The organism is Aurantimonas sp. 22II-16-19i (genome assembly GCF_002088275.1).
In the GTDB taxonomy this organism is placed as follows: Bacteria; Pseudomonadota; Alphaproteobacteria; order Rhizobiales; family Rhizobiaceae; genus Jiella.
In genome coordinates this window covers 1-56454 of record NZ_AQQS01000021.1, presented here as the reverse complement: position 1 = coordinate 56454, position 56454 = coordinate 1, and the positions used below count along the sequence as shown (strand labels likewise).

The following is a 56454-nucleotide window of genomic DNA, read 5'->3' as shown; positions in this document are numbered from 1 at the left end:
GGATGTTGTCCTCCACCGACAGGCCGCGAAAGATCGAGGCCTCCTGGGGCAGGTAGCCGATGCCGAGCCGGGCACGCCGGTACATGGGCACCCGCGTGATGTCGTGGCCGTCGAGCCCGATCCGGCCGGAATCCACCGGGATGAGCCCGGTGATCATGTAGAAGCAGGTCGTCTTGCCGGCGCCGTTCGGGCCGAGCAGCCCGACCGCCTCGCCCCGGCGCACCACCAGCCCGACGTCGTCGACCACCCGCCGGCCGCGATAGGTCTTCGAAAGCCCCTGGGCGATCAGGGTTCCCTCGAGACGACTTTCGCTCGACGCCGCGCGTTCGGGATGCGACTGCACATTCACGCCTCGACCCTTTCTAGCGGCCGGAGCCCTGGCCCGAACCGCTCTGGCCGGGGGTCAGCATCAGGCGAACCCGCCCGCCGGTGTTCTTGCCGCAGCTCTGGCTCTCGAGCCTTGCGACGCCGGTGTCCATGCTGATCGTCAGCCGGCAGCCCTCGGCGACGTTCTCGCCCTGGGTCAGGACGACGTTGCCTGTCAGCGTCACCAGCTGCTTCGCCATCTCGAAATCGGCCTGATTGGCGGTGGCGACCTGGTCGGCGGACTTCACATAGACGTTGTTGGTCGCCTCCAGCCGCTCGATCTGGCTGGAGCCGCCGGGCAGGGTGCCGGGCGCGGAGGCGGGCTCTGCATTCCCGGTGCCGTTGCCGGAACTGCCGTCGCGCCGGTAGTAGACGATCAGCTTGCCGGAACTCAGCTGCACGTCACCCTGCTTCACGGAAACGTTCCCGGTGAAGGTGGCGACGGTGTTGCGGTCGTCGACGTCCAGCTGGTTCGCCTCGATGGCGATCGGCTGGTCGCCGCGCAGCTGCAGCCCGGTGAAGGTCTGCCTCGCGTCTCCGCTGCTTTGCGCCACGGCCACCCCGCTCGACACCAGCAGGATCGCCATGCAGACGGCTTTGATGCGGAAAATCTGAGAGCTCATGCTCCGTCACTCTTTCGGCTGGAACGCAGATGTCTCGCTCTTCAGCGAGGCGGGGTTGATCAGCATCTTCACGCGGCCGCCGAAGGACAGCATCTTGCCGCTGTCGGAGACCGTCAGGCTTTGCGACTGGATCGTCTGGGTGCCCGATCTGATCAGGACGGGACCCTTGCCGTTCATCGTGCCGGACGCAAGGTCGATGTCGGCGCCGGCGAGCTTGACCGAGACACCGTTGGTCGTCTCGACCGAGATGCCCTTCGTCAGCTGCAGGATGCCGGCCGTCGCGTCGTAATAGCCGGCGTCGGCCCGGATGTCGGCGGTGGCGTCCTCGCCGATCGAGACCTTCGCCTCGATGGCGTCGAGGCTGATGCCGCCGCCGTCGAGGGATTGCACCGCGCGCTGGGCGATCAACTGGTACGGCCGGTTCTTGCTGTCGACGCCGGACATGCGCGGGTCCTGCATGACGACGCTGCCGTCGTCGATCGAGGCGCTGGTGATCGAGACGTCGTCGGTGACGCTGCGCGCCAGCCAGAGCAGCACCGCTCCGGTGACGAGAATTGCCGCCGCGAGGATCGGCAGGCCGATCTTCAGTGCCCGGACGACGCGCGAATGGCGAGCCGCGCGGGCGAATTCCGCCTGCCGGCTGGCCGAACTCGCCATGGAGCGAGGGGCGCCCATCGGTCGTGGGTCGAGATCAACCGTCTGGAATGTCAAGGAAACCCCTCATCGGAACCGGGCTTGCCAGCAAAGCCGGCCGTCTTGCGGAGACTGGCAGATTATCTAAAGGCGGCGCCTTGTATCATCAATGCCGCCGTTTTACGATAAGCGATCACGCTTCGTCGAGACGCCGCCCGCCGGCGTGGTGAATGAACTGCGCCCGGCCAGAGGTACTCCCGGCCAGAGGTCCGCCCGGCCTGCCGTGCGCCGGCCACCGCCCCGGGGATCCCCTTCACAGCCGCCGCGGTTTTCGCTACTGCCACGAACATGTTGGCTTGTCCCGTCTTTCCTTGATCGGCGGGCCTTCACGGGCGGGGCCGGAGCCGGTGCGAACGGCGCTGACGGTGCACGATCATGCGCGGTCTCGTCTCCCAGCCGGGCGACGTTCGGTCATGGCTCCGACGCTCGATCGCCCGGGCAGGCCCGGGCAGGCCGGAGACAGGCCCGACGCTCGATGGTTCGAGCGCAGGAGTCCGAGCCCGGGGGGCTGAGCCCGGGAAGCGCCCGGCGGTGGGGCCGGTCGGAAGATTTCGAAGCGCCGGAGCGTCGTTGCCGCGTCCGGGCGGAACCCATGTCGCGCCAGCCGACGCGAGACGATTGATAGGACGGAAGAGACGATGGTCAATGTCGCGGCAGAGATGATCGACCGTCGCCGGCTGCGACGGAGGCTGAGCTTCTGGCGCATCACCGCGGTGGCCATCGCCGTGGTGGCGCTGATCGCCGCACCCTTCCTGCTCGGCTATCCGCAGGCCATCAGTGGCCGGCTGTCAGAGCAGATCGCCCGCGTCTCCATCGAGGGCATGATCCTCGAGGACCGCAAGCTGCTCGACCTCCTGGGCAAGCTCAAGGACGAGGACGCCGTCAAGGCGGTGGTGCTGCGGATCGATTCGCCGGGCGGAACCACTGTCGGCGGGGAATCGATCTACCAGGCGGTTCGCGCCATCGCCGAGAAGAAGCCGGTGGTCGCCGAGGTGGGCACGCTCGCCGCCTCGGCCGGCTACATGATCGCGGCGGGGGCCGATCGCATCGTCGCGCGGCGCACCTCCATCGTCGGATCGATCGGCGTGATCTTCCAGTATGTGAACGCCGAGAAGCTGCTCGACACGGTCGGCGTCGAGGTCAACGCCATCAAGTCCTCGCCGCTGAAGGCCGAGCCGTCGCCCTTCGGCCCGGCTCCGGCGGGCGCGGAAGACATGATCCGGCGGCTGGTGATGGATACCTACGACTGGTTCGTCGGTCTCGTCGCCGAGCGCCGCCAGATCCCGATCGAGACGGCACGCAGCCTGTCCGACGGGTCGATCTATACCGGCCACCAGGGCCTCGACCTCAAGCTCGTCGACGAGCTCGGCGGCGAGGAGGCGGTCCGCCGTTGGCTCGAAGAGGACAGGAAGATCCCGGCCGGGCTGAAATTCGTCGAGCGCAAGCCGGAGGACACCTCCTCCTTCTCGATCCTCGGCGAGATGCGGTCGCTCGTCTATTCCGTCGTCGGCCTCGATTCGCGGGCCGGCAGCATCGAGTCCGCGCTGATGATGAAGGCCGGCCGGCTTGACGGGCTCGTGTCGCTCTGGCAGCCTTTCGGTAGCCATCCAAGGGTTCAGTGAAGCCACGGAAATATCTGTCAAATTTCCCGACTTTCCGCTAGGGCTTCGTGCGGAGCACCAAGGTCACCCGGTGCCACCGGTTTGCAGAGGGACAACGCGCATGATCAAGTCAGAGCTGGTTCAGGCGATCGCCAACCGCAATCCGCATCTCTATCAGCGTGACGTCGAGACCATCGTCAACGCCATCTTCGACGAGATCACCGAGGCGCTGTGCGATTCCAACCGCGTCGAGCTGCGCGGCTTCGGCGCCTTCTCGGTCAAGAACCGGCCGCCCCGGTCCGGCCGCAACCCGCGGACCGGCGAGGCCGTGTCGGTCGACGAGAAATGGGTGCCGTTCTTCAAGGCCGGCAAGGAACTGCGCGAGCGGCTCAACACCAAATAGGCGGTCGCGAGCGGCCGAACCGCGCCCCGGCGCCATCTGACGGGCGGCGGGCGCGTTGACGCCGCACCCGACTTTGCCATCTTATGGCGTCGACCCATGTCGCGCCTTGCGACGAGCCTGGACGAAGAGCCATGATCGCCAAAATCGTTTCCCTTCTCATCCTCCTGCCGATCGCCGCCGTGCTCGTCGTCTTCACGGTGATCAATCGCGGCGCCGTGCCGGTCACGCTGGATCCCTTCGGCAGCATCCCGCAGCTGACCTTCGACGCGCCGCTGTCGCTTCTCTTGTTCTGCGCGCTCATCGTCGGCGTGATCCTCGGCGGGATCGGCGCCTTCCTCAGCCAGGCGCACCATCGCCGCGCCTCCTACAAGCGCAAGCACGAGATCGAGCGGCTGAACCGCGAGAGCGCCAAGCGCGAAGAGCGCATCCGCATGCTGGAGGAAGACCGGGCGGCGGCAGCCGGCGGGACGTCGTCGCGGGCGATGGTGCCGGTGGCCCGCGCCGCCTGATCTCGGGCGCGCCGGGCGACGGGCCGGGACGGGCAGGGCTGAGGGCCGGGCGATGTCGCCTGGGCGTTTTCGGGCCGGGGATTTTTCGCGAATCGATCGTCGGTCGTGGTGACGTCGCCGGTGCTGCGGCGCCGGCTCGCAGCCGCTTGCGGCCGGAGCGGCCGAACGCTCCACGAATGCTGCTGACGATGTCACGGGAAAAAAGTGACCGGGAGCCCCGTCTTAAGACTCCCGGTCGAGCGGCCACAGTGGAAGGGACGGGACACTGCGACCGTTTCAAAAGCCGCCGAACGCAAGTTCGAAGACGGGCGGCGGAGGGGCGGGGCCGGTTCCTTGGGTTGTCGACCCCGTCGCTCCATGACGCTCACAATGGCGGTCCGCGCCTGAATGCCGCCGGAAGCCCGCGTTCATCTGTCGTTCAGGTAAATTTTTCTTCGCCCACTCGGCCCCGGGACGCTGGGCACTTGCGGCGGGCGGTGGGCCGGTGTCGCCCGCCTGCGTGACGAGCCGGCAGCCGGCGCCTGCCGCCCCGCGCCAGCAACCATCAAAAACTTGCTTGTCTCCTCGCGCCGCTCTCTTGAACGGGCGAGAAATCGCCACCAGATGGGGTCTGCGACCGCTGGAAAGGGTCGCACGGCCGAAGCAACGCCAGACGGGTTGCTTGATCGGTCATAGGTGAAACTGTTGCTTCCAATGGAGAACATCATGCGTCACGTCGACTTTGCCCCCCTCTATCGTTCCACCGTCGGCTTCGACCGGCTCGTCTCGATGCTCGACGGCCTGTCCCAGCCCGACAATGGCCAGACCTATCCGCCCTACAACATCGAGCGCACCGGCGAGACCGCCTACCGCATCACCATGGCGGTCGCCGGCTTCGACGAGACCGAGCTGTCGATCGAGTCCCGCGAGAACGTCCTGACCGTGAAGGGCGAGAAGACCGAGAAGGAGGACGCGCCCGCCGAAGTCCTCTATCGCGGCATCGCCGGGCGCGCCTTCGAGCGCCGCTTCCAGCTCGCCGAGCATGTCGAGGTCAAGGGCGCCAGCCTGAAGAACGGCTTGCTGCACATCGATCTGGTCCGCGTCATTCCGGAGGCCATGAAGCCCCGCACGATCGCGATCAACACCGTGCCCGGCAACGCCAACGGCAAGCAGATCGAGGCGGCCGCGGCCTAAGGCCTCAGGACAGTCCGCGCTTGCCGTTCGGCGCCCGCGTCGTCGCAAGCACAGGATATGCAAACTGCCTCGCCCCCGGCAAACACCGGGGGCGGTTCTGTTTCGATCTCATGCGAGGCGGCATCGGCGCCGAATGAGGGTCGCGAAGATGGCAGCTTCGTCATCCCGGCCCCCGAGCCGGGATCCATTCCAAACCATTGATGCCGCAGCGACAGATCAATCCGAAGCCGTTCAATCTTCTGGCGCGATTGGCTGTTTGCAGGGCAGAGGAACGGATCCCGGGTCAAGCCCGGGATGACGAAGCTCTGATGCTTTGACCAGGGAGGCGAGTTTGGCAGTCTTGCGATCTTGAAGAACTGGTATGGTTCCTGCTTGGCTGATCGTCAGCGGGCTCGGCCGCCCAGGACGGGCCGCTCGCCCGCCGGCTGACGCAACTGGAGGCATCGATGCGCGAAAAGACGGCAGCGCCCCTCGGCACACTGATCTATGCGCTCGACGACGTGCCGCCGCCGGGACCGGCGACGCTGGCGGCCGTCCAGCACATCCTGGCGGCGATCGTCGGCATCGTCACGCCGACGCTGATCATCGGCGGGGTGCTCGGCCTCGGCGCGGAAGTCCCCTATCTCATCGCCATGTCGCTGTTCGTCTCGGGCGTCGCGACCTTCATCCAGTGCCGGCGGATCGGCCCGGTCGGCTCCGGCCTCCTCAGCCTGCAGGGGACGAGCTTCGCCTTTCTCGGCGCCGTCCTCGCGGCGGGCTTCGCCGTCAAGGGACGCGGCGGCACGCCGGAGGACATCCTGGCGATGATCTTCGGCCTCTGTCTCGTCGGCTGCCTCGTCGAGATCGTGCTCTCCCAGTTCATCGGCAGGCTCGGCCGGATCATCACCCCGACGGTCACCGGCGTCGTCATCACCGTCATCGGCCTGTCGCTGGTCAAGGTCGGCTTCACCGACTTTGCCGGCGGCGCGACCGCAGGTGAGAATCTCGGCGATCCGGTCAATCTCGCCCTCGGCTTCCTCGTGGTGGCGGTGATCCTCGTCCTCAGCTTCCATGCCAACCCGATGATCCGCATCTCGGCGATCATGCTCGGCCTGGTGGCGGGGTTCCTCGTCGCCCTCGTCCTCGGCAAGGTCGACGTCTCGTCCTTCGGCGCCGGGCCGCTGGTGGCGCTGCCGATGCCGCTGCGCTACGGCCTCGACTTCGATCTCGCGCTGTTCCTGCCGATCGCCTTCATCTATCTCATCACCGCCATCGAGACGACCGGCGACCTCACCGCCAATTCGGTGATCGCCGGCGAGCCGGTGAAGGGCGACCTCTATCTCTCCCGGATCAAGGGCGGGGTGCTGGCCGACGGCGTCAATTCCGGCCTTGCGGCGCTGTTCAACACCTTCCCCAACACGACCTTCTCCCAGAACAACGGCGTCATCCAGATGACCGGCGTCGCCAGCCGCCATGTCGGCCTCTACATCGCCGGCATCCTGGTGGTGATGGGCTTTCTGCCGGTCATCGGCAGCGTCTTCCTGATGATCCCCAAGCCGGTGATCGGCGGCGCGACGCTGGTCCTGTTCGGGACGATCGCCGTCGCCGGCATCCGCATCCTGGCGAGCGAGGAGATCGACCGGCGCAAGGCCTACATCATGGCCGTGTCCTTCGGTCTCGGCCTCGGCGTGACGCTGGTGCCCGACGCCACCCAGCAGCTGCCGGACTTCATCCGCCAGGTCTTCGCGACCCCGATCACGCTGGCCGGCCTGTCCGCGATCATCCTGTCGCTGGCGATTCCCGAAAGCGCCGTCGATGAACCGGCGGCTCCGGCCGTGGCCAAGAGCGCCGTCGCGGCGGAGTAGCCGCTTGCAGCCGCGGCGTCGGAGCGGCCCCGGGCGAAGCCCTCAGCCGCTCTTCGGCCGCCGGTAGCGGATCGTCTCGAAACGCAAGGCCAGGAGGTCGACCATCAGCAGCTTGCCGATCAGCGGCTCGCCGATGCCGCAGACGAGCTTGATCGCCTCGTTCGCCGCCAGCGTGCCGAGGACGCCGGTGGTGGTGCCGAGGATGCCCGCCTCGGCGCAGCTCGGCACGACGCCGGGGGGAGGGGCCTCGGGAAAGAGATCCCGGTAGCGCGGGTTCGCCCGTCCGTCGCCGTCCACAAGATGCGGCGCCAGCACGGTGAGCGAGCCCGAAAACCGCTGCACCGCGGCGGTGACGAGCGGGATCCCCGCCGCCTCGCAGAGGTCGGCCATCAGGTAGCGGGTGGAAAAATTGTCCGAGCCGTCGACGACGAGATCGTAGCCCGCGACGATGGCCGGCCCGTTTTCGGCGTCGATCCGCACCTCGTGGCCCGTGAAGGCGACATGCGGATTGACGGCCGTGATCCTCTCTTCGGCGCTGTCGAGCTTTGATCGGCCGATGTCGGCGGTGGCGTGGATCACCTGGCGCTGCAGGTTCGACAGCGACACGCGGTCATCGTCGGCCATGCCGATGCGACCGACGCCGGCCGCCGCCAGATAGAGCGCCACCGGCGAGCCGAGGCCGCCGGCACCGATGACGAGGACGCGCGCCGCCTTCAGCTTCTGCTGGCCCGGCCCGCCCACCTCCGGCAGGACGATGTGCCGGGCGTAGCGTTCGATCTCGGAGGTCTCGAGAGACGGTTCGCGCATCGTGTCATCCTCAGTCTGTGGCGCCGATCGGGATCATGTTCGCCCGGCCCCCCAGCGCCTCGAAGAGCTGCGCGTCGGTGCCGGTCATGAAGGCCTGCACCCCGAGCGAGGCGACGAGATCGAACAGCGCCCCGCGCCGGCCGGGATCAAGATGCGCCGCCACCTCGTCGAGCAGCAGGATCGGGCGGAAGCCGGAAACCTGCGCCACCAGTTGGGCATGGGCGAGGACGAGGCCGATCAGCAGCGCCTTCTGCTCGCCCGTCGAGGCGAGCGCCGCCGGCATCGCCTTCGCCGCGAAGAACACCGCGAGATCGGCCCGGTGGGCGCCCTCGCGGGTGCGGCCGCTGGCCCGGTCGAGGGCGCGCGAGCGGCGCAGCGCGAGCCGCACCTCCTCCTCCGTGTCGAGCGCCGCGCCGGCAAGATCGGCGCTCTCGTAGCCGGAGGCAAGCTCCAGCCGCGCCAGCGGAAACGGGCTGGCGCCCGCCGCGGCATCGATCTTGGCCGCCAGCATGCGAACCAGCTCCGCCCGCGCCAGCGCCATGGCGACGCCGAGTTCGGCCATCTGCGCCTCGAGCCCGGAGAGCCAGCCGTCGTCCATCCGGTCCTCGGACAGGAGCCTGTTGCGCGAGCGCATCGCCCGCTCGTAGTCGGAGGCGCGCCGGCCATGGGCCGGGTCGACGGCGAGCACCATGCGGTCGAGGAAGCGCCGCCGGTCGCCGCCGGGCCCGGTGAAAAGGCCGTCCATCGCCGGCGTCAGCCACAGGACGCGGCAGATTTCCAGGAGTTCGTCGGCGGTCTTGACCGCCGTCTCGTCGATCCGCACGTTGCGCGAGGCCGGCACGGCGCCGGGCGGCGAAAGCCGCGATTCGACCCGCGTTGCGCCGTCGGTCGAGGCCACTGCGGCGCGCACCAGAAAGCCTCCGCTGCCGCCCTGGCGCGCCATCTCGCCATAGGTCGCGCGGCGGATGCCGCGGCCGGGCGAGAGCAGCGAGAGGGCTTCCAGGAGATTGGTCTTGCCGGCGCCGTTGTCGCCGAAGAACACGACGAAGCCGCTGTCGAAGGTCAGATCCAGCGACGGATAGTTGCGGAAGTCGCCGAGACGCAGGGTCTCGACCCGCGAGGAGGGCAGGCTCGCCGAGGCCATGGGCCCGGCCGAGGGGGCGCGCCTCGCCGTTTCGCTCACACCCGCATCGGCATCAGGACGTAGAGCGTCGTCTCGTCGCCGCCGTCCCGGATCAGGGTGGGCGAGCCGGGATCGGCCAGCATGAAGACGGCGCTCTCGCCGGAGAGCTGGCTGGTGATGTCGAGGAGGTAGCGGGCGTTGAAGCCGATCTCGATGTCGTCGGAGCCGTATTCGACCGCGAGTTCCTCGGTCGCCGTGCCGCTGTCGGGGGAATTCACCGTCAGCGTCAGCTGGTCGGGCGAGAGCGACAGCTTCACCGCCCGGCCACGCTCGGAGGAAATCGTCGACACGCGGTCGACGGCGTTGGAGAAGGTCTGCCGGTCGAGGGTCAGCGCCTTGTCGTTGTTCTGCGGGATCACCCGCTGGTAGTCCGGGAAGGTGCCGTCGATCAGCTTGGAGGTCATCACCACGGCGCCGATGGTGAAGCGGATTTTCGCGTCGGAGAGTTCGACGGCCACGGTGTCGTCGTCGCCGCAGTCGCCGAGCAGCTTCTGCACCTCGCCGACGGTCTTGCGGGGCACGATGATGCCGGGCATGCCCTCCGAGCCCGACGGCGCCTTCACCTCGGCGCGGGCGAGCCGGTGGCCGTCGGTCGCGACCGCCCGCAGCGACAGGTCGCCCTCGGCCTCGACGGTGTGGAGATAGATGCCGTTCAGATAGTAGCGCGTCTCCTCCGTGGAGATCGCGAACTGGGTGCGCTCGATCAGCCGCAGGAGGTCGGAGGCCTTGAGCTGGAAGGAATGGCTGAGGCTGCCGGCGGTGATGTCGGGAAAGTCGGCCTCGGGCAGGCACTGCAGCCGGAAGTTCGAGCGGCCGGAGGACACCGTCATCTGCGTCCCCTCGCCATTGGTGGCGAGCTTGACCTCGGAGCCTTCGGGCAGCTTCCTCACGATGTCGTAGAGGAGATGCGCCGGCACGGTCGTCGCGCCGGGTTCCTCACCCATGGCGGCGACGCTTTCGGTGATCTCGATGTCGAGGTCGGTCGCCTTCAGCCGCATCCCGCCATCCTCGGTGCGGACCAGCACGTTGGACAGGATCGGGATCGTCGTGCGTCGCTCGACCACGCGGTGGACGTGCGACAGCGACTTCAGGAGGTTCGATCGCTCGATGATGATACGCATGAGGTCTGCCGTTCCATAGAATCCCGGCGCCAGGAGGTGACGCGTCCGGGACCATCGTTCTTAGTGGCTCGCCGCCGGCTTGAAAAGGGCGTAGCCGCCGGGCGCCGCGTCGACGGCACCGGGCGGCCGGCAGGCCGGGCCAGGGGGCTGTGATTCCGGCCGGCTCGCCCGGCGCGGTTCGTCTTTCGACGGATGGTCCGCCGGCCGGCGCAAGGCGGCCGGCCGGGTTCGCTCAGGTGGCGATCATTCCTCGATCATCCGGCGGATCAGGTCGAGCTCGTTGGAAAACGTCTCGTCCTTGGAGCGCTCGCCCTCGATCTTGCGCACGGCGTGGAGCACCGTGGTGTGATCGCGGCCGCCGAACCTGCGGCCGATCTCCGGCAGCGAGCGCGGCGTCATGGTCTTGGCGAGATACATGGCGATCTGGCGCGGCCGCACGATGGTCTTGGTGCGGCGCGCCGAGAGGAGGTCGGTCCGCGTCACGTTGTAGTGGCGCGAGACGAATTTCAGAATGTCCTCGATGCGCACCCGACGCTCGACATTCGCCCGCGTCAGCTGGTTGAGGAGATCCTCCAGATGCTCGGCTGAGAGCGGCTGGCCGAGGGAGTGGCGGAAGGCGATCTGGTTGAAGGCGCCTTCGAGGTCGCGGCCGGAGCCGGCGACCCGCCGGGCGATCGTGTCGATCATGTGCTCGGGCATGGAAAAGCTCGAATCCTCGGCGCGCATCGCCGCGGCCCGGCTTTCCAGGATCGCCTTGCGCATCGGATAGTCCGGCACGCCGATTTCGAGGGTGATGCCGTTGGCCAGCCGCGAGCGCACCCGCGGATCGAGGGATTCCAGATCCGCCGCCGGCCGGTCGGCGGCGCAGATCACCTGCTTGGCCGAATCGATCAGGGCGTTGAGGAGATGGCAGAACTCCTGCTGGATCGACTTGCCCTGCAGGAACTGGGTGTCGTCGATGATCAGGATGTCGATGCCGCGCAGCGTCTCCTTCAGGTCGAGGGCGCGGTTGTCGCGGATCGCGGCGGCAAAGCGCCACATGAAGTATTCGGCCGTCAGATAGACGACCCGCGGCTGGTCCGGCCGGCGCACCGCCGCATTGGCGATCGCCTGCAGGAGATGGGTCTTGCCGAGGCCGACGGCGGCATGGACGAAGAGCGGGTTGAAGCGCACCGAGCCCGGCCCGTTCTCGGCCACCGCCTTGCCCGCCGCGAGCGCCACGCGGTTCGACGAGCCCTCGACGAAGCTGTCGAAGACGTAGCGCGGATCGAGCGGCGAGCCGAATTCCGGCGAGCCGGAGATGGCCAGCGGCGTCTCGGCGGGCAGCGCCTGCGTGACGGCCCGCTCGGCGATGCGCGGCTCGCTGGCGACGAGCGGCGCGGCGCTTTCGGCCCGTCCGCCGATGCGGCTCGAGCGGATGGTGACGCCGCCGCCCCGGACGGCGGAGCGCACGGCGATGTCGACGCGCAGGGTGCCCGGCACCTCCTCGGCGAAGATCTCGGTCAGAAGCTCCTGATAGTGCGACTGGATCCACGACCGCAGGAAGGCGGTCGGGACCGAGACCTGGCAGACGCCCTTGCCGAGGCTGTCGAGCTTCATGCGCTGGAACCAGCTCATGAAGATGTCCTGGCCGAGCTGAGCCTTGAGGCGCATCTTGACGCGCTCGATCACCTCGGCCCGATCCTCGTCGCCACCCGTCATGTCTGCCCCGTATGTCACGCTGTCTTTTGCCGGCCCGGCGCGAGAGCCGTCCCACGTCATCGTCGCATGGCCAGTGGCCGCCTGGCCGCCGCGAATCATCTCTGTAGCCATGGGAGGTCCTCCGCTTTCCAGCCGGCCTTCGTGCCACGGTGGCCGTTCTCGTCGGGCGGTCCCTCGAAGCCGTCGAGGACGTTGAAGCAATGGTCGAAGCCGGCCGCGGTCAGCGCCCGTGCCGCGGCGACCGAACGCACGCCCGACCGGCACAGAAGGAAGACCCGGCTCTGCTGGTCGCGCTTGCCGTCGACGACGGCCCGCGTCACCCGGCTGGCGAAATCTGGATCGACGGCCATGGAAGGAAAGGACTGCCACTCGGCGAGAACCGCGGCCTTGCCGATCGGCGACAGGTCCGGAATGCCGACATAGGTCCATTCCGCCGCGGTCCTCACGTCCACGAGGATCGCAGCGGGGTCGTCCGACAGGGCCGACCAGCATTGCCGGACGGTCACGTCGCCTTCGTAGCCAGTTGCCATTGAAACTTCCCGTCAGTCAGTAATGCCAAAGCATCGCGCCGGTTGCTTGACCAACCGAGCGCGCCTCAGCGTTATATTTTTGGTTGAGACCGAAACGCTATAAGAGAGTCGTAGCGGACGCGGCGAACGGACACATCACAGCTTGCACTGAAGCTTTGGATAAGTCCTTCGATCCCCGCACTTCGTCTCTCTCCGCTCTTGTCATGGCCGGAAGTTACGAAACAACGGCTGGCGGGGCAAGCCGACTCGGACCGAATGAGGGTGACTCTGGGGCGTCTTGTTGCGCCTCCGTCATCCACTGGTTTCGTGACGCGGTTCCAAACCCCTTGCCGTCAGGCGGTTCGGCCCGGACGGGCAGTTTGACGCAGTGCCGAAAGAATAAATTTTGCAGAATTTGTGACGGCCCACTTGACTCAATGGCTTGCGAGAATTTGGTTAGCCGGCAATTTTATTGTGCTCAGTGACCTCTTCTAAGCGACTGTTTTTAATGCGATATTTTGGTAATGTTGGTTTGAGGGCGGAATCTCGCGACAATTCAGCCCCTTGCGCCGAGAGAATCGCGCCTGCCGGTTCGCACCGGTCGACATCGATCTGTCGCAATCGGCGGACAGGCCGCCGGGATCGCGCCGGCCAGGCCCCGAAGCCCGTCGAATCCGCCGTCACGAGCGCACCGATCGCCAGACGGCGCTGCCGATGGCGCTGTGCCCAGACCCGTCCGCAATCCCGCCGCGATCCGCCGGACCTTCCAGCCCGCCGGGAATCGACAGGCACCGCCCGCCGGAACCGGAAAGCCCGACCCGGTAAACCGAAAAAGCCCGGCCCAGAGAATCGAAAAGCCCGGCCGGGGCCGGGCTCTCGTCTGGCAGACGTCGTCGCGAGATCAGGCCTCGGCGATCGCCTTCACGCGGTGCGACAGGCGCGAGATCTTCCGGGACACCGTGTTGCGGTGGAAGACGCCCTTGGAAGCGGCGCGGCGCATCTCGGGCTCTGCCGCCCGGAAGGCCTCGACGGCGGCATCCTTGTTGCCGGAAGCGATCGCTTCCTCGACCTTGCGCAGGAAGGTGCGCACGCGCGAGCGGCGGGCGCCGTTGATGGCCGTGCGGCGAGCGATCTTGCGCGTCGCCTTCTTGGCCGAGGGTGTGTTGGCCATGTTCGTCTCTCTTTCCTGATCGGACCACGCAGCGCCGGCAATCACGAGGACATGCGGCGGCACAAAAGAACGGGCGGCGCCCGAAAGACGCCGCCAAGTGGCGCGTCTTATAGGGAATGGAGGGGGATGCGTCAACATCCGTCCGCCCGGTGAAGTGTCGGCGGTGAAGACATCTTCGGCCGGGAAGACGTCGTTCACGTCATTGGCTCGAGGCGGCAGCAAGCCGCCGCCAGTTTCGGCCGCGCGTCGCAGCAAGCGCGGCCGGATGGCCGCAGGCCGTTCCGGCCGGTGGCAAAAGCGACGGCTCGGCGATTCTGGAGCTGGCGAGCCTGAAACGCGCGATTCTCGAACCAGTCAGCGATTCTTGAACTGCGGCGAGCGCTTCTGGACGAAGGCCTCCATGCCCTCGCTCTGGTCCTCGGTGGCGAACAGCGAGTGGAACACCCGCCGCTCGAATCGCAGCCCCTCCGACAGCGGCACCTCGAAGGCCCGGTTGACCGCCTCCTTGGCGAGCATCACCGCCGGCAGCGAGAAGTTGGCGATCTTGTCGGCGGTGCGCAGCGCCTCTTCGAGGAGATCGGCGGCGGGCACGATCCGCGCCACGAGGCCGCAGCGTTCGGCCTCCTGCACGTCCATCAGCCGCCCGGTGAGCACCAGGTCCATGGTCTTGGCCTTGCCGATCGAGCGGGCGAGGCGCTGGGTGCCGCCCATGCCCGGAATCACCCCGAGGGTAATCTCCGGCTGGCCGAACTTGGCATTGTCGGCGGCGATCACGATGTCGCACATCAGCGCCACCTCGCAGCCACCGCCGAGCGCATAGCCGGCCACCGCCGCCACCGTCGGCTTGCGGAACTCGCCGAGGCCTTCCCACTCGCCCCACAGGTCCGCCGACAGGGCGTCGGTGAAGTCCATGCCCTGCATGTCCTTGATGTCGGCCCCGGCGGCGAAGGCCTTCTCCGAGCCGGTCAGGACGACGGCGCCGATCTTGGCGTCGGCCTGGAAGCCCTTCAGCGCCTGCACCACCTCGCGCATCGTCTGCTGGCTCAGCGCATTCAGCGCCTTCGGGCGGTTGAAGGTCAGAAGGCCGACGCGGCCGCGGGTCTCGACCTTGATCGTTTCGTAGCTCATGGCGCTCCACCGGATCGACGGGCGTCGAACGGGCGACGCGGGTTGTCGCCATGCTTGAACGATCAGGCGGGCGAACGCAATATGGCCCGTCGGCGCAGGGTGCCGGCCCGCCGTGGCGGGATTTCGCCTTCTATCTCTGGCAGATCGGGCAGTAGAAGGTCGATCGCCCCGACTGGACGATCCGCTTCACCACCCCCCGGCAGGTGGCGCGCGGACAGGGGTCGTCCTCGCGGTCGTAGACGGCGAAGGAGTGCTGGAAATAGCCGAGCGAGCCGTCCGCCTGGCGGTAGTCGCGCAGGGACGAGCCGCCGGCGGCGATCGCGTCGGCGATGGTGTCGCGAATATGTTCGGCGAGGCTCTGGAGCCGTTGGGTGGCGAGGCCCTTCGCCGTCACCAGCGTGCCGGCCGCCCGGCGCGGCGACAGCCTCGCCCGCCACAGCGCCTCGCAGACATAGATGTTGCCGAGCCCGGCGATCACCGACTGGTCGAGGAGCACGGCCTTCAGCGGCGCGGCGCGCCCGGCGAACTGCGGCGCCAGCGCCTCGCCGGACAGCGCATTGCCGGTCGGCTCGATGCCGAGGCTGCGGAAATGCGGGTGGGCGCCGAAATCGGCCCGTTCGATCAGGCTCATATAGCCGAACCTCCGGGGATCGTTGAAGATCACCGAGACCGGCAGGCCGCCCGGCTCGGTGAGATCGAAGCGGACATGGTCGTGCAGCCTTGCGGTCGAGCGGGCATGGACGAAGACGCCCGGAAGGCTGGTCCCCGTCCGGCTCTCGATCCGGAACGAGCCGGACATGCCGAGATGCATGGCGAGCACCGTGCCGCCCTCGAGATCGGCGAGGAGATATTTCGCCCGCCGCCCCAGGCTCTCGATCCGCCGGCCCTGAAGCCGCGCGGCGAAGTTTTCCGGCAGGGGAAAGCGCAGGTCCGGCCGCGCGGCGACCACCGCCTCGACGCGGGCGCCCGCCATGACCGGCTCGAGGCCGCGCCGCACCGTCTCCACCTCTGGTAATTCCGGCATCTTCGCTTAAGTCCTTCGCTCGAATGGCGGCGCTCGCGCATCGCCCCTTGGCGACGCGCGCAGAAGCCGCTACCCCCGTGTCGCCCGCCGGCCCGTCTTCGGACAAGGCGGCAGGCGAACCCAACGGGGCCCGCAATATCCGCATCGAGCCGATGCGTTGCAATGTAAGGTCAAACGTCATGTCGCAATCGCGCGCCACCGCAGCCGATGCCATGGAGACCGCCTACGGCTTTGCGACCGTCGGCGGCGGCGCCGAGAAGCAGGAGCGGGTCAACGCCGTCTTCCACCGGGTGGCCGAGCGCTACGACCTGATGAACGATCTGATGTCCGGCGGCATGCACCGGGCCTGGAAGGCGGCGATGGTCGCCTGGCTGAGCCCGCCGCACCGGCCGGAATTCCGCTTCGTCGACGTTGCCGGCGGCACCGGCGACGTCGCCTTCCGCATCGTCGAGGCGTCGCGCGGCCGCGCCCACGGGACGGTCGTCGACATCAACGCCTCGATGCTCGGCGTCGGCGCCGAGCGGGCGATCAAGCGCAAGCTCTCCGACAACCTCGCCTTTCTCGAAGGCAACGCCGAGAAGCTGCCGTTGCCGGACAATTATTTCGACGCCTATACGATCGCCTTCGGCATCCGCAACGTGCCGCGGATCGGCACGGCGCTGGAGGAGGCCTACCGCGTGCTCAAGCCCGGCGGCCGGTTCCTCTGCCTGGAATTTTCCGAGGTCGAGCTGCCGGTGCTCGAGAAGGTCTATGACGCCTGGTCGTTCAAGGCCATTCCGCGGATCGGCCAGATGGTGGCGAACGACCGGGAGTCCTACGAATATCTGGTCGAATCGATCCGCCGCTTCCCCAACCAGACGAATTTCGCCGCCACCATCCGGCAGGCCGGCTTCGAGCGGGTCGCCTACCGGAACCTGTCCGGCGGCATCGCGGCCATCCATTCGGGATGGAAGCTCTGAGGCGATGATCGGGCAGAAGGGGCCGCGCGCCCCGCATCGATCGATCGAATGGAACAGAAGGGGTGAGGGTCGGCGTTTCGTCTCGAACGCGGCCCCCGCCAGCGCGACCGAGCAAAGAGATCCGTGGCAAATCCAGTAACCGGGACGTTCGCGCTGTTGAGGGCCTGCTTCGTGCTGGCACGCGAGGGCGTCGTCGGCGCCTTTCCCTCCGAAGGACTGCCGCCGGTGCCGGCGATGCTGCATCGCGCGGCGCGGCTTCTGGAGCGCCGCTCGGCGAAGAACCAGGCGCGGTCGGACCGGCTGTCGCGGGCGCTGCACCGGCTCGGCCCCTCCTATGTCAAGCTCGGCCAGTTCCTGGCGACCCGGCCCGACATCGTCGGCGCCGACATCGCCGGCGAGCTCGGGGCGCTGCAGGACAAGGTGCCGCCCTTCGATCACCGGCTGGCCGTCGCCGAGATCGAGACGACCCTCGGGCGCTCGATCGACGAGCTGTTCATCGATCTCGGCCAGGTGGTCGGCGCGGCCTCGATCGCGCAGGTCTACAAGGCCCGCGTGCGCAGCCGCGACGGCGGCGAGCATTTCGCCGCCGTCAAGGTGATCCGCCCGGGAATCCGGGCGCGGTTCCGCCGCGAGCTCGAGACCTTCGCCTTCATCGCCAGGTTCCTCGAACGCTTCGTGCGGGCGTCGCGGCGGCTGCGGCCCGTCGCCGTCGTCGAGACGCTGACCCAGTCGACCCGCATCGAGATGGACCTGCGGCTCGAGGCGGCGGCCTCTTCCGAGATGGCCGAGAACGTCGCCCACGACCAGGGCTTCCGGGTGCCGGCCATCGACTGGGAGCGCACCGGCCGCGACGTCATCACCATGGAGTGGATCGACGGCCTCAAGCTCAGCGATGTCGCCGGCATCGTCGCCGCCGGCCACGACACCAAGCAGATCGGCGTCACCGTCGTCCAGTCGTTCCTGCGCCATGCCATGCGCGACGGCTTCTTCCATGCCGACATGCATCAGGGCAATCTGTTCATCGCTCCGGACGGCACCATCGTCGCCGTCGATCTCGGCATCGTCGGCCGCCTCAGCCGGGAGTCCAAGCGCTTCCTCGCCGAGATCCTCTACGGCTTCATCAAGCGCGACTACCGGCGGGTGGCGGAGCTGCATTTCGAGGCAGGCTACGTGCCGCGCAACCAGGATGTGGCGAGCTTCGCCCAGGCGCTGCGGGCCATCGGCGAGCCGATCTACGGCCAGCCCGCCGAGACCATCTCGATGGGCCACCTCCTGACGCTCCTGTTCGAGGTGACCGAACTCTTCGAGATGCAGACGCGGCCGGAACTCGTCCTCCTGCAGAAGACCATGGTGGTGGTCGAGGGCGTCGCCCGCACCTTCGACCCGAAGTTCAACATGTGGGTGGCGGCCGAGCCGGTGGTCTCCGACTACATCCTCGCCGAGCTCGGCCCTGCCGCCAAGCTGCAGGAGGCGCGGGACGGCATCGAGGCCGGGCTGAAGCTCCTGCGCAAGGCGCCGGAACTCGCCGTCGGCCTCGAGGTCCTCAGCCGCGAGCTGCCCGAGCTGATCGAGAACGGCATCCGGCTCAACGACGACACGCTGAAGGACCTCGTCCAGGACGGCAAGGCTAGCATCATCCTCGGCCATGTCGAGCGCTGGGTGATCGCCGGCACGCTGATGGTGATCGCCGCCGCCCTGGTCTTCGGCTGAGGCCGGCGTTGCTCCGCCGCAAGGCCGGGGCTAGAGAGGAAGGACGAGCGTTCAGCCCTCAGGGAGGATGCGATGGCGAGCCTGACGATCGACGACCTCGACGACGAGGTGATGCAGCGCCTTCAGGCGCGCGCGGCCAGGCACGGCCGCTCGCCGGCCGAGGAGGCGCGGGCGCTGATCGCGGTGGTTGCCCGGGATCGTGCCGGCGACACAGGCATCGTTCAGCCGATGGAAAAGACGCAGAAAATGCGAAAGGTGATCGAACAGATCAGGTCCGGGGAGGGCGTTTCCGATCTCGGCGAGGCGCTGGGAGAGCCGGCGTTGATCGGATTGCCGGTGCGCTCACCCGCCGAGCAGAAGCGGGTCTACGAGGGCTTGGCAGCCTTGAGCGTGCAGCCGGCGGCAGAACCCTTCGACCAGAAGGCCTTTACCGACGATCTGTGGAATTTCGTCCCGTGATCGTCGTGGACGCGTCGGCGATCGTCGCCCTGCTTCTGGCCGAGGAGGACGCCGAGCAGTTCCGGGGCGCACTCGCCGTCGATCCGAACCCGATGATCTCGGCGCCGACCTATCTGGAGACGAGCATCGTCCTCGGCGCCCGCATCGGCATCTTGGCGAAGAGCCGCATCGAGGGCTTGATGACGCTGGCCAACATCGAAGTCGCTCCGTTCACCGAGGCGCAGGCCGCCATCGCCGCCGATGCGTGGCGCCGCTACGGGCGCGGCTCCGGCAGCCCGGCGAAGCTGAATTTCGGCGACTGCTTCTCCTATGCCCTGGCGGTGTTCCTCGCAGCGCCGCTGCTGTTCAAGGGCGACGACTTCGGCGCGACGGACGTGACGGCGGCGCTGTCGGCATGAGCGTCCTGTCCGGCAAGCGCATTCTCTTGATCGTCGGCGGCGGTATCGCGGCCTACAAGTGCCTCGACCTCATCCGGCGGCTGCGCGAGCAGGGCGCCGCCGTCACCCCGGTGATGACCGGGGCGGCGGCCGAGTTCGTCACGCCGCTGTCGGTCGGCGCGCTCGCCGCCAGCAGGGTCTATTCCGACCTCTTCGACCGGGAGGACGAGCAGGACGTCGGCCACATCCGGCTCGCCCGCGAGCACGACCTCGTCCTTCTCGCGCCGGCGACGGCCGATCGCATGGCGCGCGTTGCCAACGGCCTCGCCGAGGATCTCGCCGGCGCGATCCTTCTCGCCACCCGCGCGCCGGTGCTGATGGCGCCGGCGATGAACCCGGCGATGTGGGACCATCCGGCAACCCGGCGCAACCACCGGCGTCTCCTCGACGACGGGATCGGCTTCGTCGGGCCCGGCAGCGGCGAGATGGCGGAAAAGGGCGAGGCCGGAACCGGCCGCATGGCCGAGCCGCTGGAGATCGTCGCGGCCGCCGAAGCCTTGCTGGCACCGCGCAAACGGCCTCTGACCGGCCTCTCCGCCATCGTCACCTCCGGCCCGACCCACGAGCCGATCGATCCGGTGCGCTACATCGCCAACCGCTCCTCCGGGCGCCAGGGCCACGCCATCGCCGAGGCGCTGCGCGATGCCGGCGCCCGCGTCACTCTCGTCTCCGGCCCGGTGACGCTCGCCGATCCGCGCGACGTCGCGGTCCGGCACGTCGAGACGGCGGCCGAGATGCTGATCGCCGTCGAGGCGGCGCTGCCGGCCGACATCGCCGTCTTCGTCGCCGCCGTCGCCGACTGGCGGGTCGCCGCCGAGAGCAGCCGCAAGATCAAGAAGACCGGCGACGGGCCGCCGGCTCTGGCGCTGGCCGAGAATCCCGACATCCTCTCGACCATCGGTCATCACGACAGGCGCCCGGGCCTGGTGATCGGCTTTGCCGCCGAGACCGACGATCTTCTGGCGAATGCCCGCGGCAAGCTCGCCCGCAAGGGCGCCGACGCGATCCTCGCCAACGACGTTTCGCCAGGGGCCGGGGCTGGGGGAGGCGTCATGGGAGGAACAGAGAACACCATCCGCCTCGTCACGGCGGAGGGGGTCGAGGAATGGCCGACGCTGGCCAAGGAGGCCGCCGCCACCCGCCTCGCCGAATGGATCGCGGCGCGGCTCGGACGCACGGAGACCGCATGACGCAGGACACGACGGAGCGACGGGTGACGGTCCGCGTCATGCGGCTCGCCGCTGGCGCCGAAGGCGCCTCGGGCGATCGCGAGCCGGCGGCGCTTCCGGACTATGCCAGCGCGGGCGCCGCCGGGGCGGATCTTCGCGCCTGCCTCGACGCGCCGCTGACGCTCGCGCCGGGCGCCCGGGCGATGGTGCCGACGGGGCTCGCCGTGGAACTGCCGGAGGGCTTCGAGATGCAGATCCGGCCGCGCTCCGGCCTTGCCGCGAAGCATGGCGTGACGGTGCTCAACGCCCCCGGCACGGTCGATGCCGATTATCGCGGCGAGGTGAAGGTGCTGCTGGTCAATCTCGGCGAGGAGACCGTCACCATCGCTGCCGGCGACCGCATCGCCCAGGCCGTGATCGCCCCGGTCACCCGGGCCGAGTTCACGCTGGTCGATGGTCTTTCGGACACCATGCGAGGCGCCGGCGGGTTCGGCTCGACCGGCAAAAGGTAGTCGCGCCGGCGCTTGCGGCCGGCGCTGCGGCCCGGCCTCAGCCGGCCGTCTGCGGTGTCGCCGGAGCCTCCATGCCGCGCAGCCGGCCGCGCCCCTGGGCCGCGATGGAGGCGATGGTGCAGCGGTTGCGGCCGCCTTCCTTCGAACGGTAGAGATTGGCGTCGGCGGCCTCGTAGATCCGGTCGAAAGGCTGCGGCGTGCGCATGAACACGCCGCCGATCGACACCGACAGCTGCGCGCCGTTCTTGCCCGTGCCGACATAGAGCCGGTTGATCGCCATGCGCAGCCGTTCGGCGACCATCTCGCCCTGCTCGGCGGTGCCGCAGGGCAGCGAGACGACGAACTCCTCGCCGCCGAGACGCCCGACGGCGTCGCTCTGGCGCACGAGCTTCTTCAGCGTGCCGGCGATCTTCTTCAGGGCGATGTCGCCGACCGGATGCCCGAGCCGGTCGTTGATGCGCTTGAAATGGTCGGCATCGATGATCAGCAGCATCAGGCCCTTGTCGTTGTGGCCGACCAGCGAGCGCAGGTGGTTGCGGAACACCTTCTCGAAGCCCTGCCGGTTGAGGACGCCGGTCAGCCGGTCGGTATGGGCCGCGCGCATCAGGCCGTCATTGTCGGCATGCAGCGAGGCGACCCGGAACACCAGATAGGCAAGATAGGGCAGGGCGCTCGCCGCCGTCACCGTGACGGCGAAGCCCACGGCCGGCATCATCACCGCTTCGCCGAAGGAGCGGAAGTACCACAAGGACAGCGCCGCCACCGCGAGCGTCGTCACGATGACGAGAAGAACGAATTCTCCAAAGACGGTTTTCATGCGATCGGGTGCCTGTTGCATGAGATCATCCTGACTCGGCGAAGACGGGTGGCTGCCTGCGATCCGGGAACGCTGCACCGATTTTCCTAAGATCAGGGTTCGCGAGATCTTAAGGTTTGATTCAAGTCCCGCGCATCCGCATCGCCTCTTGGCGGTGCGGCGGGGGCAAAGGCGTTCCCGCAACCCCCGACGCTTTGGAATAATCGGCCTCCAAGGTGCCTCGCCGGTGCCCTATGTTCGGTCCCGAGCGACGTTTCGACGCATGGTTCGGGCGGCATGCCCGGCGATCGCTCCCACATATGCCGCAAGGCAGCCCATGCGACGGATGCCGTCCGCCGGCACGACCCGCCGCGGGGCGTCGCAAGGATCGCATCAGCCGACGGGCAGGTCACGACCTGCGCCGGGCAAACCACGGAGGAAATCATGGACAAGCCGGTCAACGACGGTCAGCCGCGCACCAGGGGTCGCGGGCGGATCTACGATTCCATCACCGACACGATCGGCGACACGCCGCTGGTGCGTCTCGACAAGGTGGCCAGGCAGTACGGCGTCAAGGCCAACCTCCTCGCCAAGCTCGAATTCTTCAATCCGATCGCCAGCGTCAAGGATCGCATCGGCGTCGCGATGATCGAGAAGCTCGAGGCCGAGGGCAAGATTACGCCGGGCAAGACGACGCTGGTCGAGCCGACCTCGGGCAACACCGGCATCGGCCTCGCCTTCGCGGCCGCCGCCAAGGGCTACAAGCTGGTCCTGACGATGCCCGAGACGATGTCCATGGAGCGGCGCAAGATGCTCCGCCTGCTCGGCGCCGATCTCGTCCTCACCGAGGGCGCCAAGGGCATGAAGGGCGCCATCGCCAAGGCCGAGGAGCTGATCGCCCAGATCGAGGGCGCGGTGATGCCGCAGCAGTTCGAGAACCCGGCCAATCCGCAGATCCACCGGGTCACCACCGCCGAGGAAATCTGGAACGACACCGGCGGCAAGGTCGACGCGCTGGTCGCCGGCATCGGCACCGGCGGCACGATCACCGGCGCGGGCCAGGTGCTGAAGGAGCGCAACCCGGCGATCCGCATCGTCGCCGTCGAGCCCGAGGCCTCCCCGGTCCTGTCCGGCGGCACTCCCGGTCCCCACAAGATCCAGGGCATCGGCGCCGGCTTCGCCCCGGCGATCCTCGACCGCGAGATCTACGACGAGATCATCCAGGTCTCCAACGAGGAGACCTTCGAATACGCCCGCATGGTGGCGCGGCTCGAGGGCATCCCGGTCGGCATCTCGTCCGGCGCGGCGGTGCTGGCCGCGGTGAAGGTCGGCCAGCGCGAGGAGATGGCGGGCAAGAACATCGTCATCATCATCCCCTCCTTCGCCGAGCGCTATCTGTCGACCGCCCTGTTCGACGGGCTCGCCGACGAGAGCTGAGGCCTGAGGCCCCAGCACCGAGGGTCAGGAACAGAGAGAGAGAGAGGCAGGGGCGGGGACCATGGACATCTTCGCCCTTGCCGAGCGTTTGATGCGCATGGACGACGCGGCGTGGGAGCGGCACGCGAGCCCGCTCTCCGTCTGGACCCGGGTCGCGGCGCTCCCGCTTCTGGTCCTGGCGATCTGGAGCCGCGTCTGGCTCGGCGGCTGGTGCATCGTCCCGGTCGCCGCGGTGCTGGTCTTCGTCTACGTCAATCCCCGGCTGTTCCCGGCGCCCGCCCGCCGGGACAGCTGGGCGGCGAGGGCGACCTATGGCGAGCGGCTGTTCCTGGCGCGGCGGCAGCGCCCCGTCCCCCGCCATCATCAGCGGGCGGCGCTCGTCCTCACCGCCGTCTCCGTCGCCGGGATCCTGCCCCTGGCCCATGGTCTCTGGCGGCTGGAAGTCTGGCCGACCCTTTTCGGCCTTGCCCTCGTGATGGGCGGCAAGCTGTGGTTCTGCGACCGCATGGTCTGGCTCCACGACGACCTTCGAAACCCTTTGCCCGATGACGGCGAGCTCCGACCGCCGCGCCGCTGAGCCGACCGGCCGGCCCGCCGCCGGCTCCCCGAAACGTCATTTTCCCATGGCGTTCGGTGTGTTATCTTCCCCAAGGTTATGCAAGGATCCCGTGCGGCGCCGCCCGCGCTGTGTTGATAGCCCGATGGTGCTCGCTCGATGGTGCTCGCCCGATGATGACGCGGTCGAGCCTCCCCGGCGCGCCATGCCGCCGGGCCGGAAGGGAGACGCCGATCGATGCTGGACGGCCTTCGACGCTCGCCGACGAGCCTGATCGCCCGCGTCGGCTGCGCGGCGGCCGGGCTCGGTGACTTCATGTTTCGGCGCCGGCCAGCCGCCCTGCCGGTTCGCTTCGCCGCTGCCCTCTGCGCCGCCGCGGCCATCCTCGGCCCCACCCTCGGCATCGCCATCCTGCCGTCGCCCCTCCACGCCGCCGAATTCCGCGTCCTGCGCGAGGCCTTCAGCGCCAGCCGGCCGGAGCCGGTGATCGCCCTGTCCGGCGCTATCGGCAAGGGCGATGCGGCAAAGCTTGCCGCCGTCGTCGCCGATCTCTGCCGAAAGCGCGAGTGCGACTACCAGAACACCGCCGCAATGCTCACCCTCGACAGTCCCGGCGGCTCCTTCGGCGAGGGCATCGCCATCGCCAATCTGATGCGCGAGAAGAGCGTCGCGGCCATCGTCGAGGACGGCGCCGTCTGCCTCTCGGCCTGCGCGCTCGCCTGGCTCGGCGGGTCGAGCTTCCATGCCACCGGCGGCGTCGGCACCTATGTCGACCGCTATGTCGAGCCCGGCGGGCGGATCGGCTTCCACTCGCCCTACATCTCGCCGGCGGCGATGGCCGCCCTGCCGGAAGACCAGCGCCTCGACACCCAGGCGAGCGGCCTGCGCCTCGGCATCTCGACGCTGGTGCGGTTCCTCGCCGATTTCGCGGTCAGCCCGCTGGTGATCGACCGGATCGTCGCCATGGGGCCGGACGACGTCATGGCGATCGAGACGGTTGCCGACGTCGTCGCCTTCGGCGGCGAATTGCCGCCCGTGCCGGTCTCCACCCTCGGCCTCGACCGGCGGGCGATCACCCGCGCCGTCTGCGAGAAGCTGCTGGCGCTGCACTACCGCGCCGATCTCACCGAGGTCACCGCGCTGCAGGCCGACTACCGGGAATCCCCGGCAGGGCGGACGAAGGAGGGCGAAGTCTTCCTCGGCTTCGACATCGACGACCGGCCGCTGACCCTGGCCTTCTGCGGCGCCGGCGCCGGACAGGCGATCCCGTCGGGCGACTTTTCCGTGCAGCTCGCCCGCATGGCCTGGCTCGAGGACGTCAGCGATACCTATACCGAGCCCTTCACCAGCTTCGTCTTCTCCTCCAGCGGCTGGAACCAGGCGGCCTATGACGGCCAGCGGGCGAGCCAGAGCGTCCTGCGGCTGACGCCGATGATCTCCTGGCTCCTGCCGAGGGACATGCGCATCGCGGACCTTGCCCCCGCCGCCCGCGCCGCGATCGCCGCCGACAAGCGCGGCGTGCCGCTCCCCGCCGACCCGCCGCCTGCCGCCTCGCCGCCCGCTTCGTCCGGCTCCCTTGCCGCCGCGATCCCCGACGCGACCTCCTCCGCGGCGCCGGCTGCTCCGGCTGCCCCGCCCGAGGCCGGTTTCGCCCGGTTTTCCGCGGCAGTGATCTCGGACGTACGGCCCCTCGTCGATACGGGCGACCTGCGGGTCTGGCGCTTCGGCGATCTCGACGTCGAGGTCGATGTCGGGCCCGCCACCCTCTTTGCCGAGGAGCGCTTGCGGCGAGACGGGCTCGAGAAGCGCAACCTCACCTACGACAAGAGCTTTGCCGGCGCCTTCGTCTATTCCGGCGTCGCGCCGGATCGGCGCTCGGGCTTCTACACCTTCGCCCTCGACGACGGCGACGAGGCGGCGACGGTGCGCATGCGCTTCGCCCTCGGCGCCGACGGCCGGGCCTCGGTCGAGGCCCAGTCGCTGATCGGGAAGATCGCCTGCTCGGCGCGGTTCGGCTCGGCCGGCCTGCCTTGCGCGAAGAAATGAAGAAGTCAGGCCGGGTTCGGCGAAGCGCGCCGCGCCGGATCGCTCTGGCGCTTCCAATGACCAGGCGCGGTCGCACGAAAGGGCAGGCATGAGGGACGGTGGCGTGGAGGGTGGCGTGGCTTCGACGGGTGGCTCGATCTTGCGGCAACGCCGGCCGGCGCGCCCCTGGCGCGGCGTCGTGCGCAGCGCGCTCGCGGCGCTGGTCGCCCTGCCGATGGCCGTCGCCGCGCCGGGCGCTGCCCGTGCCGCGGGCGCCGACGACACGCTGGCGCTGATCGAGGCGCGGCTGCGCGACACCGTCGCCGACGTCCTCACCCGCAACTGCATCGGGCCGCAGGAGCCGCGGCCCTTCACCGTCACCTTCTACGGCCTGCCGATCGGCGATCCGCATTTCACCCAGAACGACCGGCAGCGCATCAACGACCTCGTCCTCACCGGCCTGCGCGAGGCGCGCCGCGTCGCCGTCGACGTCAGCGCCGCCGCTGATGCTGGGGCGCTGGCGCCGATCGCCGGCCTCGGCACGCCCGACCAGAACCAGCTGGCGACGGCCCTGTCGCGGCTCGGCTCGTCGACCCTGCCGATCGTCCTGAAGGCCAGCCGGCCGGAGCCGGGCGTCGCCCGGATCGATCTGTCGGTGTTCGCCCGGGGTGCCGACGGCGCCTATGGCTGCAACCGCTCGATCGCCTTCAACCTGGCGCTGGAGAGCCTGGAGCCGCAGGCCGACAGCCGCAGCCCGCGCGACTACCTCACCCTCGAGGGCGCCTACCGGCTGGCGCTGGCAACGCTCGCGCCCCGGCTGAAGAGCCTTCCCGGCGTCTATCTGAAGACCTCCGCCGATCCGGCCTGCGCCTATCTCGATCGGGCCGCGGAGCGCTTCCAGGATGCCTATTACGGCAACGGCACGATGGATTTCGGCGCCGGCCGCGAGCTGCCGGATCTTCTCATCGACGAACCCGCCGCGGGCAGCGACGTCGCGACCCTCGACCTCGCCTTCACCGTGCCGCGCCAGCCGGCCGACACGCTCGACATCCTCGCCTCGCTGCGCGCCAAGGGGCGGCTCCTGTCGCGCCAGCGCTATGCCGTCGCCGCCGAGACGGACGAGCTGGAAGCCTGCCGCGACGAGCCGGAGGTGGCCGACGGGCCGCCGCCCTCCGGCGAGGATCCGGAGCCGGTCGAGACCGCCGGCCGGACCGTCGACGATGCGGCACCTCCGGCCGCGCCGGAAGCCGCCGATCCTGGCGACGCGGCGGGAGGCGGCGGCAACCAAGGCGAGCCGGCGCCGCGCGCCGACGGCACCGTTCCCACCGTGCCGGTGCCGGTCGACCCCCTGGATGCGCCGGCCGATGGGTCGGCCGCTGGGCCGGCGGCGGATGGGCCGGCCATCAGCTTCGCGACCGAGCCCGAGCCCGAGCCCGAGCCCGAACCCGAACCTGAGCCCATTGCCGTTCCGGATCCCCTGCCGCCGGCCTGCCGGGAGGCCGGCCAGATCCTCGACTTTTCCGTCGGCCCGGCCACCGGGCGCACCGGCGACCGCCTGTCCCTGCGGGCGCTGGTCCGCCAGTGCACGCCGACCTTCTTCGGCTTCGCATCCGGCAAGGTCACGCCGATCCCCGTCCGCATCTTCGAGAAGACCGAGACGGCCTCCGGCGCGACCGCCTACGAGTCCTCGCCGCGGACCAGGGCCAAGCTCTATTTGGAAGAGACCGATCCGCTCGGGCTGAACAAGGTGGTGCTGTTCTGCTCGAGCTGCGTCGCCGAGCCGCAGAAATCCGATCTCGTCGACTGGCTGGGCGGGATCCGCGACGAGCTTTCCAGCGAGCGCCGCGCCGTCGCGGCGACGCTGCCCGGCGGCGTCGGCTATGCCATCGGCTCGGTCGAGAAGGTCCAGTGATGCTGGCGGCCCGGGAGATCGACTCCCCGACCGCTGGTAGCGAGCCCGCGCGGCGCTCGAGCGGTAACTCTTTGGCGTCGGTCGAAGACCGGGGCCGACGCTATGAGATGACATCTGAGGGAGACGGACGGCCATGGCCACGATCACGGTAAAGGCAGAGGCGCGGCCGCGGGGCGGCCGCCACGGCAGGAGCGGGATGTTCCGGGTCCGGCGGGCGGCTCTCGCCGGCGCCGCGGCGCTCCTGCTGATGGCGTCGGCCGGCGGGGCATTCGCCCAGGGCCTGTCGCTCGACAGCTTCGATCTCGATTCCGTCGCGCCCTCGGACCCTCGGCCGCCGGCGCAGTCGCCCGCGTCCGGCGCGTCCTCCGCCGGCCGCCTCAGCGACTGCCTCGTCAGCGGCGGCGCGGACTGCGCGGGAAGCGCCCAGAAATCCGCCAAATCCTTCTCCCTCGACGACCTGCAGAATCTCGGCGTCATCGAGGAGGCGCCGGAACCTGCGGTTGCCGCCGCGGCGAGCCCGGCCGAACGGCAGGAGGCGCGCGCCACCCTGGCGGTCGAGGAGTCCCGGCCCCTGCCGTCGATCGATATCGAGGTGCTCTTCGCCTATGACGACGACCAGCCGCTCGTCTCGGAATATGGCAAGATCACCGAGCTGGCGACGGCCCTCGGTGATCCCCGGCTCGCCGACAAGCGCTTCGTCCTCCTCGGCCACACCGACGCCGCCGGCGGCGACGCCTACAACCTCGCTCTGTCCCAGCGCCGCTCCGAGGCTCTGGCCGAGGCGCTCTCCCAGGCGTCGGGCCTGCCGCGCAGCCGCTTCGTCGCCTCCGGGCGCGGCGAGCGCGACCTGAAGAACCCCTACGATCCGGAGGCGGGGGAAAACCGCCGGGTGCAGATCCTCCTCGTCGGCCGCTGAGAAGCGCCGCCTGGCACCGCTCCTTGCAGGGACGCTGCCGTCCTCGGCGTTTCAGCATTCCGGCGTCGGCGCCAAGGCACCCCCCTCTGCCTGCCGGCATCTCCCCCACAAGGGGGGAGATCAGCCTGGCACGCCGGTCCGCACTCGATCTCCACTGTGAGGTGTTGGCAATGATCGGTGGCATGGAAGCGGAAGCGATAACGCGACTGATCTCCCTCCTTGTGGGGGAGATGCCCGCCCTTCGACCGGCTCAGGAGGGCAGAGGGGGGTGCCTCGGCGCAAACCGATCAGGCCCGCCGCGCAAGATGCTACGGCCGCCGCCCCGTCGATCCGCCCTTCGCAACGGACATTGCAGTTTCCGGCTGACAGCGCCGTCCCGTCGCCTATCTTCGGGCATCGAACACGAAGGAGATTCCATGCTGACGCTCGACAAGGCCCGCATCATCGTCGCCGAGACCCTGAAGACCGGCATCGCCAAGGGCTTCAAGCCGCTCACCGTCGCCGTCCTCGATGCCGGCGGTGCGCTGATCGCCCTCGAACGCTCGGACGGCTCGTCGCGCATGCGGCCGGACATCGCCATCGGCAAGGCCAACGGGGCGATCGGCCTCGGCATGGGCTCGCGCGCCCTCGGCAAGCGGGCCGAGGAGCAGGCCTATTTCATCCAGGCGATGAACGCGCTGGCCAAGGGCGTGCTGGTGCCGGTCCCGGGCGGCGTGCTGGTGAAGGGCGAGGGCGGCGCCATCCTCGGCGCCGTCGGCGTCACCGGCGACACCTCGGACAACGACGAGGCGGCGGCGATCGCCGGCATCGAGGCGGCGGGTTTTGCGGCCGACGGCGGCTGAGCGCCGCCGACCTGAATGACCGTTCGAGGCTCCGGATCGGCTCCGGAGCTTCGGCAGCCCCGAGCCTCGGCCCCGGACCCTGTCCGGGGCCCCGTTCGGGATCTGGCCCGGGACAGATCACGGCGGAAGTGATTTCGCCCCCTTGAAACAATCGCGGCGTTTCGTGCGAAGTTCCAGGCGAGCGACCGATGCGGCGGCTTGCGGCCGACCATTGCCGAGGGGTGATCTCTGCGGCCGGTCGGCGCGGCGCATCGGGTCATGGGCGCATCGGGTCATGGGCGCACCGGGTATGGGCGATCCTGGAGACGGGAATGGAGACGGTTATGAAGCGGACAATTTCTTCGGTGCTCGCGGGCGCGGCCGCGCTGTGGCTCGGTCTGGCGGCGCTTCCGGGCACTGCGGGCGCCCAGACGAGCGAGACGGCGATCTTCGCCGGCGGCTGTTTCTGGTGCGTCGAGAGCGATTTCGACCATGTCGCCGGCGTCCTCGACACGACGTCCGGCTATATCGGCGGCGAAGCCCAGAACCCGACCTATTACGACCACGAGGGGTTCCGCGAGGCGGTCCGGATCACCTACGACCCCTCCAAGGTCAGCTACGACAAGCTGCTGGAGGTGTTCTGGCACTCGGTCGATCCGACTGACGCCGGCGGCCAGTTCTGCGACCGCGGCTACGCCTACACCACCGCGATCTATGCGACGTCGGACGAGCAGCTGAAGGAGGCGAAGGCCTCCGAGGCGGCGGTGAAGAAGGATCTCGGCGAGGTGGCGACCGAGGTCACCACGGCCCCGAAATTCTGGGACGCCGAGGGCTACCATCAGGACTACTACAAGAAGAACCCGCTGAAATATAAGTACTATCGCACCGGCTGCGGGCGCAATTCGCGGGTCGAGTCGGTCTGGGGCGACAAGGCCTTCATGGGCATCAAGGAGCACATGGGCTGAGGCTGGCCTTCCGCGAAAGCCGGGCGGCACTGGCCCGTCCGGCCACGACGCGACGGATCGGGAGGCGGACCCGCCGCGGCGCCGCCCTCAACGCCTGAGCGGCTCGACCCAGATCTCGCCGGCGAGGACGTTCTCCGGCTGCGACAGGGCATAGATCACGGCCCGGGCGATGTCGTCGGCGACGAGGGCGCCCGGCTTCGGTTCGTCGAAGAACGGCGTGTCGACCATGCCGGGCTCGATCAGCGTCACCTTCACGCCTTTCTCCCGCATCTCCTCGCGCAGGTTTGCGCCATAGCCCGACATCGCCCATTTGGTCGCGCCATAGACCGAACCGGGGATGACCTTGCGCCCGGCGCCGGAGCTGGTGATGAGGATATGCCCCCGGGCGGCGGCGATCGCCTCGTACGCGGCCTTGACACTGTACATGACACCAAGAACGTTCGTCAGCACCATCTGCCGCCATTCCGCCGGATCGCCGCCGGCGGTGCCGGAGCCCGTGGCGCCGACGCCGGCATTGGCGAAAAGAGCGTTAAGGCCGCCGAAGCGCTCGATCACGGCCGCGACGGCGGTCTGCTGGGACGCGAAATCGGTGACGTCGCAGCCGACCGCCAGGGCGTTGTCCGGGCCAAGCTCGTCGACGAGCCCGTCGAGCTTCTCCTTGCGCCGGGCGGCGAGTCCCACCCGGTAGCCGGCCTCGACGGCGCGCCTCGCCGTCGCCGCGCCGATGCCGCTCGACGCGCCGGTGATGAGCATCGTCTTCATCGTGGCTGTCTCCCTTGACTGATCTGGATCGCATCTGGCGCGGAGGGCGGGCCGTGCAACCGCAGCGAGCCGGCTTTCGGCGGGGGAGACGTTTGGGCCGGAGTGCGGGATCATTTTCGGAACTTCGGCCCCTCGCATTGGTTATCGAGCGAGTTTTCGCGCGGGCCGTCACCGACGGTCCGTCCGCGTTTCCATGTTCGAGAAGGGACCACCGATGGCCAAGGGCAACAAGAGCGACAAAGCCGAGAAGACCGGCAAGACCAATCTCCATCCGACCAAGAACCCGATTTCCGAGAACATCCGCGGCTCGATGGTCGAGCTCTTGCAGGTTCACCTGGCGACGGCGGTCGACATCACCTACCAGACCAAACAGGCCCACTGGAACGTCAAGGGCATGAACTTCATCGCCGTGCACAAGCTGTTCGACGAGCTGCACGAATTGACCGAAGGCTATGTCGACACCATCGCCGAGCGCCTGACGGCGATCGGCGGCCAGGCCCACGGCACGGTGCAGGCGGCGGTGGAGAACTCGATTCTCGAGCCTTACCCGCTCGACCTCGTCAAGTCCGAGGATCACCTGAAGCGTCTCACCGAGAGCTACGCCGCCTGGAGCGCGGCGGTGGAGAAGGGCATCGAGGAGGCCTCCGAGGCCGGCGATCCCCTGACCGAGGACTTGCTCACCGCCGTCGGGCGCGGTCTCGACAAGTCGATCTACTTCATGGAGAGCCACTTCCAGTCCTGATCGGCTGGAAGCGCGCCCGGTCGGGCGTGGAGCGATCCTGATGACCCCGGAGGGCGGCGCATGGCGTCGCCCTTTTTCGTCCGCCCGGTGATCCGAGCGGAGCCGCCCCTGTCGAGCCAGTTCGATCTGGCCGCTCTGCCTCTCATGCTTGCCGCGCTGTTCGGCAGCATTTCCGGCTGGGCGAGGATGGTGGGCACCCGTTGGCGCCGGGGGCTAGGCCGGCCGCGATCGTCGCAAAAAGGCCGGCCCACCCTCTGAAGGGAAGGGGCCGGCCCAGCCATTTTATCGCGGTCGCCGCAAGGCAGGAAGGCGTATCGCCGCCTCAGCCGATGGTCTGGCCGGTCGCCTTCCAGTCGGCGAGGAAGGTCTCGAGGCCCTTGTCCGTCAGCGGGTGCTTGACGAGGCCCTTCAGCGTCGCCGGCGGCACCGTCGCGACGTCGGCGCCGATCAGGGCGGCCTCGCGCACGTGGTTCATCGTGCGGATCGAGGCGGCGAGGATCTCGGTGTCGAAGCCGTAATTGTCGTAGATCCGGCGGATGTCGGCGATCAGCTCCATGCCGTCGAGATTGATGTCGTCGAGGCGGCCGATGAAGGGCGAGATGAAGGTCGCGCCGGCCTTGGCGGCGAGCAGCGCCTGGACGGCGGAGAAGCAGAGCGTGACGTTGACGAGGTAGCCCTCGTTGGTCAGCTCGTTGCAGGCCTTCAGCCCGTCCATAGTCAGCGGCAGCTTGATGCAGACGTTGTCGGCGATGCCGGCGAGGAACTTGCCCTCGCGGATCATCTCCTGCGCCTCGATGGCGGCGACCTCGGCCGAGACCGGGCCGTCGACGATCTCGCAGATCTCGGCGATGATGTCCGTCATCGGCCGGTTGGCCTTCTTGATCAGCGACGGGTTGGTGGTGACGCCATCGAGCAGGCCGGCTTCCGCCAGCTCGCGGATCTCGGCGACGTCGGCGGTATCGACGAAGAATTTCATGGGAGTGCCCTCCGGAAGATGAGTCTGGCCACGGGATGCGGCCTCCTTAGCAGGTTGTCCGGCTCCAATGCCATATGGGGGGCGCAAGTTCGGATGGAACCCGCCGGATTGGCCACGGTCTCAATAGCTTGACCCCGCCGCGAAATGGCAAATGTGACTCCTGCAAGCACCATCAGCCTCGCAGGGAAGCCCGCCATGCCCCAAATTCCGAAGGACGACGTCCTCGACAGTTCGGTCGCGCTTCAGAGCGAGGGCTATGAATTCGTCGCCGTTCGCTGCCGCCGCTTCGGCTCGGAGATCTTTGCGGCGCGCCTCCTCGGCGAGACCTACTACTGCATGCGCGGACCGGACGCCGCGCGGATGTTCTACGAGCCGGACCGGATGACCCGCAACGGCGCGCTGCCGACCTTCGTCCTGCATCTCCTGCAGGACGAAGGCAGCGTCGCGACGCTGGACGGGGCGGCGCATCGCTGCCGCAAGGCGATGTTTCTGACGATGATGAGCGAGGCGCGGCTCGGCGAACTCGCCGCCTTCGTGCGCGGCGATCTCCTCGAGCAGCTGCAGGGCCTCGCCGGTCTCGGCCCCGTCGCCCTGCACGACGTGTTCCGGCATGTTCTCACCCGGACGGCCTGCCGCTGGGCCGGCATCGAACTCGCGGTCGAGGAACTCGCCGACCTTGCCGACGAGCTCGGCGCGATGATCGCGGAGGCGGGACATCCCGGCCCGATGAACTGGATCGCCCGCGGCCGGCGCAGGAAGGCCGAGGCGATGATCCGGCACATCGTCGACGAGGTGCGCGCCGGCAGGGTCGCGGCCGATCCCGACCGGGCGCTGGGGATCGTCACCGCCCACCGCGACCTGTCCGGGCATCTCCTCGCGCCGGAGGTCTGCACCGTCGAACTCCTCAACGTCGTCCGCCCGATCTTCGCGGTCGCGCGCTACCTGGTCTTTCTCATGGCGGCGCTGCGCGATCATCCGGAGCTGCGGCCGCGGCTTGCCGCCGAGAGCGACTACCGCCACGCCTTCGTCCAGGAAGTGCGGCGGCTGACGCCGTTCTTTCCCGTCGTCGCCGGCATCGCCCGCCACGGCTTCGACTGGCAGGGGCACCGCTTCGAGGCTGGCGATCGCTTCCTCCTCGATCTCTACGGCACCACCCATCACGAGGCCGTCTGGCCGCAGGCGGAGGAATTCCTCCCCGACCGTTTCCTCTCCGGCCCCGGCGACGCCTACACTCTCATCCCGCAGGGCGGCGGCGACCACTTCGCCAACCACCGCTGCCCCGGCGAATGGGCGACCATCCGCATCATGGAGGCGGTGCTCGCCGCCATGGTCCGCGAGGTCGACTACGACGTGCCGCCCCAGGATCTGTCGGTCGATCTGTCGAAGCTTCCGGCGCTGCCCAGGAGCGGCTTCCTCGCCGCGATCGCCGCCGTCCACCCGGCGCCGTGACCCTGCGGCGGTGACCCTGCCGCAGTGACCCGGCGCCATTGCGGCCTTGCGAAGCGTCGGCCGTCTCGGCAGCGGCGGTGGTCCGCCCCCGCGAAGCGGTTTCAACTTCCGGGCCCGGATCGTAGACTGGGACCCGCGACTCGCTTCGGCGCCGCGGTCGTGGAGGCATTCGGCCCGCGCTCTGGAGCGGCAGGCGCCCCGGGCGGGTCGATCGCGGCTTGCCGCCCGGCGCGAGCCACCCCCATATCCGGCCGGCCCGCCGCAGACCCGCGCCGTTTCCCATCGTGGAGCCCCGTTGAACCTCACCGACCAGCTCTTTCCCGAAGCCGTGGTTCCCGTCCTGGTGCCGCTGCCCGCCGACCGGCCCTATTCCTATACGGTGCCGGAGGGGATGGTCGTGCGTCCGGGCTCGATCGTCCAGGTGCCGCTCGGGCCGCGCCAGGTGGCCGGCGTCGTCTGGGACGGGCCGACGGATGCGGTGGATGCGAGGAAGCTTCGGCCGATCACCCACGTCTTCGACTGCCCGCCGCTGGACGAGACCATGCGCCGCTTCGTCGACTGGGTCGCCGACTACACGCTGTCGCCGCCGGGCCTCGTCGTGCGGATGGCTCTGAGGGCTCCGGCGGCCTTCGATCCCGAGGCGTGGATCGAGGGGATCGAGGCGACGGGCGAGGCGCCGGATCGCGTCACGCCCGCGCGAAAGCGCGTGCTTTCGGCGGCCGAGGATGCCCCCGCCTGGTCGAAGAGCGGGCTCGCCCATGCGGCCGGCGTCAGCACCTCGGTCGTCGACGGGCTCCTGAAGCAGGGCGTCTTCAGGACCGTGCGCTTTCCGCCGCCGCCGGCCGTCCCCGAGCCCGATACGGGCTATGGCCGCGCCACTCTCAGCGAGGATCAGGCGAAGGCCGCCGGCGACCTCGTCGCGGCGGTCGAAAAGGCACGCTTCCAGCCGCTGCTGCTCGAGGGCGCCACCGGCTCCGGCAAGACCGAGGTCTATTTCGAGGCTGTCGCCGCGGCCCTCGATGCCGGCCGGCAGGTGCTGATCCTCCTGCCCGAGATCGCGCTCACCCAGAGCTTCATCGACCGCTTCCATTCCCGCTTCGGCGCGCCGCCGGCCGAATGGCATTCGGACGTTGCGCCGAAGAAGCGCGAGGCGATCTGGCGCCAGGTGGCGGAAGGCCGGGTGCGGATCGTCGCCGGTGCGCGGTCCTCGCTGTTCCTGCCGTTCAGGGAGCTCGGCCTCATCGTCGTCGACGAGGAGCACGACCCCGCCTACAAGCAGGAGGACCGCACCTTCTACCATGCCCGCGACATGGCGGTGGTGCGTGCCTCGCTCGGCGGCTTTCCCATCGTCCTCGCCTCGGCGACGCCGTCCATCGAGACCCGCGTCAACGCCGTCAGCGGCCGCTACGCCCATGTCCGGCTGAAGGCGCGGCACGGCGATGCGGCGCTGCCCGAACTCTCCCTCGTCGACATGCGCCGCCATCCCCCGGCGAGGGGCCGCTTCGTCTCGCCGGTGCTTGAGACCGAGATCCGCAAGACGCTGGCGAAGGGCGAACAGGCGCTCCTGTTCCTCAATCGCCGGGGATACGCGCCCCTGACCCTCTGCCGGGTCTGCGGCCACCGGTTCCAGTGCCACAACTGCTCGACCTGGCTGGTGGATCACCGGCTGCGGGGCGTCCTCCAGTGCCACCATTGCGGCTTCTCGACGCCCCGCCCCGAAGCCTGCCCCGAATGCGGCACGCTGGATCATCTCGTCGCCTGCGGCCCGGGGGTGGAGCGGATCGCCGAGGAGATGGTGGAAGACTTTCCCGAGGCGCGCACCATCGTCCTGTCCTCCGACATCGCCGGCGGCCCGCGCCGGCTGCGCCGTGAACTCGAAGCCGTCGCCGACGGTGAGGCCGACATCGTGATCGGCACCCAACTGGTGGCGAAAGGCCATCATTTTCCGAAGATGACGCTGGTCGGCGCGATCGACGCCGATCTCGGCCTTGCCAACGGCGATCCGCGGGCCGCCGAGCGCACCTTCCAGCTGCTCCATCAGGTGACCGGCCGCGCCGGGCGCACGGGGCTCGCCAGCCGCGGACTGATCCAGACCTTCCAGCCCCAGCATCCGGTCATGCAGGCCCTCGTCGCGGCCGATCCCGAGAGCTTCTACGACAGCGAGATCGACGAGCGCCGGCGCAGCGCCCTGCCGCCCTTCGGCCGGCTCGCGGCGATCATCGTCTCGGCCGACAGCCGCAGGGACGCCGAAGCCCATGCCCGGGAAATCCGCAAGGCGGCGCCCGAGGCGCCGGAGATCGAGATGCTCGGGCCGGCCGAGGCGCCGCTTGCCGTGGTGCGCGGGCGGCACCGGTTCCGGCTCCTCGTCGAGGCCAGCCGGCGGGCGCCGATCCAGGCCTATCTGCGCGAGACGCTGGCGAACGCGCCGCGCCCGCGCGGCTCGGTCCAGATACAAATCGACATGGACCCACAGAGCTTTCTGTGAGACATCCGGGGCAGGGGCGAGGTTCCGAGGTATCGACATGACGAGGACAGAGAAAGGCCGCTGGCGGGCGATCGTCGCCGCAACCGTTCTTCTCGTGGCCGCAGACGCGTTCGCCCAGGATCCGCCGTCCGGCGGAATCGATCTGGAATCGTCGCCCTTCGCCGCGCCCAAGCCCGGCCAGAGCCAGGAGCCGTCCTCCGGCCTGACCCCGCGCGGGCTCAATCTCGGCCGGCTCGACTGGGCGCCGATCGCCAGCCGTTGCGCCTTCGTGCGGACCGATGCCGGCGGCAAGCCGGAAGCGCTGCCCAGGCCCGGCACGAACGAGCAGGCCGATGACGGCTACACAAGCTTCGTCTTCGTCACCATGGTCGCCGACCACGCCGGCGAGGGCCAGCCCCTCGAGCGCGGCTACGTGATGGCCAACGGCCTCGTGCGGGAGCTGGAAAAGGGCAAGACCGCGGCCGGCAAGGACGGGGCGGTCGTCACCAACTGGCGGGCGGCCGGCGAGCCGCGCATCAGCGTCGGTCTCGTCCTCACGGGGACGCAGATGCTGGACGATCACATCGAATACACCGGTAAGATGACGGTCTTCTGGGGCGACAAGAAGGAAGAGGTCTCGGTCCGCGGCCGCTGCGCCTGATCGCGCTGCGACGCCCCGGCCGCCCGCGGCCGCCGGGGCGCGGCGGCCGGTCCGGCGCGCGGCACGGCTGCGGCGGGTGCCTCGGCCTTTCGCTCCGGGCGATCCCTGCCGTCGCTAAAGTTTCATCCGGGCGAAGCTCGCCTGACATGGAATCTTTCGAAAGTGCCGCCGGTCTCACCCGGATTCGAAAGGTCCCCAGATGGTGCTCTCCCTCACGCGTCGCCGCTTCCTCGCCCAGAGCGGCGTCGCCGCTCTCGCCGCCGGCTCGTCCTTCGCCATGCCGGCCATCAGCCGCGCCGCGACCCGGCCGGAATTCACCCACGGCGTCCAGACCGGCGACGTCGATGCCACCTCCGGCATGGTCTGGACGCGGGTCGACCGGCCGGCCCGGATCGATTTCGAATGGGCGACCACCGAGAGCTTCGCCAATGCCCGCAAGCTGCACGCCCTGACGTCGTCGCCGGCCTCCGACTTCACCGTCAAGCGCCTGATCGACGGCCTGCCGTCGGACCAGGAGATCTTCTGGCGCGCCGTCGCCACCGACCTGACCGACACCAACGGCGTCTCCCAGCCGATCGTCGGCCGCTTCCGCACCGCGCCGGCCTCGCGCCGCTCGGTCCGCTTCACCTGGTCGGGCGACACCGTCGGCCAGGGCTGGGGCATCGACGAGGCTCGCGGCGGCATGATCGGCTACGCCACCATGGCCAAGCACGAGCCGGACTTCTTCCTGCATTCCGGCGACACGATCTATGCCGACGGCCCGCTGAAGGAGAGCGTGGAGCTGGCGGACGGCACGATCTGGAAGAACATCGTCACGCCGGAGAAGTCGAAGGTTGCCGAGACCCTCGAGGAATATCGCGGCCAGTGGAAGTACAACCTCCTCGACAAGAACGTCCAGGCGCTCAACGCCTCGGTCCCGACCTTCTACCAGTGGGACGACCATGAGGTGGTCAACAACTGGTCCTCGACCAAGGACCTGTCCGCCGACGAGCGCTACAGCGTCAAGGAGATCGGTCTCCTGTCGGCGCGCGGCGCCCGCGCCTTCCACGAGATGACCCCGATCCGCTTCGTGCCCCAGGAGCCCGGCCGGGTCTATCGCAAGATCGCCTACGGGCCGATGCTCGACATCTTCTTCCTCGACCTGCGCTCCTATCGCGGCGGCAACAGCGACAACCTGCAGCCGACCGCCTCTGATGCCAGCGCCATCCTGGGCGCCGAGCAGATCGCCTGGCTGAAGCGCGAGCTGGCCAACTCCAGCGCCACCTGGAAGGTGATCGCCTCCGACATGCCGATCGGCCTCCTGGTGCCGGACGGCGAGAAGTGGGAGGCCGTCGCCAATGGCGACAACGGCGATGCGAAGGGCCGCGAGCTGGAATTCGCCGATCTGTTGCGCTTCATCAAGTCGGCCGGCATCACCAACACCGTCTGGCTGACGGCGGACGTCCACTACACCGCCGCCCACCATTATTCGCCGGAGCGCGCGGCCTTCCAGGACTTCGAGCCGTTCTGGGAGTTCGTCTCCGGCCCGATCCATGCCGGCACCTTCGGCCCGAACGACCTCGACATGACCTTCGGTCCCGAGGTGCGCTACGTGAAGGCCCCGGCCGACGGCCAGGTCAACCTGCCGCCCTCGGCCGGCCTGCAGTTCTTCGGCATCGTCGACATCGACGGCGCCAGCGAGGAACTGACCGTCCGCCTCATGGACACCGCCGACACCGAATTGTGGAAGACCACGCTGCAGCCGGTCCGCAAGGCCTGATCCAGCGCTTGAACGAAACGGACCGGAGGCCTGGCCTCCGGTCCGCTGCAGCCGGCCGGGCGAGGGGGCACCCGGGCGGCTCTGGGGTGGGATCGCTCCGGTCGCGAAGCCGCTTGACGGGGCTCCGCTGTTTCCGAGGGTGATCGGACGTCATCCGCCCGGTGTTTCGCCTTCGCGGCCCTTGCCCCGACCCTCTGGGCCGAGCCGGGCCCCGGCAAGGCCTATTTCATCGCCCGCACGCTCGTTGCCGACCTCGTCTTGCCGTTCATCAGGTAGCTGACCCGGACGTGCTCGCCCGTCTTCACCGCCGAGGCGGTGACGTCCGCCGGCAGCACGAAGGTCTTGCCGTCGGCCAGCGTCAGGGTCCTGGCGGCGGCGTCGACCGACTTGATCCTGCCCGTCGCCTCGTGGGCCTTGGCGCTTGCCACGTGCTTGACCGAACCTTTCGACATCGCGCCGCCCGACATCGCGCCAGACGACATCGAACCGGACGGCGTCGTACCGTGCGACATCGCGTCCTGCGCCATGCTCGGCGATGCCGCGAAGGCGGGCGCCCCGGCGATCAGGCAGGCGGCGAGGGTGAGGGGGATTGTGAGACTACGCATCGGCGCATCCTCGTCATGGCCGGCGCGCGGCAGACGATGCGCCGCGGTCTCGCCGGCAGATGCGAAGCCGTCCGGTCGCGTCGCGTCGCGGCCCCGGCAAGGGAACCGCCGGCGCTTCCCGGCTTCGACGGGGAAGCTAGGCGGGCCGCAAAGGCCGCGCAAATGAACAAGAAATAATGTTCTCGGGCCGCAAAACCTCCGCATTCCCATCGGCTGCCCACGCGTCGGAACGCCGCTGCAGCGGCCCGATGCGCCGCCGAACCGGCAAGGCTGCGGCTCCATGACGATGGTCGCTGCGGTCCTATCGTCGTATGGCGGGATCGAAGGCAAAGCGATGAGCGCGAAACTGCATACGATGAGCGAGGCGAGGCTTGCCAGGCAACGCATCAAGGAGCAATTGCAGGACGTGCCCGGCGTCAGCCTCGGGATAGGCCAGACCGACAGTGGCAACGACTATGCGGTGCTGGTCCTCGTGGAGGACGAGGGGACCGCCAGACGGCTGCCGCCTCTCTCCGCCGATGTCCCGGTCAAACTCGCAATCACCGGAAAGATCGCGGCCTACTGAGACCGCCGACCGGTTCGGCCGGCGGGCGATGACTCGCAAGCCAACCCTGACCCCACCCTTTCGCAGATGCGAAAAATCGTGTAAAGGCTCGCGCGAGCCCCGATCGCTGCACTCTCGATCGCCACCCGCTGAGCGCCCCTCCTGTCTTGCGGCAGGGGGCTCTCGGCGCGCCCTGAACCGGATATTCCTATGAAGCTTCGCAACATTGCGATCATCGCCCACGTCGACCACGGCAAGACCACCCTCGTCGACAAGCTGCTCTCCCAGTCCGGCACCTTCCGCGACAACCAGCGCCAGGAAGAGCGGGCGATGGATTCCAACGACCTCGAGAAGGAGCGCGGGATCACGATCCTCGCCAAGGCCACCTCGGTCGAGTGGAAGGACACCCGCATCAACATCGTCGACACCCCTGGCCACGCCGATTTCGGCGGCGAGGTGGAGCGTATCCTCAACATGGTCGACGGCGCCGTCATCCTGGTCGACGCGTCGGAAGGCCCGATGCCGCAGACCAAGTTCGTGCTCGGCAAGGCGCTGAAGGTCGGGCTGAAGCCGATCGTCGCGATCAACAAGATCGACCGCCACGACGAGCGTCACCTGGAAGTCCTCGACGAGATCTTCGACCTTTTCGTCGCCCTCGACGCCACCGAGGAGCAGCTCGACTTCCCGGTCCTCTACGGCTCGGGCCGCGGCGGCTGGATGGCCGAGCAGCCGGATGGTCCGCAGGACAAGGGCCTCGAGCCGCTGTTCGACCTGATCGTCAAGCACGTGCCGGAGCCGGACACCGCCGGCAAGGACGAGCCGTTCAAGATGATCGGCACCATCCTCGAGGCCAACCCCTTCCTCGGCCGGCTGATCACCGGGCGCATCCAGGCCGGCTCGATCAAGCCGAACCAGGCCGTCAAGGTGCTCAACAATGACGGCAAGCAGCTGGAATCCGGCCGCATCTCCAAGATCCTCGCCTTCCGCGGCCTCGACCGGGTGCCGCTCGACTATGCCGAGGCGGGCGACATCGTCGCCATCGCCGGCCTTTCCAAGGGCACCGTCGCCGACACCTTCTGCGATCCGCAGGTCTCCGAGCCGCTGCATGCCCAGCCGATCGATCCGCCGACCGTGACGATGTCCTTCATCGTTAACGATTCGCCGCTCGCCGGCACCGAGGGTGACAAGGTGACGAGCCGCGTCATCCGCGACCGCCTCCTGAAGGAGGCCGAGGGCAACGTCGCACTGAAGATCGAGGAGGCCGCCGACAAGGATAGCTTCTACGTCTCCGGTCGCGGCGAGCTGCAGCTCGCCGTCCTCATCGAGACGATGCGCCGCGAGGGCTTCGAGCTCGGCATCTCGCGTCCCCGCGTGGTCATGAAGGATGGCGAGAACGGCGAGAAGCTGGAGCCCATCGAAGAGGTCGTGATCGACGTCGACGAGGAGCATGCCGGCGTCGTCGTCCAGAAGATGTCCGAGCGCAAGGCCGAGATGATCGAGCTGCGTCCGTCCGGCGGCGCTCGCCAGCGGCTGGTCTTCCACGCCCCGACCCGCGGCCTCATCGGCTACCAGTCGGAGCTTCTGACCGATACCCGCGGCACCGCGATCATGAACCGGCTGTTCCACTCCTACCAGCCCTACAAGGGCGAGCTCGCCGGCCGCAACAACGGCGTCCTGATCTCGTCGGAAGACGGCGAGAGCGTCGCCTATGCGATGTTCAACCTCGAGGACCGCGGCCCGATGGTCATCGACGCCGGCGTCAAGGTCTATGCCGGCATGATCATCGGCATCCACACCCGCGACAACGACCTCGAGGTCAACGTCCTCAAGGGCAAGAAGCTCACCAACATGCGCGCATCCGGCAAGGACGAGGCGGTGAAGCTCACCCCGCCGATCCGCATGACCCTCGACCGGGCGCTCTCCTGGATCCAGGACGACGAACTCGTCGAGGTGACGCCGAAGACCATCCGCCTGCGCAAGCTCTATCTCGACTCCAACGAGCGCAAGCGCTTCGAAAAGAGCCGCAAGGCCGCCTGAACCGGCTGACAGCCGGCGGCCCGTGCGCTCGACGCGCCGGACTGCCGCAGGAAGCAGGACGCAGGAACCGAGAAGCAGGAGAAGGCCGGAAACGCATCGCGTTTCCGGCCTTTCTCGTCTTGGCCCGGTGCTGGGACCGGATCGGTTTCGTCTGCTGTCCGGTCCAGGGGAGCCGGACAGCGGATCGAGCTTGCGCGCCCGGCGCGACCTGCGATCCGAGACGCCGAAGGCGCCCATCGGACTCAGGCATCGAGCCCGCGCGGCGCCGGAGCGGCAACCCCTCGGCGCCGGCCGAAGATCGCGGCCGGCGGTCTCAGAACACGAAGTCGCCGGCGTCGAGAGCGGCGACGGCGACGCCGTTCAGGGTGATCGTGTTGAACCCGTCGGTGATCACGGCATTGCCGCCGACCTGCGTCAGGTGGTTGGCGGCGAGGTCGGCGAAGGAGGTGATGGCCGTCACCGCCGACAGGTCGATCTTTTCGGCGGGGTTGGTCGCCTCGAAGTCGGCGATGATGTCCCTGCCGAAATTGTTCTCGAAGACGAATATGTCGGCGTTGAAGTCGCCTTGCATGCGGTCGTTGCCGTTGCCGCCGAAGATGCGGTCGAAGCCGGCGAAGCCGCGGATGTTGTCGTTGCCGTCGCCGCCATAGAGGTTGTTGTCGCCGCCGCCGCCGACGATGTTGTCGTTGCCGCCGCCGCCGGCCAGCAGGGCCGTGTCGGCGCCGGCGGACAGCCTGTCGTTGCCGTTGCCGGCCAGGACGCGCTCGATCCCGAAGAGCCGGTCGATGCCGATGGCGGCACCGGAGGCGAAGTTCAGGACGAGGTTGACGTTGATGGCCGTGGCGACGGCGCCGTAGTCGATGGTGTCGAGGCCGGTACCGCCGACATAGGTGTCGTTGGCGGCGTCAGCGTCGCCGATGAAGGTATCGCCGCCGGCTTCACCATAGACGGTGTCGGCGCCCTCGCCGCCGGAGAGGATGTCGTTGCTGTCGCCGCCGAACAGGACGTCGGCGTTGAACTCGCCATAGAGCTTGTCGGCGCCGCCGCCGCCATAGATGCGGTCGTTGCCGGCATAGCCGTGGATCACGTCGAAGCCGCCTTCGCCTCTGAGGATGTTGGCGCCGCTGTTGCCGAGGAGCGTATCGGCGAAGCCCGAGCCGGTGACGTTCTCGATTGCGGTGAGAATGTCGCCCTGGGCATGGCCGAAGGACCCCAGGCCATTGGTCAGATTGACCCTGACGCCCGCCGAGCCCTCGTAGCTCGCCGTGTCGGATCCTCCGAAGCCGTTCATCTGGTCGGCCCCGGCATTGCCGCGCAGCACGTTGTTGGAGGTGTTGCCGATGAGGACGTCGTTGGCGCTGCCGCCGACGGCGTTCTCGATGACGGCCGACATCGCGCGCGTTCCCGGGGCGCCGAGGGCGATCAGGATGTTGTTGGCGATCGAGCCGATCGTCGAGGCAAAGCCCGGGCGAAGATCGATCCGCACCGCCGACGTCTGCTCGGAGGCGTCGAAGGTATCGATGCCGCCGGCATCCCAGATCGTCGCGATCAGCGAGCCGCCATTGGGGATCTCGAAGCCGCTGACGCCGCCGCTGGCGAAATAGACGTCGTCGCCCGTGCGGGTCGACATGTTGGCGCCGTAGAGCACCTGCAGCGCCTGGATGTCGTAGAGCATCGGCGTCGCGGGAAACTGCTGGGTCGGATCGGGCACCCCCGCCTGGGTCGGGATCGGGTCATAGGACATGACCGTATAGAGGGAATTGTCGAGATTGGCGGGCAGGGTGGTGCCGTCGAAGGGATGTTCGAGCCCCAGCGCATGGCCGAGCTCGTGGATGAAGGTGTCCCAGCCTTCGTCGTAGAAGGTCGGTGTCGCCACGATCCCGTTGCTGTTGTTCAGCCAGACGTCGCCGCCGATCGGGTCGCTCGTCGTCGGATAGTAGGCGAAGCCGTAGAGGCCGAGGTCGCCCGTGCTGATCGCGCCGAAGGTCACATCGCCGAGCCCGGTGCCGCCGTTCCTCACCTCGAAGGCCCAGAGCCCGCTCGTACCGGTGTTGCCGGCGGCGTTTTCGAGGTTGAGGATCGCGGCCTGATTGCCGGAAGCGGCGAGCTCGTAGAAGTTCAGCCCGTCGCCGGCGGAAAAGCCGGCCCGTGCGATGCTGCCGCCGAGGCCGTCCGTGCCGCCGCTGGCATCGCCTGTCGTCCAGTTGATTTCCTCGTAGCGGAAGACGATGTCGAAGTCGCCGCCGCCGCGGTCGAAGAGCTGCAGCTGGAAGCTGTTCTGCAGCGTCCCGTCCTGCCGGAAGAAGTTGACGTTGTCCCAGGTGATGGTGACGATGTCGCCGGTCGGATTGACGTCGACATAGATCGGCGCGCTCTCGGCGCCGGCGAGGGCCGGCGAGCGGGTGTCGACGTCGCCGAAGAAGGGCGCGATGATCGGGATGCCGGAGCCGGAGATGCCGAAGGGCGTGTAGGTCGACAGGCCGCTGCCGAAGGTGATGTTGCCGTTGGTGTTGACGAAGATGCTCGAATAGGTGTTGCCGAAGAAGTTCAGGCCGTTCTCGAACACCGCGCTGACATCGACCGTCGAGGAACCGTCGTCGTTGCGGCTCAGGACGGTCTCGCCGAAGCCGGCGGGTCCGCCGAGGCCGCCGACGAGGGAGCCGTTGCCGGTGATCGGCGAGCCGGTCGTCGGCGATCCGCCGGATCCGGAGGTGCCCGCCGGGACGAGGTTGATGTTGGCGACCTCGTTGTATCGTTCGATCGCGAGTTCCGCCATCGCCCGCTGCGTCAGCGTCAGCGACGGGTTGGTGCCTTCAGCGTAGGTCTGCCCAGCGATCACCGAGCCGTCGTTGTCACCGGCGGCGGGATTGTCGTAATGCGCGGGAATCTCCGTCAGGAACGAATAGGTGACGGAGCCGCTGCCGTCATGCCACCGGGGCGTACCGGCGGGGATCAGCGCGGTGTAGTTGGTCGGATCGAAAACGGAAGAGGATGGCACGGCGGATGTCCTCCAAGGTTGGCGTCAGGGCCTGCTGACGATGCCGATGGCCTTGGCGGGCGCCTCGGCCTCGAGCTGTGGATAGGGATCGGGGGCATGCGGGGCGGCGCGCGCCCAGCCGGAGCGCAGCAGCCAGGCGGCGAGATCGGTCCCGTCCGCCAGCCGGCACGAGGCCGGATCCGCGCCGGCCGCCGGCGCGACGCGGCGGCAGGTCAGGTCGGAGGATGCGAGGAGGTTGTTTGAGCTCTGCCAGGCGTAGTGTCCGCACAAATCGGTCCGGCCGACGCGACGACAGTGCTCGTTCTTTCCGACGGGGGGCATATGAGCGAGCCGGAAATCGCCCGACGGCGCCGCGAATTCGCCGATCTCCCGCGTGTCGTAGCCTCCCGGCCGCAGGGTGAATGTCGCCGTCGTCGCTGGATCCTGCGGGGCCGAAGCTGTCATGGCGAAATCCGGACCTCCAATGGTGGCCGCAGTAGCTGCGAAGGCCTTCGCCAGACGACATGCCGTTCGCCTTGCCGATGCCACGAAGCAGGACCTCGGGGCCACGCCGACGGGCGCAGCGACCCGAACTCGCAAGGCTGGGCCGGGCTTCGGCGCCTCAGAGAACACTCTGAAAACGAGGGAAAAGCCGCCTCCCGACGTCGATCTTACCCTGCGTCAAGTCAGAAAAGCACGGATGTCGTCGTCGTTCAAGCCGGAGTTGCACGAGTGGCCGCTTGCCGGCGCCGGGCGGGCGTCGCCCATTGATGGGCCTCGCGCCATCCGGCAGCCCGCCGCTTGCGGGTTTCCGCCCGGCCCGTCGCCGCCGCGAAGCCGCAGGAGGGGCAGTCGAGACCGCATCGCCATGGCCGCAACCGGCTGAGGCCGGTGGCCCGTGGCGCTCGATGTGCCGGACTGCCGCGAGCAATGAAAAAGGCCGGAAACGCCACGCGCTTCCGGCCTTTCTCAGTCCCGGTCCGCCACGGTGACCGGTGTGGTTTCCCTCCCCGTCCGATCGATCGGATCGGAGGGGGAAGAATTCCTGGGGCGACCTGCGTGTCCCGGGAGACCGGGATCCCGACGGTCTCGCCGGGCATTCCGTTCAGAAGATGAAGTCGCCGGCGTCGAGGTCGGCGATGCTCACCCCGTTGAGGGTGATCGTGTTGAAGCCGTCGGTGATCACGGCGTTGCCGCCGACCTGGGTGAGGTGGTTGGCGGCGAGGTCGGCGAAGGAGGTGATGGCGGTCACCGCCGACAGGTCGATCTTCTCGGCCGCGTTCGTCGCCTCGAAGTCGGCGATGATGTCCTTGCCGAAGCCGTTGCCGAAGGCGAAGGTGTCGGCATTGGCGTCGCCCTGCAGCCGGTCGTTGCCGGCGCCGCCGATCAGCACGTCGAAGCCGGCATAGCCGCGGATGTTGTCGTTGCCGGTCCCGCCCCACAGGCTGTTGTTGCCGCCGCCGCCGCGCAGCGTGTCGTTGCCGCCGCCGCCGCCGAGGAGGGTGGTGAAGCCGTTGCCGGTCATCACGTCGTCGCCCGAACCGCCCAGCACCCGCTCGATGCCGAACAGCCGGTCGGTATCGATGGCCGTGCCGGTGGCAAGCCCCGCCACGAGATCTACGGTAATCGCCGAGGTGACGGCGCTGTAGTCGAGGGTGTCGATGCCCGCGCCGCCGCCGAAGATGTCCCGGGCGCCGTCGGCATCGCCGGTGATCGTGTCGTTGCCGGCCCCGCCGTCGACGTAGTCGCCGCCGGCGCCGCCGGCCAGCGTATCGTTGCCGGCGTCGCCGAGAAGCGTGTCGGCATTGAAGTCGCCGGACAGCTGGTCAGCGCCTTCGCCGCCTTCGATCCGGTCGTTGCCGGCATAGCCGCGCAGGACGTCGTTCCCGCCCTCGCCCTGCAGCAAGTTCGCGATGGCGTTGCCGAGGAGGGTGTCGCCGAGGCTCGAGCCAATGAGGTTCTCGATGGCCGTGAGCGTGTCGCCGGCCGCATGGCCGAGCTGGCCCGTGCCGTTGCTGAGATTGACCACGACGCCGGCGTTGGAGCCCGCGTAGCTGGCGGTATCGGAGCCCCCCAGCCCGTTCAACTGGTCGGCCCCGGCATTGCCGCGCAGGACGTTGTTGGCGGTGTTGCCGATGAGGACGTCGTTGGCGCTGCCGCCGACGGCGTTCTCGATGACGGCCGACATCGCGCGCGTCCCGCCGACGCCGAGGGCTATCAGGATGTTGTCGGCGATCGAGCCGATCGTCGAGGCATAGCCCGGGCGAAGGTCGATCCGCACCGCCGACGTCTGGTCGGAGGCATCGAAGGTGTCGTTGCCGCCGGCATCCCAGATCGTCGCGATCAGCGAGCCGCCATTGGAAATCTCGAAGCCGTCGACGCCGCCGCTGGCGAAATAGACGTCGTCGCCCGCCCGGGTCGACATGTTGGCGCCGTAGAGCACCTGCAGCGCCTGGATGTCGTAGAGCATCGGCGTGGCGGGAAACTGCTGGATCGGATCTTCCACGTCCGCCTGGCTCGGGACCGGACTATAGGACATGACCGAATAGAGGGAATTCTCCAGGTTGGCGGGGAGGGTGGTTCCATCGAAGGGATGCTCGAGCCCCAGCGCATGGCCGAGTTCGTGGATGAAGGTGTCCCAGCCTTCGTCGTAGAGGGTCGGTGTCGCCACGATGCCGTTGTTGTTGTTCAGCCAGACGTCGCCGCCGGTGAGGTCGGAGGTCGTGGGATAGAAGGCGAAACCGTAGAGCCCCGGCTCGGCCATGCTGAGCGCGCCGAACGTCACCTGGCCGAGGGCGCCACCGGTAGCCGCGACGATATTGATGTTCGCCACTTCATTGTATCGGGCGATCGCGAGCTCGGCCATCGCCTGCTGGGTGGCGGTGAGCGTCGGGTTGGTGCCCTCGGCATAGGTCTCCCCGCCGATCACCGAGCCGTCGTTGGTGCCGGGAGCCGGGTTGTCGTAGTGGTCCGGGATCGCGGTGAGGAAGGAATAGGTGACGGAGCCGCTTCCCGTGTGCCACCGGGGCATCCCGGCGGGTATCAGGGCTGTGTAGTTGGTCGGGTCGAAAACGGAAGAGGATGGCACGGCGAACGTCCTCGAAGGTTGGGATCAGGGATTGCTGAAGATGCCGATGGCCTTGGCGCGCGCCTCGGCCTCGAGCTGGCGGTATGCGTCGGGTGCATCCGACCCGGCCCGCGCCCAGCCCGAGCGCAGGAGCCAGGCGGCAAGGTCGGTGCCGTCCGCAAGGGTGCAGGAGATGCGCTCGGACGACGGCGCGATGCGTCGGCAGTTCAGCGCAGACGTCGCCAGGAGACCGTTCCAGCTCTGCCAGGCATAATGCCCGCACAGATAGGTCCGGCCGGAGCGGCGACAGCGCTCGTCCTTGCCGACCGGATCGACATGCGCGAGCCGCAGGCCTTCCGACGGCGTGGCGAAGGTGCCGATCTCGCGGGTGATGTAATCGGCGGGTTGCAGGATGAATGCCGACGATGCGGGCGGATCTTGGGAGGCAGCGGCTGCCATGACGGGAATGCAGGCTCCGATTAGCGCCGCAAGGCCTGGCAGGAGACCTCTCGGCAGAAAGACTGTCTGTCTCAAGGGTGGGGTCCGGAAGGGGCGGCAGAGGGGGGGATCGTAAGGAGTTGTTACGAAATACCGGCGCGATTGGGAACGGCTTCTTTGGTAGTCGCAATATCCCGGGGATCAGGATTCGGTCTACTCTTCCGTTTCCCGCGGGTGCCGCAAAGGAGCACGAATGTCACCAACGTTCAAGTGGGTCTCGCGATCACGCTGGGCAGGCAGCTGCGCGCGCCGGGTTTCCAGCATGGATGGAGCGAGATATGGCAGGTGGCAGATGGCAGCTGAAAGCGCGAATGCCGGCCTCCGGGCCTCCGGGCCTCCGGGCCTCGGACGTCACGGCGCCGCAGCCAGCCTTGCCGCCCAAGGCTGCGCGTCGCCGATGTTGACAGCGCGCGCCCTGTGGATAGTCTGACCTTTGGGAAGTTCGCTGCACGGTTGCCGGGCGGTGGACCCGGCCGAAGCGACCTGTCCTTCCACGGCGCTTCGAACGAAGATGGGTGAAACGGCATGATCCGCATCGCACGCACCCTTCGCAGGAACGGCGGGGGTTCCCGGCCCGCCGCGCCGCGGATCGAGCCGCACGACCCCGGTTCGCGCGCCCGCCTGCGCCTCGTGGCTGGACTGCGGGCCTCGGTGCTCGGGATCGCCTTCGCCCTGTCCGGTCCGGCGGTCGGTCAGGCCCAGCAGCTGCAGTCCGTCGAGATCGACGACTATCTCGGCAAGCCGTCAACCTCGAAGCTCGGCGATTGTCTCGCCGGCCAGTCGGACGATTGCGGCCCGGGAGCCGGCGGCGCCGCGCGCAGCTTCAGCCGCAGCGAGCTCTGCGACCTGAAGATCGCCGACGAAGCCGCCTGTCCGGCGAAGCTCGGCAAGACCCGCTCGATGCGCACCGGGGAGCGCAGCCGCCTGCTGATCGTCGAGGACGAGGCGGAGGCGGCCATGCCGCTGCCGTCGATCGACGTCGAGATCCTCTTTGCCAGCGGCGCCGATGTCCCGCTCGACCGGTCGAGCGGCGAGATCGCCGCACTGGCCGAGGCGGTGGCCGACGCCCGCTTTGCCGGCAGCCGCTTCGTCGTCATCGGCCACACCGACGCGGCCGGCAGCGAGGCCTTCAACCAGGAGCTCTCGACCCGGCGGGCGGCGGCCGTGCGCGACCGCCTGATGGGCCTCACCGGAGCGGAAGAGGCTCGCTTCATCGTCGCCGGGCGCGGCGAGAGCGACCTGAAGAATCCCGCCGATCCGCTGGCGGCGGGGAACCGCCGGGTCCAGATCGTCGTTCTGAAGTGAGTGCGGTGCGCGGGGGCATTCCCCCGCGGCCCGCAGGCGGAACTGGGAACTCTTCCCGATTCTCGCCGGGCGACGCTCGATGCTTCACGCATGCGGCAGAAGCCCCTATGTTGATCCGGATGTGGTGAGCGGCGCGGCGCGGATCGCGCGTCCGTCGAGGCTGCATCGCAATGCTAACTGGGAGAGAACATCATGGCCTGGAACAAGCCGATCGTGACCGAAATCTGCATGGCGATGGAAATCAACGGCTACATGCCCGTCGAATTCTAATCGATCATGTCGATCGATCTGGGCCGCGGGCGGGAGAACCGCCTGCGGCTTTTTGTTTTGGGCTCTGCCGCCGGCGGCGGCTATCCCCAATGGAACTGCCTCTGCGACGTCTGCCGGCTCTACTGGGCGGGTGACGGGCGCGTGAATGCGCGCGGGCAGTCCTCGATCGCGGCCTCCGCCGACGGGCGGAGCTGGCTGCTTCTCAACGCCTCGCCGGACCTGCGCCAGCAGATCCTCGCCTCGCCGCGTCTGTCGCCCGGTGCCTGCCTCGCCGGCCACTCCGCTGAATCCGGCGCCGCGACGAAGCGCGCGACGCCGATCGGCGCCGTCCTCGTCACCAATGGCGACGTCGACCACATCGCCGGTCTCCTGACCCTGCGGGAAAAGCAGCGCCTGCCCCTCTACGGCACCGCCGGCGTCCTCGGCATGATCGCGGGCAGCCCGGTGTTCCAGGTGCTCGACCCGGCCTTCGTCGACAAGCGCGCCGTGACGATCGGCGAGGCCTTCGAGCCGGTCCCGGGCCTTGCGGTCGAGATCTTCTCGGTCCCCGGCAAGGTGCCGCTGTTCATGGAGACGGGCGAGGTCGACGTCGGCGAGGAAAGCGAGATGACCGTCGGCGTCAAGCTCTCGGCCCACGGCCGCACCGCCTTCTACATTCCCGGCTGCGCCCATCTGCCGGAATCGCTGAAGGCCCGCATCCGCGGCGCCGACGCGCTGCTCTTCGACGGCACGCTCTTTGCCGACGACGAGATGCGCCGCGCCGGCGTCGGTGAGAAGACCGGCCGGCGCATGGGCCACATGCCGATCACCGGGGAGGGCGGCAGCCTCGACGCCTTCGACGGCCTCGGCATCGGCCGGAAGGCCTATATCCACATCAACAACACGAACCCCATCCTCATCGAGGGTTCGAACGAACGCAACACCGTCGAGGCCGCCGGCTGGACGGTGACCAATGACGGGATGGAGATCGCGCTATGACGGGTCGGTCGGACGAGTTGCTGAGCCATGGCGAGCTGGAGGCCGCGCTTCGCCGCATCGGCGAGACGCGATACCATTCGCTGCATCCGTTCCAGACGCTCCTTCAGGAGGGTCGGCTGAGCCGCGCGCAGGTCCAGGCCTGGGCGCTCAACCGCTATTACTACCAGGCGAACATCCCGGTGAAGGATTCCATCATCCTCGCCCGCCTCGGCACGGTGGCGCTGCGCCGCGAGTGGCGCCAGCGCATCATCGACCATGATGGTTCCGAGACCGAGCGCGGCGGCATCGAGAAGTGGATCGCGCTGACCGACGGCGTCGGCCTCGACCGCGCCTATGTCGAATCCGGCCGCGGCATCCTGGCCGGCACGCGCTTTGCCGTCGACGCCTATGTGCATTTCGTGCGCGACCGCTCGCTGCTCGAGGCGATCGCCTCCTCGCTCACCGAGCTGTTCTCGCCCAATGTCATCGGCGTGCGCAACAAGGGCATGCTCGCCCATTACGACTTCATCTCGCAGGAGACGCTGGCCTATTTCGACAAGCGCCCGGTGCAGGCCAAGCGCGACAGCGATTTTGCCCTGAACTACTGCCTCGAACACGCCGACACCCGCGAGAAGCAGGAGGCCGTGATGGATGCCCTGCGCTTCAAGTGCCACGTCCTCTGGGCCCAGCTCGACGCGCTGTATTTCGCCTATGTCGACCCCGCCCTGACGCCGCCGGACGCCTGGCGCCCGGGCGAGGCGGAGACGGCCGGCCGGGGCCGGGAGGCGGCATGAACGAGGCGGCCCCGAGAATCCCCGACGATGCCGTCCCCGCGCTGCCGAGGGGCGTGAAGTTCCGCGAGGACAAGGCGCGCGGCCGCTACGTGCTGCTCGGCCCCGAGCGGATCTTCGAGGCCGATGCGATCGCCACCGAGATCTTGAAGCGCATCGACGGCGTCACGACCTTCAGGGGCATGCTGACCCAGTTGACCGAACTCTTCACCGCCGACGAGGCGACGATCCGTCCCGATGTCGAGAGCCTGCTGATCGACCTCAGCGACAAGCAGATGGTGACCCTGTGAGCCAGACGCTGCTCGAAAACCGCCCGGTTGCTGCCGCCCCGCCGCGGCCGCAGCCGCCCCTCGGCCTCCTCGCCGAGGTGACCCATCGCTGCCCCTTGCGCTGCACCTATTGCTCGAACCCGCTGCAGCTCGATCCGAAATCGTCAGAGCTCGACACCGACACCTGGAAGCGCGTCTTCTCCGAGGCGGCCGAGCTCGGCGTCATCCATCTCCACATGTCCGGCGGCGAGCCGACGGCCCGCCGCGACATCGTCGAGCTGACGCGCCACGCCGCCGAGGTCGGCCTCTACATCAATCTCATCACGTCCGGCATCGGCGTCGACGACGCCAAGCTCGACGCCCTCATCGAGGCCGGCTGCGACCACATCCAGCTCTCCATGCAGGGCGCCGACGAGGCCATCACCCAGCGCGTCGGCGGCTATCGCGGCGGCTATGAGAAGAAGCAGGCCTTCGCCCGCGCCGTGGTCGAGCGCGGCGTGCCCTTGACGCTCAACGCCGTCATCCACCGGATGAACATCCACCAGGTGCCGGAGATGATCGAGAAGGCCGTCGAATTCGGCGCCAAGCGGCTCGAGATCGCCCACACGCAATATTACGGCTGGGCGCTCAAGAACCGCGCCCAGCTGATGCCCGCCCGGGAGGACGTCGACCGCACGATCGAGGAGGTCGAGACCGCCCGCGAGCGCCTCAAGGGCACGCTGGTCATCGACGCGGTCTTCCCGGACTACTACGCCCGCTATCCCAAACTCTGCAACGGCGGCTGGGGCACCCGCACCTTCTCCGTCACCCCCGCCGGCAAGGTGCTCCCCTGCCACGCGGCGGAAACCATCCGTCACCTCGACTTCTGGAACGTCCGCGACCACTCCCTCGCCGACACCTGGTACGACGGCCCCGCCTTCACCGCCTATCGCGGCACCTCCTGGATGCAGGAGCCCTGCCTCTCCTGCGAGCGCAAACACCTCGACTTCGGCGGCTGCCGCTGCCAGGCCCTGGCGCTGACCGGCGACGCTGCCGCGACCGACCCGGTCTGCGTGAAGTCGCCGCTGCACGAGTCGATCGGCGCGATGGCGACGACGGAGTCGGCGGTGGCGGAGCCGGGGGCGGCGACGTATCGGGGGTTCCGGGCGGGGTAGCGTCTAGCACGGAAGACGGCCAAATTTTCAACTGAATATATCTTCTGGTGATCCGCTGGTCTTACTGACAACGGCTTTGGGTTGGAGCGCTACCGTATCGATCTTCTCACTCGCATCTATCACACTAGATAAACGTATGATCGCTCCGATAATGCTTTTCGGTTCAGAATTTCTTGGGCTGAATTCACGCCCAAATATCTCCTCAAAAGCTTGGCAAAATTCTTTTTCAGTTTGCAGGCCTCGAAATACGGGCCAACCTTCATAGGTTGATGCTTCGATATCACCTTCCGAGCCGATTCTTTTCATGACGCGCACTGCTTCCGAAACGTCGCCGCGCACCGCAGCCACGCAGAGCTTAAAGTCATCACTGGTGATTGACCATTCTTCGGCGTTGAGTGTTTTTTCAGATTTCTTTGAATCGCCCATAAGTCTATAGCAATTGGCTAGATTTACTATATCCATGCGGCGCCGCATCTCTGATTTTTTCCCACGCATCGCGGTAGCAAACTCAAGTAATTTGCTGGAGAGCTGATATTCTCCTCGATTTATAAGCTCCAAGCAAAAATTTCCAAGCATGTCATCGGCGTTCTCATTCTCGCTTTTAGCAGCTTTCCGCCAGCATATTTGAATCAGTTTTACACCAAACTCTGCGACAGTCCGCAATGACGCGTTGAAGTATTTCGGTTTAGCGCTTAAATGGCCGCCAATCTGCAGTTTCTCGAAATCGGGATGAGAAAATTTCTTTAGATTATTGATATATTGCTTATTAACAACGCCGTCGGAATGTGCAAACAAATTGCGCCGTTCGAAAATCTCCATCAGAATAGAATAGTCTTTATATGACTTCTGAATGCTATCGATCGACAAGCTACTCTCGAGCCATTTGATTTGCTCATGCGCCGATTGCCTCATTATGTGGTCAATTTCTTTCTCCAATACATATTTTTTGAAGTCTTCGATGTCACCCATTGTGAGAATTTCGTGAATTTTTACTTCTTTTTCACTGTCTCGCATCAACCTCGGGTTCATTTCGAATATGCATCTCATAAGATTAGCGACATGAAATTCGTAACTACTGACAGCTCCGATTAGTAGCATCTTTGGAATTTGCTGACCCGTCGTTTTCAGGGCCGAGAAATTTTCGAGTAGCTCTGCCAACCCGTATTCACTGTCGCCGTCAAGTCTAACAACCGTTCTGTTTTCCTCGTCCTCAAGTACGGTTCCATTAGACATCACAAATTCGGAAATTACTTTCTCTTGCAAGCTTAGAGATATAGCGGGCGTGAATGATGCCACCAACGGAAGCAGCTCAAGATAATTCATCATCGAAATCGTGAATTCGTAAAACAATATTGAAAATTTCGTATCAGCATCAATTTTTTTACTCGCTAACGATTTAGCATCGTGTTTGATCTTTTGTGTGGAAAAATCGTTTTCAAAATCATTTTTATCTGATGTAGAGTGCGCAACATATTTTCCTTTCTCTTTATATATGCATATAAACATTGTTGCCCCTCGCTAGTTTGATGTTCTGAATCCTGTTCCGCAATGGACAGGCGTAGCTCTGCAATCGCAGGCTGCTTTTCGCCGATTTAGCAGCTCATCCGTCAATCGCCAATGTCCTAAGCGTGACGGTTCGCTGCCCCTCGTCGACGCGGCCCGATCCAGACTACGGGCGATGTGGCCCTCACCCCCGAGCCAAGCGAAGCGGCGAGGCGAGAGCCCGCACCACCGCCAACCTATCCCTCCACATACTCATGCAAAATCGAATTGATCAGCGTCTGGTAGGGCATGCCCTTCTCGGCGGCCCTGGTCTTCAACCGGGCGAGGTCGCGCTCGGGAATGGCGATGGAGATCCGCTTGCGCGGCTGGCCCGCCAGCATCTGCCGCGCCGCTTGTCGCAGCTCGGCCCGCCGTTCCGCGCTCATTTCGACTTCGATCCATTCGTCGGAGTCTTGAAAGGCGAAGTCCGCGCGCTCCTCTTCGCTGTCGAAGATGGGCTCAGGGGGCTTTGGCTGGTTCATAGGTCCTGCTCCTGAAACTGCTTCGTCGCCTTACGGCTCGGATACATCGTCTTGAGAAAGACGCTGTCCGCTGATCGAACGAAAGGGACGAGCCAGAGATAGTCGTCGATCCGGACGATGTACTGACTCTGATCCGGGTATCGCGTGACGTTCGGATGCCGCCGCTCCGCGATCAGGTCGCCCTCTGCGAGCGCGATGATGACGCGCTCGAAGCCGAAGCCGTGGCGGGCTTTCAGCACCGCGTTCTTCTCTTCGCTCCAGCTGAAGTCCATGCGCCAATATCGATGCAATGCATATTCACGGCAAGTCGCATCGCGAGGATTTCGCGACGCCCCAGGCGGCGCTTGCGCTGCCCGGCAATAACTTTCTCTCCCACTTCAACCAACCCCCTGATTCTCCTCAATCCGCAAAAATTCCCATCCCCGCCCCACACCCCCTCGCCATACTCCCCCCATCGCCGGTCCACCCCCTCCAAGTCGACGGGAACCGGGCACGGGCGCTCGCCGGGAGCGCTTGCGGGCCGGCGATGCGGTCTCCGCGCCGTCTCGTCTTCCGGAGGCGAGGCGTCCCGGACGGCCTCCCGGCGCCGCTGGCCCCTCGCGTAATACGGCGC

General features: G+C 67.9%; 52 protein-coding genes (1 of these 52 only partly in view). 30 read left to right on the top strand and 22 right to left on the bottom strand.

Annotated elements, in window-relative coordinates; genetic code table 11:
- The 3 genes in view from lptB to lptC are tightly spaced (at most 13 nt apart) and all read right to left on the bottom strand, a layout consistent with a single transcriptional unit that may run on beyond the window.
- Positions 1-349 carry the beginning of an LPS export ABC transporter ATP-binding protein gene (gene lptB / locus ATO4_RS16640; RefSeq protein ID WP_083592656.1) on the bottom strand. Its footprint begins 425 nt before the window's first position, so 349 of the gene's 774 nt are visible here — the first part of the coding sequence; its start codon is at positions 347-349; its stop codon lies off the left edge, out of view.
- 13 nt (positions 350-362) lie between these two features.
- Positions 363-989: a lipopolysaccharide transport periplasmic protein LptA gene (gene lptA, locus ATO4_RS16635; RefSeq protein ID WP_083592655.1), complete on the bottom strand. Its 627-nt coding sequence runs from the start codon at positions 987-989 to the stop codon at positions 363-365.
- 6 nt (positions 990-995) lie between these two features.
- Positions 996-1700: an LPS export ABC transporter periplasmic protein LptC gene (lptC, locus tag ATO4_RS16630; protein WP_139802505.1), complete on the bottom strand. Its 705-nt coding sequence runs from the start codon at positions 1698-1700 to the stop codon at positions 996-998.
- Positions 1701-2320: 620 nt separating this feature from the next.
- Between lptC and sppA the strand changes: the two genes are divergently transcribed.
- The 5 genes from sppA (at position 2321) to ATO4_RS16605 (ending at position 7212) form a co-directional block, all read left to right on the top strand.
- Positions 2321-3304, top strand: a complete 984-nt coding sequence (gene sppA, locus ATO4_RS16625) for a signal peptide peptidase SppA (protein ID WP_083592653.1) — start codon at positions 2321-2323, stop codon at positions 3302-3304.
- Between the two features lie 100 nt (positions 3305-3404).
- The gene (locus ATO4_RS16620; RefSeq protein WP_083592652.1) at positions 3405-3686 is read left to right on the top strand and encodes an integration host factor subunit beta; all 282 of its coding nucleotides are present in this window, start codon (positions 3405-3407) and stop codon (positions 3684-3686) included.
- Between the two features lie 131 nt (positions 3687-3817).
- Entirely contained in the window at positions 3818-4195 is a 378-nt protein-coding gene (locus ATO4_RS16615) for a lipopolysaccharide assembly protein LapA domain-containing protein (RefSeq protein WP_176223031.1), read from the top strand.
- 705 nt (positions 4196-4900) lie between these two features.
- Positions 4901-5368 (top strand): Hsp20 family protein, encoded by a 468-nt coding sequence (locus ATO4_RS16610; protein ID WP_083592699.1) that lies wholly within the window; start codon positions 4901-4903, stop codon positions 5366-5368.
- A gap of 446 nt (positions 5369-5814) precedes the next feature.
- On the top strand, positions 5815-7212 hold the full coding sequence (locus ATO4_RS16605) for a nucleobase:cation symporter-2 family protein (protein WP_083592650.1): 1398 nt from the start codon (positions 5815-5817) through the stop codon (positions 7210-7212).
- Between the two features lie 42 nt (positions 7213-7254).
- Here the strand turns inward: ATO4_RS16605 and moeB are convergent, their stop codons facing one another.
- The 8 genes from moeB to mutM form a co-directional block, all read right to left on the bottom strand.
- Positions 7255-8019, bottom strand: a complete 765-nt coding sequence (gene moeB, locus ATO4_RS16600) for a molybdopterin-synthase adenylyltransferase MoeB (RefSeq protein WP_083592649.1) — start codon at positions 8017-8019, stop codon at positions 7255-7257.
- 10 nt (positions 8020-8029) lie between these two features.
- Positions 8030-9148 carry a DNA replication/repair protein RecF gene (recF, locus tag ATO4_RS16595; RefSeq protein WP_083592698.1) on the bottom strand — a complete coding sequence of 373 codons (1119 nt, stop codon included), beginning with the start codon at positions 9146-9148 and terminating at the stop codon, positions 8030-8032.
- A gap of 50 nt (positions 9149-9198) precedes the next feature.
- Positions 9199-10323: a DNA polymerase III subunit beta gene (dnaN, locus tag ATO4_RS16590; protein ID WP_083592648.1), complete on the bottom strand. Its 1125-nt coding sequence runs from the start codon at positions 10321-10323 to the stop codon at positions 9199-9201.
- Positions 10324-10566: 243 nt separating this feature from the next.
- A complete protein-coding gene (dnaA, locus tag ATO4_RS16585) occupies positions 10567-12024 on the bottom strand; it encodes a chromosomal replication initiator protein DnaA (protein WP_245308788.1) in 1458 nt (485 codons plus the stop codon).
- A 95-nt stretch (positions 12025-12119) separates the two neighbouring features.
- Positions 12120-12554: a rhodanese-like domain-containing protein gene (locus ATO4_RS16580; RefSeq protein ID WP_083592647.1), complete on the bottom strand. Its 435-nt coding sequence runs from the start codon at positions 12552-12554 to the stop codon at positions 12120-12122.
- A gap of 880 nt (positions 12555-13434) precedes the next feature.
- Positions 13435-13704 (bottom strand): 30S ribosomal protein S20, encoded by a 270-nt coding sequence (gene rpsT, locus ATO4_RS16575; RefSeq protein ID WP_083592646.1) that lies wholly within the window; start codon positions 13702-13704, stop codon positions 13435-13437.
- Between the two features lie 354 nt (positions 13705-14058).
- Positions 14059-14832 carry an enoyl-CoA hydratase gene (locus ATO4_RS16570; RefSeq protein WP_083592645.1) on the bottom strand — a complete coding sequence of 258 codons (774 nt, stop codon included), beginning with the start codon at positions 14830-14832 and terminating at the stop codon, positions 14059-14061.
- Between the two features lie 130 nt (positions 14833-14962).
- Positions 14963-15856 (bottom strand): bifunctional DNA-formamidopyrimidine glycosylase/DNA-(apurinic or apyrimidinic site) lyase, encoded by an 894-nt coding sequence (gene mutM, locus ATO4_RS16565; RefSeq protein ID WP_083592644.1) that lies wholly within the window; start codon positions 15854-15856, stop codon positions 14963-14965.
- A 179-nt stretch (positions 15857-16035) separates the two neighbouring features.
- On the opposite strand from mutM, the gene ubiE reads away from it, so the two are divergent.
- From ubiE to dut, 6 genes are all read left to right on the top strand, one after another.
- Entirely contained in the window at positions 16036-16815 is a 780-nt protein-coding gene (gene ubiE / locus ATO4_RS16560) for a bifunctional demethylmenaquinone methyltransferase/2-methoxy-6-polyprenyl-1,4-benzoquinol methylase UbiE (RefSeq protein ID WP_083592643.1), read from the top strand.
- A gap of 123 nt (positions 16816-16938) precedes the next feature.
- A complete protein-coding gene (gene ubiB, locus ATO4_RS16555) occupies positions 16939-18525 on the top strand; it encodes a 2-polyprenylphenol 6-hydroxylase (RefSeq protein WP_083592642.1) in 1587 nt (528 codons plus the stop codon).
- Positions 18526-18597: 72 nt separating this feature from the next.
- A complete protein-coding gene (locus tag ATO4_RS16550; protein ID WP_083592641.1) occupies positions 18598-18984 on the top strand; it encodes a hypothetical protein in 387 nt (128 codons plus the stop codon).
- A complete protein-coding gene (locus tag ATO4_RS16545; protein WP_210191086.1) occupies positions 18981-19382 on the top strand; it encodes a type II toxin-antitoxin system VapC family toxin in 402 nt (133 codons plus the stop codon). The genes ATO4_RS16550 and ATO4_RS16545 overlap by 4 nt, the downstream gene beginning before the upstream one ends.
- Positions 19379-20611 carry a bifunctional phosphopantothenoylcysteine decarboxylase/phosphopantothenate--cysteine ligase CoaBC gene (gene coaBC / locus ATO4_RS16540; protein WP_083592640.1) on the top strand — a complete coding sequence of 411 codons (1233 nt, stop codon included), beginning with the start codon at positions 19379-19381 and terminating at the stop codon, positions 20609-20611. The genes ATO4_RS16545 and coaBC overlap by 4 nt, the downstream gene beginning before the upstream one ends.
- A complete protein-coding gene (gene dut, locus ATO4_RS16535; protein ID WP_083592639.1) occupies positions 20608-21102 on the top strand; it encodes a dUTP diphosphatase in 495 nt (164 codons plus the stop codon). Before coaBC ends, dut begins: the two co-directional genes overlap by 4 nt.
- 37 nt (positions 21103-21139) lie before the next feature.
- Here dut and ATO4_RS16530 read toward each other — a convergent pair whose 3' ends face one another.
- A complete protein-coding gene (locus ATO4_RS16530) occupies positions 21140-21919 on the bottom strand; it encodes a GGDEF domain-containing protein (protein WP_176223030.1) in 780 nt (259 codons plus the stop codon).
- A 423-nt stretch (positions 21920-22342) separates the two neighbouring features.
- Here ATO4_RS16530 and cysK point away from each other — a divergent pair, with 423 nt between their 5' ends.
- The 7 genes from cysK to msrA all read left to right on the top strand — a co-directional run bounded on the left by cysK (position 22343) and on the right by msrA (position 30530).
- The gene (gene cysK / locus ATO4_RS16525; RefSeq protein ID WP_083592637.1) at positions 22343-23335 is read left to right on the top strand and encodes a cysteine synthase A; all 993 of its coding nucleotides are present in this window, start codon (positions 22343-22345) and stop codon (positions 23333-23335) included.
- 61 nt (positions 23336-23396) lie between these two features.
- A complete protein-coding gene (locus tag ATO4_RS16520; RefSeq protein WP_083592636.1) occupies positions 23397-23912 on the top strand; it encodes a DUF6653 family protein in 516 nt (171 codons plus the stop codon).
- Between the two features lie 216 nt (positions 23913-24128).
- Positions 24129-25937 carry a hypothetical protein gene (locus ATO4_RS16515; RefSeq protein ID WP_083592635.1) on the top strand — a complete coding sequence of 603 codons (1809 nt, stop codon included), beginning with the start codon at positions 24129-24131 and terminating at the stop codon, positions 25935-25937.
- Positions 25938-26052: 115 nt separating this feature from the next.
- Positions 26053-27828: a hypothetical protein gene (locus ATO4_RS16510; protein ID WP_139802504.1), complete on the top strand. Its 1776-nt coding sequence runs from the start codon at positions 26053-26055 to the stop codon at positions 27826-27828.
- Between the two features lie 133 nt (positions 27829-27961).
- Entirely contained in the window at positions 27962-28744 is a 783-nt protein-coding gene (locus ATO4_RS16505; protein ID WP_083592633.1) for an OmpA family protein, read from the top strand.
- A gap of 416 nt (positions 28745-29160) precedes the next feature.
- On the top strand, positions 29161-29586 hold the full coding sequence (locus ATO4_RS16500) for a heme-binding protein (RefSeq protein WP_083592632.1): 426 nt from the start codon (positions 29161-29163) through the stop codon (positions 29584-29586).
- A gap of 323 nt (positions 29587-29909) precedes the next feature.
- Complete coding sequence (msrA, locus tag ATO4_RS16495; protein WP_083592631.1) at positions 29910-30530, top strand: peptide-methionine (S)-S-oxide reductase MsrA; 621 nt, start codon at positions 29910-29912, stop codon at positions 30528-30530.
- Positions 30531-30617: 87 nt separating this feature from the next.
- On the opposite strand, the gene ATO4_RS16490 is transcribed toward msrA, so the two are convergent.
- Complete coding sequence (locus tag ATO4_RS16490) at positions 30618-31292, bottom strand: SDR family oxidoreductase (RefSeq protein WP_083592630.1); 675 nt, start codon at positions 31290-31292, stop codon at positions 30618-30620.
- 214 nt (positions 31293-31506) lie between these two features.
- On the opposite strand from ATO4_RS16490, the gene dps reads away from it, so the two are divergent.
- Complete coding sequence (gene dps, locus ATO4_RS16485; protein WP_083592695.1) at positions 31507-32034, top strand: DNA starvation/stationary phase protection protein Dps; 528 nt, start codon at positions 31507-31509, stop codon at positions 32032-32034.
- 322 nt (positions 32035-32356) lie between these two features.
- Here dps and fsa read toward each other — a convergent pair whose 3' ends face one another.
- On the bottom strand, positions 32357-33010 hold the full coding sequence (gene fsa, locus ATO4_RS16475; RefSeq protein ID WP_083592628.1) for a fructose-6-phosphate aldolase: 654 nt from the start codon (positions 33008-33010) through the stop codon (positions 32357-32359).
- Between the two features lie 195 nt (positions 33011-33205).
- On the opposite strand from fsa, the gene ATO4_RS16470 reads away from it, so the two are divergent.
- From ATO4_RS16470 to ATO4_RS16455, 4 genes are all read left to right on the top strand, one after another.
- Positions 33206-34459, top strand: coding sequence for a cytochrome P450 (locus tag ATO4_RS16470; protein ID WP_083592627.1), 1254 nt, complete (start codon positions 33206-33208; stop codon positions 34457-34459).
- Positions 34460-34754: 295 nt separating this feature from the next.
- A complete protein-coding gene (locus ATO4_RS16465; protein WP_083592626.1) occupies positions 34755-36944 on the top strand; it encodes a primosomal protein N' in 2190 nt (729 codons plus the stop codon).
- Positions 36945-36981: 37 nt separating this feature from the next.
- Positions 36982-37584: a hypothetical protein gene (locus ATO4_RS16460; protein WP_083592625.1), complete on the top strand. Its 603-nt coding sequence runs from the start codon at positions 36982-36984 to the stop codon at positions 37582-37584.
- 199 nt (positions 37585-37783) lie between these two features.
- Positions 37784-39343, top strand: a complete 1560-nt coding sequence (locus tag ATO4_RS16455; RefSeq protein ID WP_083592624.1) for an alkaline phosphatase D family protein — start codon at positions 37784-37786, stop codon at positions 39341-39343.
- A gap of 221 nt (positions 39344-39564) precedes the next feature.
- On the opposite strand, the gene ATO4_RS27790 is transcribed toward ATO4_RS16455, so the two are convergent.
- Positions 39565-39948 carry a DUF1344 domain-containing protein gene (locus tag ATO4_RS27790; protein ID WP_176223029.1) on the bottom strand — a complete coding sequence of 128 codons (384 nt, stop codon included), beginning with the start codon at positions 39946-39948 and terminating at the stop codon, positions 39565-39567.
- A 280-nt stretch (positions 39949-40228) separates the two neighbouring features.
- On the opposite strand from ATO4_RS27790, the gene ATO4_RS27785 reads away from it, so the two are divergent.
- Both ATO4_RS27785 and typA read left to right on the top strand, forming a co-directional pair.
- Complete coding sequence (locus ATO4_RS27785; protein WP_176223028.1) at positions 40229-40513, top strand: hypothetical protein; 285 nt, start codon at positions 40229-40231, stop codon at positions 40511-40513.
- 189 nt (positions 40514-40702) lie between these two features.
- Positions 40703-42529, top strand: coding sequence for a translational GTPase TypA (typA, locus tag ATO4_RS16445; RefSeq protein WP_083592622.1), 1827 nt, complete (start codon positions 40703-40705; stop codon positions 42527-42529).
- A gap of 313 nt (positions 42530-42842) precedes the next feature.
- On the opposite strand, the gene ATO4_RS16440 is transcribed toward typA, so the two are convergent.
- The 4 genes from ATO4_RS16440 to ATO4_RS16425 form a co-directional block, all read right to left on the bottom strand.
- Complete coding sequence (locus ATO4_RS16440) at positions 42843-45527, bottom strand: nidogen-like domain-containing protein (RefSeq protein WP_083592621.1); 2685 nt, start codon at positions 45525-45527, stop codon at positions 42843-42845.
- Positions 45528-45551: 24 nt separating this feature from the next.
- Positions 45552-45971 (bottom strand): hypothetical protein, encoded by a 420-nt coding sequence (locus tag ATO4_RS16435; protein WP_083592620.1) that lies wholly within the window; start codon positions 45969-45971, stop codon positions 45552-45554.
- Between the two features lie 640 nt (positions 45972-46611).
- Positions 46612-48594, bottom strand: coding sequence for a M10 family metallopeptidase (locus tag ATO4_RS16430; protein ID WP_139802502.1), 1983 nt, complete (start codon positions 48592-48594; stop codon positions 46612-46614).
- Positions 48595-48618: 24 nt separating this feature from the next.
- Positions 48619-49032: a hypothetical protein gene (locus ATO4_RS16425; RefSeq protein WP_083592618.1), complete on the bottom strand. Its 414-nt coding sequence runs from the start codon at positions 49030-49032 to the stop codon at positions 48619-48621.
- A 564-nt stretch (positions 49033-49596) separates the two neighbouring features.
- On the opposite strand from ATO4_RS16425, the gene ATO4_RS16420 reads away from it, so the two are divergent.
- The 5 genes from ATO4_RS16420 (at position 49597) to pqqE (ending at position 53817) form a co-directional block, all read left to right on the top strand.
- Positions 49597-50376 carry an OmpA family protein gene (locus tag ATO4_RS16420; protein ID WP_083592617.1) on the top strand — a complete coding sequence of 260 codons (780 nt, stop codon included), beginning with the start codon at positions 49597-49599 and terminating at the stop codon, positions 50374-50376.
- Between the two features lie 312 nt (positions 50377-50688).
- A complete protein-coding gene (gene pqqB, locus ATO4_RS16410) occupies positions 50689-51624 on the top strand; it encodes a pyrroloquinoline quinone biosynthesis protein PqqB (RefSeq protein ID WP_083592693.1) in 936 nt (311 codons plus the stop codon).
- Complete coding sequence (gene pqqC, locus ATO4_RS16405) at positions 51621-52397, top strand: pyrroloquinoline-quinone synthase PqqC (protein ID WP_083592616.1); 777 nt, start codon at positions 51621-51623, stop codon at positions 52395-52397. Before pqqB ends, pqqC begins: the two co-directional genes overlap by 4 nt.
- A complete protein-coding gene (gene pqqD, locus ATO4_RS16400; RefSeq protein WP_083592615.1) occupies positions 52394-52684 on the top strand; it encodes a pyrroloquinoline quinone biosynthesis peptide chaperone PqqD in 291 nt (96 codons plus the stop codon). The genes pqqC and pqqD overlap by 4 nt, the downstream gene beginning before the upstream one ends.
- Positions 52685-52692: 8 nt before the next feature.
- On the top strand, positions 52693-53817 hold the full coding sequence (gene pqqE / locus ATO4_RS16395) for a pyrroloquinoline quinone biosynthesis protein PqqE (protein ID WP_083592692.1): 1125 nt from the start codon (positions 52693-52695) through the stop codon (positions 53815-53817).
- A gap of 27 nt (positions 53818-53844) precedes the next feature.
- Here the strand turns inward: pqqE and ATO4_RS27220 are convergent, their stop codons facing one another.
- The 3 genes from ATO4_RS27220 to ATO4_RS16385 form a co-directional block, all read right to left on the bottom strand.
- Complete coding sequence (locus tag ATO4_RS27220; protein ID WP_139802501.1) at positions 53845-55323, bottom strand: hypothetical protein; 1479 nt, start codon at positions 55321-55323, stop codon at positions 53845-53847.
- A gap of 233 nt (positions 55324-55556) precedes the next feature.
- Complete coding sequence (locus ATO4_RS16390; protein WP_083592614.1) at positions 55557-55841, bottom strand: CopG family antitoxin; 285 nt, start codon at positions 55839-55841, stop codon at positions 55557-55559.
- Positions 55838-56113 carry a toxin gene (locus tag ATO4_RS16385; protein WP_083592613.1) on the bottom strand — a complete coding sequence of 92 codons (276 nt, stop codon included), beginning with the start codon at positions 56111-56113 and terminating at the stop codon, positions 55838-55840. The genes ATO4_RS16390 and ATO4_RS16385 overlap by 4 nt, the downstream gene beginning before the upstream one ends.
- Positions 56114-56454 lie beyond the last annotated feature (341 nt).

Excerpts from the sequence above, each read along its gene's own strand:
- lptA (WP_083592655.1), bottom strand. The coding sequence starts at position 989 with ATGAGCTCTCAGATTTTCCGCATCAAAGCCGTCTGCATGGCGATCCTG.
- sppA (WP_083592653.1), top strand. The coding sequence starts at position 2,321 with ATGGTCAATGTCGCGGCAGAGATGATCGACCGTCGCCGGCTGCGACGG.
- ATO4_RS16620 (WP_083592652.1), top strand. The coding sequence starts at position 3,405 with ATGATCAAGTCAGAGCTGGTTCAGGCGATCGCCAACCGCAATCCGCAT.
- ATO4_RS16615 (WP_176223031.1), top strand. The coding sequence starts at position 3,818 with ATGATCGCCAAAATCGTTTCCCTTCTCATCCTCCTGCCGATCGCCGCC.
- ATO4_RS16610 (WP_083592699.1), top strand. The coding sequence starts at position 4,901 with ATGCGTCACGTCGACTTTGCCCCCCTCTATCGTTCCACCGTCGGCTTC.
- ATO4_RS16605 (WP_083592650.1), top strand. The coding sequence starts at position 5,815 with ATGCGCGAAAAGACGGCAGCGCCCCTCGGCACACTGATCTATGCGCTC.
- moeB (WP_083592649.1), bottom strand. The coding sequence starts at position 8,019 with ATGCGCGAACCGTCTCTCGAGACCTCCGAGATCGAACGCTACGCCCGG.
- dnaN (WP_083592648.1), bottom strand. The coding sequence starts at position 10,323 with ATGCGTATCATCATCGAGCGATCGAACCTCCTGAAGTCGCTGTCGCAC.
- dnaA (WP_245308788.1), bottom strand. The coding sequence starts at position 12,024 with ATGACGGGTGGCGACGAGGATCGGGCCGAGGTGATCGAGCGCGTCAAG.
- ATO4_RS16580 (WP_083592647.1), bottom strand. The coding sequence starts at position 12,554 with ATGGCAACTGGCTACGAAGGCGACGTGACCGTCCGGCAATGCTGGTCG.
- rpsT (WP_083592646.1), bottom strand. The coding sequence starts at position 13,704 with ATGGCCAACACACCCTCGGCCAAGAAGGCGACGCGCAAGATCGCTCGC.
- ATO4_RS16570 (WP_083592645.1), bottom strand. The coding sequence starts at position 14,832 with ATGAGCTACGAAACGATCAAGGTCGAGACCCGCGGCCGCGTCGGCCTT.
- mutM (WP_083592644.1), bottom strand. The coding sequence starts at position 15,856 with ATGCCGGAATTACCAGAGGTGGAGACGGTGCGGCGCGGCCTCGAGCCG.
- ubiE (WP_083592643.1), top strand. The coding sequence starts at position 16,036 with ATGTCGCAATCGCGCGCCACCGCAGCCGATGCCATGGAGACCGCCTAC.
- ATO4_RS16550 (WP_083592641.1), top strand. The coding sequence starts at position 18,598 with ATGGCGAGCCTGACGATCGACGACCTCGACGACGAGGTGATGCAGCGC.
- coaBC (WP_083592640.1), top strand. The coding sequence starts at position 19,379 with ATGAGCGTCCTGTCCGGCAAGCGCATTCTCTTGATCGTCGGCGGCGGT.
- dut (WP_083592639.1), top strand. The coding sequence starts at position 20,608 with ATGACGCAGGACACGACGGAGCGACGGGTGACGGTCCGCGTCATGCGG.
- ATO4_RS16530 (WP_176223030.1), bottom strand. The coding sequence starts at position 21,919 with ATGAAAACCGTCTTTGGAGAATTCGTTCTTCTCGTCATCGTGACGACG.
- cysK (WP_083592637.1), top strand. The coding sequence starts at position 22,343 with ATGGACAAGCCGGTCAACGACGGTCAGCCGCGCACCAGGGGTCGCGGG.
- ATO4_RS16520 (WP_083592636.1), top strand. The coding sequence starts at position 23,397 with ATGGACATCTTCGCCCTTGCCGAGCGTTTGATGCGCATGGACGACGCG.
- ATO4_RS16515 (WP_083592635.1), top strand. The coding sequence starts at position 24,129 with ATGCTGGACGGCCTTCGACGCTCGCCGACGAGCCTGATCGCCCGCGTC.
- ATO4_RS16505 (WP_083592633.1), top strand. The coding sequence starts at position 27,962 with ATGGCCACGATCACGGTAAAGGCAGAGGCGCGGCCGCGGGGCGGCCGC.
- ATO4_RS16500 (WP_083592632.1), top strand. The coding sequence starts at position 29,161 with ATGCTGACGCTCGACAAGGCCCGCATCATCGTCGCCGAGACCCTGAAG.
- msrA (WP_083592631.1), top strand. The coding sequence starts at position 29,910 with ATGAAGCGGACAATTTCTTCGGTGCTCGCGGGCGCGGCCGCGCTGTGG.
- ATO4_RS16490 (WP_083592630.1), bottom strand. The coding sequence starts at position 31,292 with ATGAAGACGATGCTCATCACCGGCGCGTCGAGCGGCATCGGCGCGGCG.
- dps (WP_083592695.1), top strand. The coding sequence starts at position 31,507 with ATGGCCAAGGGCAACAAGAGCGACAAAGCCGAGAAGACCGGCAAGACC.
- fsa (WP_083592628.1), bottom strand. The coding sequence starts at position 33,010 with ATGAAATTCTTCGTCGATACCGCCGACGTCGCCGAGATCCGCGAGCTG.
- ATO4_RS16470 (WP_083592627.1), top strand. The coding sequence starts at position 33,206 with ATGCCCCAAATTCCGAAGGACGACGTCCTCGACAGTTCGGTCGCGCTT.
- ATO4_RS16460 (WP_083592625.1), top strand. The coding sequence starts at position 36,982 with ATGACGAGGACAGAGAAAGGCCGCTGGCGGGCGATCGTCGCCGCAACC.
- ATO4_RS16455 (WP_083592624.1), top strand. The coding sequence starts at position 37,784 with ATGGTGCTCTCCCTCACGCGTCGCCGCTTCCTCGCCCAGAGCGGCGTC.
- ATO4_RS27790 (WP_176223029.1), bottom strand. The coding sequence starts at position 39,948 with ATGCGTAGTCTCACAATCCCCCTCACCCTCGCCGCCTGCCTGATCGCC.
- ATO4_RS27785 (WP_176223028.1), top strand. The coding sequence starts at position 40,229 with ATGACGATGGTCGCTGCGGTCCTATCGTCGTATGGCGGGATCGAAGGC.
- typA (WP_083592622.1), top strand. The coding sequence starts at position 40,703 with ATGAAGCTTCGCAACATTGCGATCATCGCCCACGTCGACCACGGCAAG.
- ATO4_RS16435 (WP_083592620.1), bottom strand. The coding sequence starts at position 45,971 with ATGACAGCTTCGGCCCCGCAGGATCCAGCGACGACGGCGACATTCACC.
- ATO4_RS16425 (WP_083592618.1), bottom strand. The coding sequence starts at position 49,032 with ATGGCAGCCGCTGCCTCCCAAGATCCGCCCGCATCGTCGGCATTCATC.
- ATO4_RS16420 (WP_083592617.1), top strand. The coding sequence starts at position 49,597 with ATGATCCGCATCGCACGCACCCTTCGCAGGAACGGCGGGGGTTCCCGG.
- pqqC (WP_083592616.1), top strand. The coding sequence starts at position 51,621 with ATGACGGGTCGGTCGGACGAGTTGCTGAGCCATGGCGAGCTGGAGGCC.
- pqqD (WP_083592615.1), top strand. The coding sequence starts at position 52,394 with ATGAACGAGGCGGCCCCGAGAATCCCCGACGATGCCGTCCCCGCGCTG.
- ATO4_RS27220 (WP_139802501.1), bottom strand. The coding sequence starts at position 55,323 with ATGTTTATATGCATATATAAAGAGAAAGGAAAATATGTTGCGCACTCT.
- ATO4_RS16390 (WP_083592614.1), bottom strand. The coding sequence starts at position 55,841 with ATGAACCAGCCAAAGCCCCCTGAGCCCATCTTCGACAGCGAAGAGGAG.
- ATO4_RS16385 (WP_083592613.1), bottom strand. The coding sequence starts at position 56,113 with ATGGACTTCAGCTGGAGCGAAGAGAAGAACGCGGTGCTGAAAGCCCGC.